We start from the raw sequence: 45,503 nt of genomic DNA, 5'->3' as shown, positions 1-45,503 counted from the left end.
GCGGAGAAACGACAGCTGCTCTAACTAAGCCACCATCGAAACGTAAACAAGCGATCGTCCTGAAGACGTGACCGCATCCCCGAATAGTCAAGCAGGTTGCGCCAATTCCTCACCAAGCATTTCACCGTGTCTCCAGGCACGCACTCTGTATCCGTCACGAGTGCCGCCTTAAGCGCCCTTCCCGCGTGAGAAAGATAGTCCAGAGCTTGCAGCAAACCTGATCGGAGGCTTTAGCCACAAGCCTGACCGCCCTGCCCACGTATCGCATCTCTTTTCGCCGTCTCGACGATCAACCGATGCACACCCTATTTCCAGTGAGAAATACGGTAACGAAGCGGTAACGCACCGCGTCATATAGCGAGCTACTTTAGTGACTCGTCTAGCGACTTGCATGCGAGGGCAGTCACCATGAAACAGATTCTTTCAGCACAGGTTCTTGCAGCGGTTCTGCGAGCCAGTTCAACGCCGTTGTTTTCGGAAATGCTCGTAGCAATGTCGGCGGGCCGGGAACGCGCAGCGCTCTTCCGTCATACAGCGGAAGACACGGCCGCCTCGCGGCGAAACCGCGCCCGCTAATACCAGGGGATCCCAGCGGCAACAAGGAAAAGAGATTCCTGCTCTTTTTCGAATCCGCCTGTAACTGAACCTAAAGACAGCTCGCCTGCCCCAAAGCTGCTGTTCGCCCTTTGAAACCTTACTCACTAAATAAGGATAACAAACTATGCCATTGGTGAAAGAAAAAATCGATACACCGGTTCGAGCAGAAAGTATAGAAAAGATAGATCTGCCTGAGTCCGTGCGAGTTGCTTCCATCGAACGTATCGAACTCGAACCTGACGGTCAACATATGGTGGTGCATAGCGACCGCGCAACCTTGACGTTCCATTACTCGGTATTCCGCGAACTGCTCGCCGTGCTTCCCGCCGCGATCATGCAATCAGAGCGAATGCTCGAGCGAACGCCCCACATCAACTTCGCGATGGGCTGCGAAGGATGGGAGCTCGGCGCGATCGACAGCGGCAAGAGCCTGGTCCTTACGTTCCGGCTGCAAGGCGGCGCCAACATTTCCTTCTGCCTTCCCCGGGAACAAATTCCTCCGATGGTCGACGCGCTGATATCGGCGGCACGACTGGTTCAGATTCCAGCGCACGCGAGCGGCCCCTTGCAATAACCCGATAACCGGATCTCCGGCTCGTGCAACGAATTTCCTGAGCGGCCAGAAGACGCAAGTCCCGGCCAGCACGGCACCGAACACGTTCGAACACGTCCGATCACGTCTGATAAGACGCGCAAAAGCAGGGCAACACATTCGGGCCGATATGCTCGTCAAGTACATCAAATGAAATTCAACTTTCGACCCTTCCGACTCTTCCGGAAATCGCGCACCGCTCACTCGGCCGTCGCCATTGCATTGAACGTTTTCCTGGCTCCTTCCGTCTATGCAGCGACCAGCAGTTTTGTCATCCGGGACATACAGATCGAGGGCCTGAAGCGCATTGAGCCCAGCTCGGTCTTCGCCTACGTCCCGCTCAAGCGAGGCGATGTCTTCTCAGACGACAAAGCGTCCGAAACCATCCGCGCTCTCCACGCAACCGGTTTCTTCGACGACGTTCAGGTCGAGACGCTAGGGAATGTGGTCATTGTGAAAGTACAGGAGCGCGCTGCTGTCTCGTCAATCGACTTTGCAGGCATCCACGAGTTCGACAAGGACAACCTCACCAAAGCATTGCACTCAGTCGGCTTGTCGCAAGGCAGCACATACGACAAGGCGCTTGTCAGCAAAGCCGAACAGGAACTGAAACGCCAATACCTGACACGCGGTTATTACGCCGCCGAGGTGAGCACCACGGTCACGCCGATCGACCGCAACCGGGTATCCATCCTGTTCTCGGTCACCGAAGGTCCAAGCGCGAAAATTCGCCAGATCAACTTCATGGGCAATCAGGTTGTCAGCTCGGCGACACTGCTCGACGAAATGCAGTTATCGACGCCAAACTGGTTTTCCTGGTACACGAAGAACGACCTCTACGCGAAAGACAAGCTAACGGGCGATCTGGAAAAGGTGCGCTCGTATTACCTGGACCGCGGCTATCTGGAGTTCAACATTGACTCCACGCAAGTGTCGATCTCGCCCGACAAGAAAGACATGTACCTGACCGTCACTATTCATGAGGGCGAGCCGTACACTATTTCAAGCATCCGGCTAGGTGGCAACTTGCTCGATCGCAACGCCGAGCTGCAAAAGCTGGTGTTGATTCACGCGGGCGAACGTTTCTCGGCCGAAAAATTACAGGCCACGACCCAGGGACTGGTAGACAAGCTAGGAGAGTATGGCTATGCGTTCGCACAGGTCAACGCCCAGCCGGAGATCGATCAGGTTCATCACACGGTCGCGTTGACATTGCAGGTCGATCCGGGGCGCCGCGTATATGTGCGCCGCGTGAACATTGAAGGCAACACCCGGACGCGCGACGAAGTGATACGCCGCGAAATGCGCCAGATTGAAAGCTCATGGTTCGACAGCAGCCGGCTGAAGCTCTCGAAGGAACGGATTGATCGGCTAGGCTACTTTACGAACACCGAGGTCACCACAGTGCCGGTTCCGGGCACCACCGACGAGGTCGATGTAGACGTGAAGGTGGAAGAGAAACCAACGGGCGCGATCACGCTGGGCGCAGGCTATGACTCGAGCGACAAGGTCGTGTTGTCCGCGGGCGTATCGCAAGACAACGTGTTTGGCTCTGGAACAACGCTCGCACTAAACGTGAATACGGCAGCGACGTACCGGACCCTGTCTGTCACGCAAACCGATCCGTACTTTACGATCGATGGCATCAAGCGCATCACCGACATGTACTACCGGACCACCTACCCGCTTTACAACTTTAGCGACACGAGTTTTCGTATTACGTCGGTCGGCGCGGATATGAAGTTCGGCATACCGTTCTCCGAGTCGGACGTGGTTTATTTTGGCGCCGGCTTCGAGCAGGACCGGTTCAACACGGACTCGACCACGCCGCAAAGCTACCTGGATTATGTTGCCGAGTTCGGTCGCGTGGTGAACAACGTCCCGGTCACGGTGGGCTGGTCGCACGACGCACGCGACAGTGCGCTGATCCCGAGCAAAGGCTATTTCCTCCAGGCCAACGGAGAGCTTGGAACACCAGCAGGAAATACCCAGTACTACAAATCAGATGTTCAGGCTCAGTACTATTACACGCCGGCCCGGGGTTTCATTTTCGGCATGAACTTCCAGGCGGGCTATGGCCACGGCATAAGCGGCGACGCCTACCCCATCTTCAAGAACTACTATGGCGGCGGGATTGGATCGGTGCGGGGCTACGAGTCCGGTTCGCTCGGACCTCGCGACGCTACGACCGGCGATCCTATCGGCGGGTCGAAAATGATCGTCGGCAATATAGAAATGACTTTCCCGCTACCCGGTACGGGTTACGACCGTACCCTGCGCGTCTTTACTTTTGTCGACGGCGGCAACGTCTGGGGCAACGAGGGCGACAGCGTGGGTGCCAATGGCCTGCGATACAGCTATGGCGCGGGACTTGAGTGGATCTCCCCTATCGGACCGCTCAAGCTGGACTTCGGTTTGCCGATCGTGCGGCACGCGGGAGACCAATACCAGAAATTCCAGTTCCAGATTGGCACGTCGTTCTAGCCCGTGCAGTCAGCAGACACGCTCATCGGGCTCACGCCGCGCGTGCGCCATATCGCCGTCGCAGTGGCGATCGCCATGTCTCTCGCACCCGCGCCCGCGCTCGCGCAACTCAGTGGCGCCGCAGCACAGTCTGAACCCATCGATCCGCCGTGGGGCCTTCGACTCGCTCCTGAAATGACCGAGCATCCGATACCGCCAAACACGTCTACCGCCGTATTTGGAATAGGCGATGCGGCAGACGGCGACGAGGACCGCGACCTGTCGCTCAAGGGTCACGGAGAGCTTCGGCGCAGCGCGGCTATTGTCAAAGGCGACGCCGTTCATTACGACATCGACCGCAACGTGACCGATGCATACGGTCACGTGCGCATAGTCGATAACTACGATGTCTTTGCCGGCCCCGAAGCCCATCTGCAGGTCGAGGCCGACGAAGGCACCATGACCACCCCGACCTATCACTTCAACTTGACAGGCGGTTCGGGGAGTGCCGATAGCATCGATCTGATCGATAACGAACGTTCAGTCGTGCATCACGGCACCTACACCGCATGTCAATGCGAAACCGACCCGGCCTGGTACCTCAAGGCAGCAAGTTTCGACATGGACCAGGGGTCGAACGAAGGCATTGCTCACAACGGCGTGTTGTTCTTCCAGGGCGTGCCCATTTTTGCAAGTCCGTGGTTGTCGTTTCCACTGTCCAGCGCTCGTCAAAGCGGCTTTCTTCCACCTACTTTCTCGCTGAGTTCGACGAATGGATTCGACCTCACCGTACCGTATTATTTCAACATTGCGCCGAACTACGACCTGACCGTAACGCCGCGCTACATGTCCAAACGCGGCGCGATGCTGACAACAAATTACCGCTATCTATCGCCGGCCTATTCTGGTTCAGTGACGATTGCTTATTTACCCGACGACGCCCTGACCAGGACCAACCGTTATTCGATCAACGTCACGCACAACCAGAATTTTGGCGGTGGCTTGGCAGCGTATGTTAACTATTCGAAGGTGTCGGACGTCAACGTGACCACGGACCTTAACTCGAATACCGCGTCGCTGGTCAATGGGCAGGACATCTTCCAGCAAGAGGCGGGCGTGACCTACAACAACGGTCCATGGTCGGTGCTGGCGCGGGAACAGCGTTGGCAATCGTTCAGCACCGCGCCGCCCTACAATCGTGCGCCTGAACTGGACGTCAAATACAATCAGTACAACATGGGCGGATTTGATTTCGGCGCCGAGGCTGACGTCACGCGCTTCACCATTTCCACGGCCGACTCCACGGAAGGCAGCCGATTTGCATTCAATCCCTACGTCAGTTATCCGCTATCCGGTCCGGGATGGTTCGTCACGCCAAAGGTTCAGTGGCACTACGTGGCTTACGACCTGTCGTCAATCGGAAGCACCGCCCCAACGGGCCAGCCGAACAGCTTCTCGTTCAATGTGCCCACACTCAGCCTGGACTCAGGCCTCGTGTTCGAACGCAGCATTCGTCTGTTTGGAACGGACTATATCCAGACGCTGGAACCTCGGCTCTACTACGTCTATACGCCGTATCGGAACCAGACGTTCGCACCGGTCTTCGACACCGGCGAGGAGGACTTTGGACTGGCCCAGATCTTCACCGACAACACCTTCGTTGGCGGCGATCGGGTTGCCGACCTGAACCGTTTGACTGCCGCCATTACAACCCGCTTCATCAATCAGGCGACGGGCGATGAACGGGCCCGCTTCGTGGTCGCGCAAGAATACTATTTCACCAACCCGCAAGTGGTCCTGGAGCCGGGCGAATCCGTGACCGACGTGCGCGGAAGCGACGTCATTGTCGGGGCCTCACTGAAGATAGGCCCGGGCCTCACGACCGAGCAAGCGGTGCAATACGACGAGCAACGCAACCAGCTGGATCAGGGCACCTCCGGCTTCACCTGGAAACCGGGAGATCGGGAAGTAGTCAGTCTTGCTTATCGATATACCCGCGCCGATGAGGACCTGGAAAACGAAGCGGAAAACCAGATCGTGACATCCGGTCAATGGCCGCTGACCAGAAAGCTCTACGCGGTCGGGCAGGCCAATTACGACATGGTTGCGCATCGTCTGGTGGCGGGGTTGCTCGGCATTCAGTACGACGCCGATTGCTGGTCGCTCAGCTTCGCGGTGCAGAAATACACGAATATAGCGACCTCGACGACCACGGCCAGCAGCGCTACCCGCGTCCTGTTGCAGCTTCAATTCAAGGGTCTGACGAAGATCGATAACGGGCTGTCCGAGCAATTTAAAGCGAGCATTCCCGGCTATACGCCATTGCCTTCACCGCCCGAACCAGAGTCGCGATTCTCGAATTATGAATGACAACGCTGTTAGATCGCTCGTGCGTACACATCGGCGTGGATGGAAGGGTTTAAAATCGTCGTTGGCAAAGTCGAATCCAGCAAGCAGGAGCAAACGATGAACAAGGCATTAAAAGGCATACATCACGCCGCAGCAGACGGCTACGCCACCACGACCACTGCGGAAACCTATGTCCGCGGCCGGCCTGATTACCCGCCTGAGATCGCGGACTGGTTGCGTGATCAGCTCGGGCTTCGCGCTGGAACAACCGTCGTGGATCTCGGCGCGGGCACCGGAAAATTTACGCCGCGGTTGATCGGCACGGGCGCCAGGGTGATCGCGGTCGAACCCGTCGCCGCGATGCTCGGGAAGCTGTCCGCAGCGCTTCCGCAAGTGGAGACGCACGCGGGCACAGCTGACTCAATCCCGCTTCCCGATGCATCGGTTGATGCAGTGGTGTGCGCGCAATCATTCCATTGGTTCTCGACGCACGCTGCGCTGGCGGAAATACTTCGGGTCTTGAAACCGGGCGGCAAGCTCGGTCTGATCTGGAACCTAAGGGACGCCGGCGTGCCGTGGGTCGCCCGGCTCGACGCGATCGTGAATCGAGTGGAAGGCGATACCCCGCGTTATTACACCGGCGCCTGGCGAGCCGCGTTTCCACACGAAGGCTTTGGCGCGCTCAATGAACACCATTTCAGCATCGGTCATACGGGGTCGCCGGAGGACGTAATCGTGAACCGCGTGCGCTCCACCAGCTTTATTGCGGCGCTCGCAGCGGACGCGCGCGAGAAGATCGACAGCGAAGTCAGGGCGCTGATCGCCGCTGAACCACTGCTCGCGGATAAAGACGTGGTCACGGTTCCTTACGAGACTGCGGCGTTTTATGTCGAGAAGCTCGCACGCTAAACGGCGATCAGGAATGAGGAGTGCTCCGTCGTAGCCGTGCCTTGCACACGCGCGGCACTTCTCTGTCACAGTGGAGGCCTGCATGCCAGCTCCACTCACTGACGACTCGATCTCCATGACTCTCGGCAATAACGGCGTTTCTCCCGCACTCGAATGTCGCGGCTTGAGCAAGGCATACGGCGCTGGCCGGGTGTTACTGGCAAACCTCGATTTCTCGCTTGATCCCGGGGAATTCGTTGCGATCATGGGTGACTCGGGTGTCGGCAAGTCGACGCTTCTGAACCTGATCGCGGGCCTCGATCAAGCCGACAGCGGCGAAGTGCTGATCGACGGCGCGGCGATCTCCAATCTCGACGATAACGCCGCCACTCGCCTCCGGCGTCAAAAACTCGGCTTCGTGTTCCAGGCGTTTCACGTCCTGCCGCATCTCACGCTGGTTCAAAATGTCGCGCTTCCGCTATTGCTCAACGACACGTCACCCGCTCGTGCGCTCGACTTGCTTGAAGCGGTCGGCCTGGGCGGACGCGGCGATGATTTCCCGCGACAGCTATCGGGTGGAGAATTGCAGCGCGTTGCCATCGCCCGTGCGCTCGTGCATCGGCCCACGTTGATCCTGGCCGACGAACCCACCGGTAACCTCGATCCGGAAACCGCGCAAGAGGTGCTCTCGCTGTTCCGTGCGGAGATCAAGGCGAACGGCGCCGCAGCCATCATGGTCACGCACTCCATCGCGGCAGCAGCGAGCGCGGACAGGATACTTATTCTGAGCGAGCATGGGTTGCACGCCGCGCAACCGGCGCGGTCCGTCGGTGAACGCTCGTGAGTCAGCTTGTGACGGAACCCTCCCGGCGGATCGCCGGTGGCCAGCTCCTCGCGCGCTGGCTGCTCGGTGCGGAGTGGCGCAGTCATCCGGCTCGCGCAATAGTCGCGATCGCAACCATTGCGCTAGGCGTGGCGCTCGGCTATGCCGTGCAACTCATCAACAGTGCCGCGTTCAACGAGTTTTCCGCAGCCGCCAAGAGCCTTTCCGGCGAGGCCGACTTGCAAGTCCGTGGCGCTCAGCCCACCTTCGATGAAAACTGGTACCCGCGTCTCGCGACAACACCGGGCGTGGCGCTCGCCAGCCCCGTTCTGGATCTGGACGTAACCGTGCCCGGGCAGACCGCTGCGTTGAAAGTGCTTGGCATCGATGTCCTCAGGGCGAGCCGCATCGCGCCCGAACTGATCGGCGTGCCAGCTGCGCAGCGTCCTCTCGATACCCTTTCCGACGATGCCATCTTCCTCTCATCCGCTGCGCAACAGTGGCTTCACGCGACGCCCGGCGAATATATCGGGCTCCTTAGCGGTACATCGACAGTACGTTTCCGGGTAGCCGGCGGCCTGGTCAGGACGCGCCCTGGACAACGGGTCGCGGTAATGGATATCGCCGCCGCCCAGTGGCGTTTCGGACTCGAAGGGAAACTCTCTCGCATCGACTTGCAACTGCAACGCGGCGTCGACCGGGATCGCTTCAAACGCGAGTTGCAGGAGCGGCTTGGCAACCAACTGGTCGTAGCCGAAACACGCGACGATGAAAACCGCACCGACCGCCTCTCTCGCGCTTACCGCATCAACATGAATGTGCTCGCGCTGGTGGCGCTTTTCACCGGCGCATTTCTCGTGTTCTCGACGCAAGCGTTAGCGGTCGTCCGCCGCCGCGCGCAGTTCGCGATGCTTCGCGTACTGGGCTATACACGCCGCCAGCTTCTACGCCAGATATTGATGGAAGGCGCGCTTCTTGGTGTGTTTGGCTCTGTGCTCGGCCTCGTGCTGGGCTACGTGCTGTCGAGCATCGCGCTGCGTTTCTTCGGCAGTGACCTGGGCGGCGGCTACTTTCCGGGCGTGCAGCCTCATGTCAGTTTCGAGCCCGTTGCAAGCGCCATCTTTCTTGCGCTGGGTATCGGCGTATCCGTGCTGGGCAGTCTCGTGCCGGCGCTGGAAGCGGCGCGCGCACGGCCGGCGGCGACGCTCAAAGCAGGCAGCGAAGAAGGCGCGCTAGCGCGGCTGGCAACGCCGTGGCCGGCCGTGATTTGCCTCGTGATGGCAGGCATCCTGGCGCTCCTGCCGCCGTTATTCGATGTCCCTATCCTCGGTTATCTAGCCGTTGCGTTGCTTTTGGTTGGCGGTATTGCGTTGATGCCGCGTTGCACGGCGATTGTGTTCACTGCACTGAGCCGATGGCATACAAAACGCCGGACACGCGCCGTCACGACGCTGGCGCTTGCCCGCCTCGCCAATGCACCCGGCCAGGCATCCATCGCCATGGGCGGCGTTCTGTCGAGCTTTGCGCTGATCGTCGCGATGGCCATCATGGTCGCGAGCTTCCGCGTGTCCGTCGATGAATGGCTGACGCATCTTTTGTCGGCCGACCTGTATGTTCGAGTCGCCGCCAATGGCGACACTGCGAGCCTGAGTCCCGGCGAACAAACAGCGATCGCCACGACGCCTGGCGTCAAGGGTGCCGCGTTCACACGCACATCGCACCTCACGCTCGACCCCGCGCGCCCCGCGGTGGCCGTGCTCGCGCGTGACATCGATGCAGCCGATCCCGGCGGCGTCATGCAGATGACCGGCCCCGTGCTCCCGCCATCCGCCCTGCACGATGGCGAGACGCCCATATGGGTATCGGAAGCGATGGTCGACTTGTATCAATACAAGCTGGGGCAAAGACTCAAGTTGTCGATCGGCACTCACGGCGAAACCTTCGTCGTATCTGGCATATGGCGTGACTACGTGCGCCAAACGGGCGCGATCCAGTTGCGGCTGCCAGACTACCGGCGCCTCACCGGCGACACAGGCGCCACCGATGCCGCAATCACGGTCGACCCCGGTGCAAACGTGGAAAGCGTCATTGCGAATTTGCGCAAATTGCCCTTCAGCGCCGCGATGCAGTTCGCTGAACCCGGCGATATCCGTGCGCGAACGCTGACCATTTTCGACCGGAGTTTCGCGGTGACCTATCTGCTGGAAGCGGTGGCCATTGTGATCGGACTGTTCGGCGTCGCGGCAACGTTCTCAGCGCAGACACTCGCTCGTGCACGCGAGTTCGGCATGTTGCGGCACGTCGGCGTAACGCGTCGTCAGGTGCTCGAGATCCTCGCGGCGGAAGCCGGCATGCTAACGGCGCTCGGCATTGCCGTGGGCTTTATCCTGGGCTGGGCAATCAGCCTGATCCTGGTCTTTGTGGTTAATCCACAGTCATTCCACTGGAGCATGTCGATGCATATTCCATGGCATGTGGTGAGTACCGTGGCGCTCGTCATGCTGATCTCGTCATGTGCAACAGCGGTGGTCGCAGGACGCAACGCGGTATCTCTCGATGCCGTGCGCGCAGTGAAGGAGGACTGGTAATGCGCGGCCTCCCAAGCGCCTTGAATCATGCTCGGCGATACGCCTTGATCGCAGGTGCTTGCTGCGTGTTCAGCACGCCTTCCATGGCGATGGAATTCGCCACAGTCACCGAAAATCATCCGCTTGTCTTCCCGCAAGACACGGGCGCGCATCCGGCCTTTCGCACTGAGTGGTGGTACGCAACGGGTTGGCTCAATCAACCGGACGGCAAACCGCTTGGTTTCCAGATCACGTTCTTTCGCTCGGCCACGGGACACGATCCCGCTGACCCGAGTGCGTTCGCGCCGTCGCAGTTGATCATCGCTCATGCGGCGCTTAGTGATCCTTCATTGGGTCGGCTCGTTCACGATCAGAAGATTGCGCGTCAGGGCTTTGGCCTCGCTTATGCGAAGACCGATAACACCGATGTCAAGCTCGACGCCTGGCAACTCGTGCGCGCAGCCGATGGTCACTACACCGTCACGGTGAATGCCGCCGATTTCACGCTGGACCTGTCGCTCATGCCAACTCAGGCACCGCTGCTGCAGGGCGACAAAGGTTACTCGCGCAAAGGTCCGCTGGCGGCGCAAGCGAGTTACTACTACAGCGAGCCGCAACTGCGCGTGAGCGGCAAGGTCACGCGCGCTTCCAACACGAACGGCAAGGCCGGGCTGAGCACGGCAGTGACCGGATCGGCGTGGCTGGATCACGAATGGTCGAGCACGGTACTTAGCAGCGATGCCACGGGATGGGATTGGCTAGGCGCCAATTTATCGGACGGATCGGCACTGATGGCTTTCAAGGTGCGCGGACAAAACGGCGGAGCAGTCTGGTCACACGCAACGCTTCGCGATGCAAGCGGGCACGTGACTGCATTCGAAGGGGACCAAGTCGACTTCACGCCGCGCAAGACGTGGCGCTCGCCTCGCACGGGTACGTCTTACCCGGTATCGGAGACGGTCAGGACTGGCGCGCTTACGTGGCAGCTCGATCCATTGATGGAAGATCAGGAGCTCGACTCCAGCCAGTCGACTGGCGCGGTGTATTGGGAGGGAGCGGTACGAGTGAGTCGTGACGGTAAAGCCTTAGGTCACGGTTATCTGGAATTGACGGGATATGGGAAGGCGCTGAAGCTGGAACGATAACCACGCTCATCGCATAGCGCAGTTTTTTAAAAAACATGTGACAAGGTCATGACGTTACGCAGACTTTAACAGTCTGCGTAATACCGCTGGCACGTCTGATTACCTCGCGAAACATCAACTCTTCGCACAGGCGTGCCAGCGGTCGCCGCGAAGGCGACGCAAACGCACCGGAGCTTAGCCCTTCAAGCTGTCCGGCACCTTCCCGCCATTGGCTGCAAGCTGTGCCATCACGGCTTTCTGCAACCAGATGTTCATCGATGCGGAGTCGTTAGTGTCGCCCGAATAATGCAACTCGCCAGCCAGCTCTTTGCGGGCAGAGAGGCTGCTGTCGAGGCCGAGCAACTTCATCAGGTCAACAATCGATGTCTTCCAGTTCAATTGCTCCGACGTATTCGCCTGCATGGCAGTCAGGACTGCTTCGACATCCACCGGCTCTGCTGCAGCCACGGCCGGTGCCGGAGCAGCGGCGGGCGCCGTGGTTGGGTCTGCTTCAGGCGCCACAGGTGCTGTCACAGCGGGGTGGCTTGAAGGGAAAATCTTGCTCAGGATCGTGCCAAAAATGCTCATGATATTTATCCCTTGGTCGACGAAGTTGAAGACGTTGTAAAGCGACGTTGTAAAGCGACGTTATAAAGCAGCGCGTTCGCTGCTTCGTGAAGTCGCCGTGCAAGACACGTTCCCGAAACATTCATGCTTTGTCGCAAGTCCGGCGCACGGCGTCCAGGGACATTGTAGGCGATCGATTGTCTCGAAAATGCCCTGACGTGGAGAAGCCGTAACACGAACAGGATACTGTTCCCGCAACGCACGTAGAACGCTGCATTCGTTTCCACTAAATGCATAACGTTGGACGATCATCCTTGCAGTCCGGGAAACGAAGTTCATTCATGCGATCATTCGCTCACTGCAGTCGCCTCCTCCATTCGCCAACCCATGACAACAAAACGCCAGGTTGACTCCGCTCGCTTCGTACACGGCTCGACCTTGCGGCATGTCGTGGTCATGGCAGGAACCGGGGCGATCGGATTGATGGCCGTGTTCGCGGTCGACCTGGCCAATCTTTTTTATGTATCGCTGCTGGGCGATACATCGGTGGCTGCGGCCGTCGGGTTCGCCGGGACCATCAACTTCTTTCACACCGCCATTTCCATCGGCATGACCATCGGTGTCAGCGCGACAGTCGCGCGGCTGCTCGGTGCGGGACAGCGGACTAAAGCGCGGCAAGTGGCGTCGGCGAGTCTCGTGCTGATGATTGTCATCACGCTCGTACTGAGCGCCCTCACGCTGCTCTTTCTCGACCCGATCCTCAACGCGCTCGGCGCGGCCGGCGAAACGCGCGTGCTGACGCGCAGCTTCCTGTTGATCACCGCGCCCACGTACGTGTTCCTCGCTATCGGCATGTGCACGGCCGCCCTGATGCGTTCTGTCGGCGATGCCCACCGGGCAATGAGCGTCACGCTGACCGCAGCCGTCGTGACCGCGATCCTTGACCCTATCCTGATCTTCGGTTTCCATCTCGGGCTGACGGGCGCGGCCATATCGAACGATATTGCGCGTGTCGCGCTCGCGCTCGTTGGCCTCTATGGCGCGACCCGGGTCAACGACCTCATTGCCCGCGTCCGCTTTGCACGCTTGTGGTCCAACAGCCAGCCGGTCATGAAGGTGGCCCTCCCCGCCGTGCTGACCAACCTCGCCACGCCTGTCGCCAGTGCATACGTAACGCATGCAATGGCCAGTTTTGGTGCTGCCGCCGTGGCGGGGCAAGCGACTATCGACCGCATCACGCCTGTGGCCTTCGCGGTGATCTATGCGCTGACCGGCGCGGTCGGTCCGATCATCGCGCAGAACCTTGGAGCAGGCCGAGCGGACCGGATTCGCGAAACGGTTCGCAACAGCCTGGTGTTCGTACTGCTGACGGTCGTGGTTGCGTGGATCGTGCTGGCGCTCGCTCAGGGTGGCCTGATCCGCGCGTTCTCGGCTCGCGGCGACACCGCCGTCATCATCACGGCATTCTGTTCGTGGCTGGTCGCGAGCTATGCGTTCGTCGGTTGCCAGTTCGTGGCGAATGCGACCTTCAACAATCTTGATCGGCCGTTGTTATCGACGCTGTTCAACTGGGGGCGTGCGACCATCGGCACGGTGCCGTTTGTTGCGGCCGGGATGCGCCATGGACCGGTCGGCGTAATGATCGGACAGGCCGCCGGTAATGCAATTTTCGGCACGATGGCCATGCTGGTTGCGTATATCGTGGTCAAGCGTTTGCCAATGGGCGATTGCGCCGCGCTGGCGAGTAAAGGCAGCAACCAGCTTGAGCAGTCGTCGGTTAATGTCCCTGCCGCGGCCGTGGGAAATACCATGGCGCCGGACGTGGAGTTAAAGGAACTGCCCGTGCAAGGTAGCTAGAGGCGCTTAGACCCTTGTTAAACGCTCTGCCGCTAAGCCTTCTCTTATTGGCGTTATCACGACCTATTTTCTTTAGCGAATTCCGCTAAGTTCAGTGCGCCTGATTGTTCGATTTGTGTGGATTAACAATTCCCCTCTATCGGTACAATATTTCGATAGTCCGCGCATATACTCCATTCCATCGACGCAGCGCACCAAACAGCAAGACCGCTGCGTAGCCCATGAATGAAGTACTAATATGCATCGGAGCACATCATGAACAAGACCCTTATTGCATCGTTGTTAGTCGCCGTATCTGCCGCCTTTGCAGCACCCGCGTTTGCCAGCAGCGGTTATGGCCCGGCGCCTTCGTACAACCCGCAAGTCGGCGCACCGTCTTCGCAACGTGGCCAAAGCGCGCAGACCATCGCAGCAGAAAGTGCGGCGAATAACCCTGACGCAAGGGCTTATGGCGGCGTGCGTAGCACCACGACACAATCCGGTGAACGGGATCAAGCCAACAACACACGTTCGCTCTTCTCGCATAACTGATCGAGGTTGAAGTTTAAAACGTGGCAGGAAGCCGATGCCCGGCGAACTCAGGTTCGCCGGGCATCGGTGTTTGTGGAGATGACGGATCTTGCTGACATGCAAGATGTGGACGCAGGCTATAGCACTTTGATGCATAGTTAATAGATGACGACTTAACCAACGTGTCGCCGTTTCCGTCCACCAAGAAGGAAGATCCTCATGTCAGAGCAAGCGCAATTCGAACTCTTTGCATTCTGGCGCTCGTCCGCCGCGTTTCGCGTACGTGTCGCCCTAAGTTTGAAGGGCCTGAGCGCGCACGAACAAAACATCGACCTCGACGCAGGCGAACAACGCAGCGCCGAATTCCTGAAGATCAGTCCGCTAGGATCCATTCCCGCGCTGGTTTCCGAAGGGCACGAACCGCTGACGCAATCGCTCGCCATCATTGAATTCCTCGACGAATTGCAGCCGTCGCCGCCTTTGTTGCCAACCGATCTGTACGGTCGTGCACGCGTGCGCTCCATTGCGTCCATGTGTGCCGCCGATACCCATCCGATGGTCGTGCCGCGCGTGAAAAAGTATCTTCAGACAACGGGCGGATTCGACGATGCCGCGTGGCGCGCATGGCAAATCAAGTGGCTCGGCACGGGCCTGGCCGCCGTTGAGGAGCGTCTGGCGGGCGCGCCGGAAACAGGCAAGTACTGTCACGGCGATGAACCCACCATGGCGGATATTTGCCTCGCAAGCATTGTTGCGGTGACGCGCGTGTTCAAGATCGTCATCCCCGATGTGCCGACTATCGACCGCATCATGGCTGCATGTGACGAGCATCCGGCATTCATGAAGGCCGATCCCAGGCGGCAAGCCGGAGCGCCAACGTAACTGGTAAATAGCAAGCAGCGGTGACCGAGGGCTGTCGCTGCTCCTTTAATACCCCGCGCCGCGCGTTGCCGTTTGTCCGGCCAATGCACCAGCCTTGTCCGCATACGCTTCGGCCACGGACGCAATGATCCCGATAGCTTCCTGAACCTGCGATTTCGAAATGTTCAGATACGGAATTGCGCGCACGCCATCGGTACCGGAGGGCAGCACATACAGGCCCTTCTCGTATAAGCGCTCGACAAACTCACCCGCAGGCAAGGACGTCACGGCGAACCTGACGATGTTCGTCTCGACCGTCTTCACATCGATCTCGATACCAGGCAGCGAAGCAATACCTTCTGCGAGCAGACGAGCGTTTTCATGATCTTCGATCAGTCGCGCCCGGTTGTTTTGCAACGCATAAAGCGCACCGGCCGCGATGATCCCTGCCTGTCTGAAACCACCGCCAATCTGCTGCTTGAAGCGCCTCGCGCGCGTGATGAATTCGCGCGATCCCGCGAGCGCCGATCCAACAGGCGCACCCAGTCCCTTGGAAAAACACACGCTGACGCTGTCGAAGTGCCGGGCGTACTCGCTCTCCGCAATTCCTGTCGCGGCCGTGGCATGCCAAAGCCGAGCGCCGTCCAGATGCCGCTTCACGCCGCGCTCGCGGCCTGCATCGCACACGGCCTTGAGTTGTTCCAGCGGCCACACTTTGCCGCCGCCAATGTTGTGCGTGTTCTCGAGACACAGCAGCCGGACGGGAGCGGGAATGGTTGCCGGAAAGAACCGGTGGGGCACGCCAATAGCCGCTTCCACGTCGCTTGCATTGAAGATGCCGCGCACGCCGGGTAACAAGCGTGGCAACACGCCGGCATACGCCGCAGGCGCCCCGCCTTCGAGTATGTAGACATGGGCGTTTTGATCGAAGAGCACGGCATTGCCAGGCTCGGTATGCGCGCGGATAGCCACCTGGTTCGTCATGGTGCCCGTCACCATGTAGACCGCGTCTTCCTTGCCTAGCAGATCCGCGGCGCGCGGCAGTTGCGCACGCGTCACGCCCTGGCCGTGCCGCGTCATGAGTTGGCGCAGAGCATGAATCAGGCGCGATGCCTTTTCGAGTTGCGATGCGTCGGAAGACTCGGAGCACACGTGCGCGGCATACAGCGCCTGCAATGTGTCGGGGTCGTCAATGACCGTTTCCGCGAAGAACGGCAAGCCGCTCGCGCTAACCGGCTCAATGTCCGCCAATACCATGGCGGCCACCTCGGACGAAAAGTAGATCATCCGATAATCCCAGCCGGCTTCGGTCGCGCCCCTGCCCTCGTGGAGCTGGCCCGGATTGATCACGCAGATGGTTCCTACCGGTAGGATCAGCCGCTCCTTGCCGCCGCGCGTGTAGGCCTGCCCACCGCGTTCAATGAAACCGATCGCATATTCGTCGTGTGCATGAGGCGGGAATTGATGCGCCCGATAAGCCGCCGCAACAATTCGGCATTCGCCAGCGCCGGCTCGCGCCAGATCCTCGCCCGGTTCGCGAGCGGGCTAAACGTATTGAGCGCGGATGAAAAAGCAATGGGCGAAGGCATGGTCGATTGAAGCGCCGGATGCATGGCACTAAACGGGAAAATCAATCTAGCAGAAAAGATCCGGGGTCGCACGCAAGCGCGCCGCCTCAATGTCCATCGTTTCGTTGGTCAGATCCAGAAAAGCCTTCACCAGCGGGTTCGGATGCTGTAACTGAGGGCAAACCGTGAAGCCGCGAAACATCACTTCTGGCGCGAACGGCCGGAACACAATGCGCGCGGGATTGGTATCGGATGTGGCCAGCGGATTCACCACGCCCACACCCAGGCCACGCGCGACCATCGCGCAAATAGTGGCGCCGTAAGGCGTTTCGATGACCGGCGCCTGGTTCACGCCGGCTTGCCGCAACGCGCGGTCGAGCGACGAGCGGGTGTCGTCGGCATAGGACGGCAGGATGAGCGCCTGATCCCTCAAGTCACGCGCATGAATGCGCTTGCGCGCAGTGAGCGGATGCTGCGCGGGCAGCGCGCAAACACCCGCTAGCCGATACAACGCCGCGCTGGTCACGCCGAACGCATCGGGCGTTGTCGTAGCAAAACCAACATCGCAATACGCCGACGATGCCCAGCGCTGGATCGTTCCCTCGCTGCGCATTTCCAGCGACACCGCTATACGCGGATACCCCGCAAGAAAGCGCTCGATCACAAGGGGTACGAACGATAGTGCCAGCACCGGCGGCGCAACCAGCCGCAACCGGCCGCTGCCGAACTGGCGGATTTCCCGCGCTGAATGACCGAGCTTTTCGAGTCCCACGAAACTCCGATCGACCTCGCGATAGAAAGCCGTGCCTGCATCGGTGGCCTGGATTCGGCCGCCGTTGCGGGTGAAAAGCGCGAGTCCCGTCGACGCCTCCAGCTCCGCAATCAAGCGGCTGACGCTAGGTTGCGACGTACCAAGTTCTTCGGCCGCTGCGGTCATCGATCCCCGCAGCATCACCAGCCTGAACGCTTCAATTTGCCTCTGATTCATGTGTGTCTATTCCCGGTTTTGCCCACGCCACCTGGAAGCTTGTCATATCAAAAATGAATAGAAGACCTTTTTGGCCGTATTTGACCGGATGGCGGAAGCGCTTCTAGACTGGTTGCAATTAGTCACTCACAGCAAACCATGCGAGCCGACGCCCTGCTTTTCCACGATGACTTTCGCATCGCCCCGTATTGGTGGGACGCCGCGCCGCCCGAAACGTCGCGCGTCGCGCTGCCGTCAAGCGTGGATCTGGTGATCGTGGGAAGCGGCTATTGCGGGTTATCGGCTGCTGCGGAAGCGGCGCGGCACGGGCAATCCGTCGCGGTGCTGGATGCCGCCGAGATCGGCGCGGGCGGCAGCACGCGCAGCGGCGGCATGGTGTCGAGCGGGCAAAAACTGGCGCTGACCAACGCCATTCGCGGGGTATCGGCGGAAAGGCTTGGGCGCTTGATGGCGGAATCCTCGGCGAGTTTCGACTATCTCAAGCACCTGATAACCAGCGAGTCGCTCGACGCCGACCTGCAGATAACCGGCCGTTTTTTTGGTGCGTTCACGCCCAGGCACTTCGAGCGCCTGCGTCTGCAAGGTGAACTGCTGCGCGAGAAAACCGGCGTGACGGTTCACGTGATCACGCGTGCGGAGCAACGCGCCGTGGTGGGATCGGACTACTACTACGGCGGCATTCTCGTGGATGAATACGGCGGCCTGCATACGGCGAAATATCATCGTGCGCTACGCGAGCTTGCGCGGCGATGCGGCGCAAGCCTGCATTCACACGCTGCCGTGGAACGGATTGAACGGACCGGCGAACGCTTTGCTGTCCACACAGCGCGCGGCAAGATTGATGCGAAGCAAGTGCTGGTCGCGACCAACGGTTATACCGGGCACCTGTTGCCCTTTTTCTCGCGTCGCGTGCTGCCGGTGGCGAGTTATCAGATCGCTACTGAACCGTTGCCGCCAGGCCTCATGGATGTCTTGAATCCAGGCCGCCGCATGATTAGCGACTCGAAGCGCAACTTGTTCTATACGCGTCCTTCTCCCGACGGCACGCGCATGTTGTTCGGCTCGCGGCCATCGTTTCGTGAAGTAGGTGAACGCGAAGCCGCGCGAATCCTGCACAAGAAAATGGTGCAACTCTGGCCCGCGTTGCGCGACGTGCGAATCACGCACGCATGGAAGGGTTACGTTGCGATGACCGGCGACAAGCTCGCGCATATCGGCGAGCGCGATGGCGTGTTTTACGCACTCGGCTGCAACGGCAACGGCGTCGCGTTGATGAGTTACCTCGGGCAGCGCATTGCAAGAACACTGCTACGTCTCGATGCCGCGCCCGGCGCATTCGGCGAAGGTTCGTTCCCGCTGAGTCCGGGCGGCATGGCGCGCAACTTGAGCGTGCCGGTGGGCGCCGTGCTGTATCAACTCGACGATTGCTGGAACGGACGCGTGCGCGGCGCGTTGTCCTGACGTTCGTGTTTCAGGCTTGGTAGTGAGGCTGCATCGACCCATCGCATTTTCATTTCATCGCTGGTTTTCCCTGGAGCAACATCATGCGGTTTCGACATTTTCTCGGTCTTGTTTCTCTCGTCGCTTCCTTCTCGTTGATGGCCGCTACCAACGCCTATGCCGACGACGTCGGCACGTTAGCGCCAGGCAAGCTGATGGCCGGCGTGGATGCTAACAACAAGCCGTACTCCTACATCGATAACGGCAAGATGACCGGCTTCGACGTCGAGTTGCTGCGCGCGATTGGCGCGAAGCTCGGATTGAGCGTGGACTTCCGTGCGCAGGATTTCAGCGGCTTGCTGCCGAGTGTGTCGAACCAGCAGATCGATCTCGCCGCCGGATCGATCTCGATCACGACGGACCGTCTCAAGATGGTCGATTTCTCCGAGGGTTATCTCACTGGGCTGCTCAGCGTAACGACCTTGCCCGATAGCGCGATCACAAGTGACAAGGCGTCGGTCAAGGACAAGCGCATTGGCGTAGTGCAAGGTACGATTGAAGACACGTATTCGGATAGCTACTTGCCGGGCGCGCAGATCGTGCGGTTCCCTAACGTGAACGCGGGTTTCCTTTCCCTGCGCTCGAAATATATCGATGGCTTCTTCATCGATAAATCGCTCGTCGACGGTCTGCAAAGCAAGTACCCGCAGTTGAATCTTGCTGACAAGCTGGATATTTCCGCGATCAACCTGCCCGCAGGATTTCCGATACGCAAAGGCAACGCGAAGCTCGAAGCGGCGGTCAACAAGACGCTTAACGAGTTGGTGGCCGACGGCACCTGGATGAAGCTCTATACGCAGTTCCATCCTGGTTATCCGAAACCTGCCAGCCTGCCGCCCTACGTAATGAAAACCGGTAGCTGAATTTTTGCCGACATGATTCGGAGAGCGCCATGAATGCATTCCTGCAGAACTTCCTCGACTGGCAGTTGCTCACGGGATCGCTGCCTTCGCTGCTCGAAACCGGGCTCGTGAATACGCTCGTGCTGTCACTGTTCTCGACCTTGCTCGGGATCATCGCGGGCATGGTTCTGGCGCTGATGGCGGTGTCGCATATGCGCTGGCTCGAAGTGCCTGCGCGAGTGTTCGTGGAGGTCTTTCGCGGTCTGCCGGCGGCGCTCGTGATCCTGCTCGTCGGGCAAGGACTGGCGCCGGTCGGGCTCGCGGTGTTCGGACCGAACCCGTACCCGCTTGCCATCGTGGCGCTCGGATTGATTTCTTCGGCGTATATAGCCGAGATATTTCGTTCGGGCATTCAGAGCGTGGGCAAAGGGCAACTCTCCGCGTGTCAGGCGCTCGGCATGACGTACTGGACTGCCATGCGTCACGTGGTGGTGCCGCAAGGTATCCGGCGCATTTTGCCCGCGCTGGCTAACCAGTTCATATCGATCGTAAAGGACTCAAGCCTCGTTTATTTTCTCGGTCTTCTGACTTCGCAACGGGACTTGTTCACGATCGGGCAGAACACCTCGGTGAACACGGCCAATCTGTCTCCACTGGTTGCCGCCGGGTTCGTCTACTTGTTGATTACCGTGCCGCTCACGCACGCGATCAATCACATTGACCGCTGGACCAACCGGCATTCGAATCCGCGATACGGCACAAGTACGGCCACCACGCGCAAGCAACTCAAGCGTCAAGCGGCCGCAGCCGCACGCACGGGCATGGCCGAACAACACAACTAAAGGCGGGAAAAACCACTTTATGGGACCACCAGTCGAGACCGTCACCAACGACACCACCCTGCCGGACGAAGTGGATGTCGTGGTGGTCGGTGGCGGGATTATTGGCGTCAGTACGGCGTTGTATCTAAGCGATAAAGGCCTGCGCGTCGCCGTATGCGAGAAGGGATACATAGCAGGCGAACAATCCAGCCGCAACTGGGGTTGGGTGCGGGTCACGCATCGCGACATGCGCGAGTTCGAACTAAGCATAGAAAGTCTGAAGCTGTGGCGCACGCTTGATCAAACGCTTGGCATCGATACCGGCTTCAAGCAATGCGGCATCCTGTACATGGCTAACGACGACGCGAAGATGGAAGGGCATCGCGAATGGCTTGAAAAGGCGCGGGCCGTGGCCGGCAACGATGCGTTCGACACGCGTGAAGTCGATCCGAAGACCGTGGCCGATTTGCTGCCGGGTGCAGCGAAATCTTTCAAGGGCGGCCTGTACACGCCCGGCGATGGCCGCGCGGAACCGCAGAAAGCCGCGCCGGCAATAGCCAATGCACTGCGCAAACGCGGCGTGAAAATCCTCACTCCCTGCGCGGTGCGCGGCGTGGAAACAAGCGCTGGACGCGTCAGCGCGGTGGTCACCGAGCTAGGAACGATCCGCTGCAACAGCGTGGTGGTTGCGGGCGGCGCGTGGTCACGGCTCTTCTGCGGGAATCTGGACGTCAACGTGCCGCAGTTGATGGTGAAGGCTTCCGTGTTGCGGACATCCCCTATTGAAGGCGGCCCAGCGGTCAGTGCCAGCAACAAGGAATTCGCATTCCGCAAGCGCGCGGACGGCGGTTATACGATTGCATTCGGCTTTCGCACTTACACGGATATCACGCCTGACAGCTTCCGTTTGCTTCCCCAATATATCCCCGCACTCAAGAGTCAGATGGGCGCGTTGCGGGTCGGACTAGGCGCGCGTTTCTTCGATGAACTGCGTCGACCGCGTCATTGGGCACTCGATCAACGGACGGCCTTTGAGGACGTTCGCACGCTCGATCCCGAGCCGATTACCGCTTATACCGATGCCGGCCTGCGTGAGTTCGTGAAGGTCTTTCCGCACATGAGCGGTGCGCGCATTGCGCAGCGTTGGGCGGGTCTCATGGACGTGACGCCGGATGCCATTCCCGTGATATCGAGCGTTGAAAGCGTACCGGGGTTGTTCATCGGCACAGGGTTTTCAGGGCATGGATTCGGCATAGGTCCGGCTGCGGGAAAACTCATGGCGGATCTGGTCACCAACGACACACCGCTAGTCGATCCACACATGTTCCGGCTAAGCCGTTTTAGTGACGGGACGAAGATTGTTATCGATGCAGGCTTTTAAGCAAGGACCTGGACCATGGATAAGGTAGCGATGATTTCCGGCGCGAATCGCGGCATAGGCCTGGCGGTGGCGACGGAATTGCATCGGCGCGGTTATCGGCTGTCATTGGGCATGCGTGACCCTTCCTCGTCGCACATCCCCTTCGATGCATTCACGTTCGCGTATGAAGCACGCGATCCGCTAAGCGGGCAACGTTGGGTGGACGCGACTGTCGAGCATTTTGGCCGCATCGATGTGCTGATCAACAACGCAGGAATCTGCACGCACATCACGCTTGAGGACGGCACGAGTGAACAGCTTGAAGAGACACTCGACATCAACGTGAAGGCGCCCTTCCGCCTCATCCAGGCCGCGTTGCCGCATCTGCGCAAACCCGGCGACGCACGCGTCGTGCAGATTGCATCGCTATCGGGCAAGCGCGTGAAAAACCTGAACGCGGGTTACCAGATGTCGAAACATGCGGTGATCGCGTTGAATCATGCCGTGCGGCGAGCCGGTTGGGATGACGGTATCCGCGCGACCGCGATCTGCCCCGGCTTCGTGAATACCGACATGGCAGCGGGCATAGCCGACCTGGAACCCCAGGCGATGACCCAGCCTGAGGATCTGGCCTTACTGATTGCGAACACCATTGCGATGCCGAATACGGCGAGCGTCGCGGAGATCCTCGTGAATTGCCGGCACGAGGACTTGTTCTAGCCGCTGGACAGCCCTGCGTTACGATAGCGGATAACGCACGTTCCATTGCTTGAGCGCCCTGCTTTCGCGATCGAAACCAAGCACGCTGACTGACGCGGTATCGAGTAGCAAATGTGCGCCTAGCGCCGCTGAATCGTTCATCCAGCAAGCGCCCAGAACGCGCAGAAAATGGGCGTGCGAGAACAGCGCAATGCGCCCTTTCGTGGCAAGCAGCCGCTCGATCAGAGACTCGGCGCGCGCCTGGATATCATTTACGTTTTCGCCTTCAGGTATTGGCGATGTCCACACGGCCCAGTCCGGATCCTCAGCGCGGATATCGTGCGTCTTGCGGCCTTCATAGATACCGTAGTTCCATTCGCTCAGGCGCGGCTCTACTTCGGCTTGAGCACCAAGACCTGCCTCGGCGCAGGTGTCGCGAGCACGGGACATCGGGCTGCATAGCACGAGGTCAAAGGGTTGCGCCGCGAGTACCGGCCGCAGAGAACGCGCCTGTTCGCGCCCGTGTTCCGTCAGTGGAATATCGGTGCGGCCCGTGTGCTGACCAGACAGGCTCCATTCGGTTTCACCATGACGGATCAGCCAGATTTCAGGTTGATTCACGGGGTTTTCGGTAGCGGTAGCGTTCATTGGCGTAGGCAGGATGAGGGTCGGGATTCAACGTTCGGCTTACGTGGCTTGTGTTGCTTAAGCCGAAACGAGCGCGACACGCTTGGGGCGAAGCCCCAATTCTACGGGGCTATCGGCAAATTTTCAGAGCAGGTCCCGCTTGAGGCGGCCGCTTTCAAATCGATTCGAAACGGTCTGCCCTGAACGGCGTGACATCGACGAACGGTTCTTCTCCCGTCATCATGGACGCGATCAGCCGGCCCGTGACCGCACCCAGCGTCAAGCCGTGATGCGCGTGTCCGAATGCAAACCACATGGTCTTGTGACGCGGCGCGGGGCCAATGATCGGCATCATGTCGGGAGTACACGGACGCCGGCCCATCCACGGTTCGTCGTCAACCCGCTCGCCCAGCGGGAACAACGTACGCGCCATGGGCTCGGCGCGCATCAATTGCACAGGCGTCTTCGGCGCATCACGATCCGCCAGTTCAACGCCTGTTGTCAGTCGAATACCGCGTGCCATCGGCGCGATCAGGAAACCGTTATCCACATCCAGTACGGGATGGTTGAGCACCGTCCCCGGTTGCGGCGCGTAATGCATGTGATAACCACGCTTGACCGCCAACGGCAGCTTGTAGCCCAGCGCCGACGTCACGTCTTTAGCCCAGGGCCCTAACGCAATCACGGCCGTCGACGCACTGACCGGACCGTCTTGCGTCGTCACGCGCCAGCCGTCGCCTTCAGCTTCCAGCGAGGTTGCATCGCCAGTCAGGAAGCGTCCGCCCAGGCGCTCGAAGTAGGCCGCGTAACCTGCCACCAACGCGCCGGGGTCTGTCACCGACACCGCATCCGTGTAATGCAAACCGCCCACTAGCGAGCGGTCAAGATGCGGCTCGGCGAGTTGCAACTTCGCCGGATCGAGGAGCTTGTATTGCACACCATACTCGCGATGCCACCGCTCGGCGTCGCGCAATTCGTCATCTTGAGACTTAGGGCTGTGGAAGACCTTGATCCAGCCCGTCGGTCGCAACAACGACTCAACGCCGGCGTCGTGCGCGAGGATCTCGTGCTCGGTGACGCAATGTTCGATCAGGGTGGCGTACTGACGCGCGATGGCGGCATGGCGCGCGGGTTCGGAATTGCGCCAGTACGCCCAGAGAAAGGGCGCGAGCGCGGGCAATGCGTCGCGATGGTAATGAACGTCGATGGACGCGTTGCGCGCGTAGTGCATCAGCGTGCCGATGTCGCGCGGAAGCGCATAGGGATAGACGCCCTCGCGCTGCAACAATCCCGCGTTACCGAACGACGTTTCGAGTCCGGGATGCCTGCGGTCCACCAGCGCGACCGAGCGGCCGCGCTTTTGCAAATGAATGGCGATCGATACACCCACAATGCCAGCGCCCAGCACGACTGTGTCGAACTTCATGCGTCGAATCTCTCCTCTACGTCCAGTTTGTTCGCGGTGGTAAATGGTGAACGGGTATTCCCCACTCACCGTTCATCACCCCAGAAACTTCCAGACGTAGATCATACGCGCGCACTTAACAGGCTTTCGAAATAAGCGTTCATTTCGACGCATTGCCTTGGGGGCCTGGCTTCAGCTTCAGTATTAAACCTCGGCTTTTAGCGAAGCGCAGGAGCGCCCCATGGCGCGCCGATCGTGCCGCCGTCGACCACGATCTCGGCCGCCGTGATTCCAGATGCACCATCCGATGCAAGGAACGCCACGGCCGCCGCAACTTCTTCAGCGGCAGCGAAGCGCCCCATTGGAATAGCGTGCGACAACGCTTCTTCCGTGCCGTCGATCGTCGCGCCCGTCCGCGCACCGCGGGTCCAGATCGGCGTGCGGGTGCCGCCCGGGATCACGGTGTTCACGCGAATGCCGCGCTGCACAAGCTCGCCCGCGAACACCTTCGCCATGCCGGTGATACCTGCCTTGGATGCCGAATAAGCGGCTGTCCCCGCCCGGCCAAGCTCACGCATCACCGAGCCATTCAGGACGATCGATCCTCCCGCCGACATCAACGGCAGCGCCGCCTGAACCGTGAGAAACACGCCCGTCAGATTCGTACGTAGAATGGCCTCGAACGCTGCGGCAGTCGTGCCGCCCAATGGCGTTGGCCCTGAAATCCCCGCGTTGGCAAACACGATATCAAGCGAACCGTAAGCGTCGCCGACTTGCTTGATCACCGAATCGATTGCAGCGGGATCGTCCAGATCCGCCTGAATGCCGAGCGCGTTTGCACCCAGTGCCGACACTGCCTCGTCGAGCTTGGCGCGGTCGCGCCCCGTGATTGCCACGCGCGCCCCTTCGCTAATCAGCAGCCTCGCTGTCGCAAATCCGATACCGCTATTTCCGCCCGTAATCAGAGCAGTCTTGTTAGTGAATCGCATGGGTCCTTCTCCTATGTGATCGCCGCCCGGTAGCGGCTGAACGAATGCATCGCTTAGTTCGATGCCGCGCCAAACTGAATGTTGAACATAATCCACAAATTCAGTATTATCTTCATCATGCAGATTGTCAAGGGAGGATTGCGATGGGTTTTTCACGGGCACAGAAGGCGGAGAGCAGGCAACGGGTGCTCGACGTAGCGGCTCGCCAGATCCGCGAGCACGGTCTGGAAGCGCTGGGTGTCGCCGACTGCATGCGCAGTGCGGGGCTGACACACGGCGCGTTCTATGGGCATTTTTCATCGCGTGATGCATTGATCGTCGCCGCGCTGGAACAGGCAATGACGCGGGGAGAGACACGCGTGATGTCACGCGCGACCGAGGCGGCGGAACATGACAAGACCCCGTTCAAAGCGATCGCCGATGCCTACCTGCACCCGGCTCACGCGGAGAATCCCGGCACGGGATGCGCGCTATGTGCACTTGCCGGCGACGCCGTGCATGCAAACGCGGACGTGAAAGCGCTCTACACCACGTACTTGCGGCGGCTTGCGGATCAGTTGACGCAAGCAGCGCGGGGAGCGAACCAAAGCAAAAACGGAAATGAAGCGCTGGGACTCGGCGTGGCGGCCACGATTGTGGGTGCAATCACGTTGGCGCGCGCAGTGGACGACCCCGAACTGGCTCTGTCAATTCTCACCTCTGCGCATGCGCTCGTAATGACACAGGAGGCGCTACCCAGCGATGAACCGGCGTAAATGCAGGCGTATATAAATGCAGCATCAGTGGTTCTCAGAAAACTCACGTGCGCAGAATCGATGCAGCTGTTGCAATAACTCGGAGCCTTGCAAAGTCAGCCGCGGCATAGGCCGACCGTTCGTGCTCGCGTCGATGCTGACGAGGTGCTCATGCTCGAGACTCGCCACGTCGGAACACTGAGGTTCCACCTGTAACGGCGAGTGCTGGATCAAGAGCAGTGTCGACAACTCGTGAGGGCTGAGCATGTGAATCTCCTTGCATGAATGAATCGCAGCGGGTTGCGTTCATGCATCCTAGAGAGCCAAGTCGACAATCACGCTACAGCCATTTTTCACGGCGTTACACGGTTACATTCTCGCAATGAGCAAGCGCCCGCACAGGGCGCAATCGTTGTCGGCAGAAACTTCCCGTTGCAATTGCAAGGTCAACCGAATCGGGCTCGAATCTTTCATCGGGTAAGACAAGCTTTGCTAAAGGATTTGTTCTGCTTAGTAGAGTCCGGGAATCAGCCGCGACGTACGGGAACGGTAAGCATCGTATTCATCTCCAAACTGCGTGCGCAGCAGCGTTTCTTCAGAACGAATGCGCGCGACGAGCGGCACGATGGTAAGCACCGTCAGCACTATGCCGACGCCGGAACGAAACGCCAGCGCCCATCCGAGAGAATTGACGAGGAGGCCCAGATAGCTCGGATGTCGAATGACGCTATACATGCCGGTCGTAACTAACGCATGACCGGGCTGAATGGCAACGAGCCCGCTGAACCGGTGGCCAAGTACGAAAACCGGCCATATCCGCAACACGCCGCCAACGATGAACAAGATCACGCCAAGCCAGCGGAGGTTGTCACCATCGAGTGTCCAGAATTCATTGCGGTCCGTATAGGCCGGCAGATACGCTTGAAGGAGCCCAAGGATGATCAGTGCTGCGATAACCCAGCGGTTATCGCGATCCTCACGCTCGCCCGAGCTCAAGTTGACGCGGCTGAAGATCGTCACGCCCGACATCACGAGCGTCGCGATAGTCACAACAGTCAGCGCCGGATGCGAGAAGAAAGCAGCGAAGCCACCCCATCCAAGGACCGCGAGTCCGAGATAGAGCAGAATCCCGATCACGGTTGCAAAAGCGAGCTTGGGTGTAGGCATCATGGCTGTCTCTCGGGGTTGAACGCTCGTTCCAGTACAGGAGGTTAATCAGGAACCGACTGCAACGCGGCCGCCTACTCTTATCTTTCCATCGGTGCAAGCGGCGCGAATCACGCAAGGGTTATCCAGGTTGCGCCCTTGATACAGCGTTATATCCGCATTCAGCCCGACGCTCAGTGCGCCAGCGGCGACGCCGGTAGCTGCGTCTTCGAGCGTCACATCGAGATGATTGAAGTTGCGGCCCACGTACTTATTCTGACTTGCGCCCATTCGCGTATAAACGAAGCAACCATTGACGTCATTCGCTCGCCCCCACTCGGTGATGCCGTCCAGATCCGGGCGAAGGGAATACAGCACGTCTTCGTTAGCCACTTCGACGAGAAGCTTAGGGCTGCCTACAGAAGCCACCGCAGGCGACGACATGATCACAACCGGATTGCAGCTCAATAACCTTGCTGCATCGGCAATGGAAACGTTAGGGAAATCCGCCTGCTGTATATCGACCGATACGAAGATGGTATCGCCGGCTCTATCGAACGCCAGCGCTTGCTTTTTCATGCTCGACGTCAGCAACAAAACATCTTCATGCTGCCCGGTCTTCCAGATATGGTCAGCAGCAGCCAGCGACGCGTGAAGACACAAGGGGCTCCGTGCATGCGGGTAGTAAAAATCCAGCGTGAGCGGACCATCTGCGTCGATAAAAACACACGCGTGAGCATGTTGCTCGATGGTGAATTGTTGCCGGTCCTCTGAAGACCAGCCCGGGAGCTCAGGACCCGAGACGACCACCGCGTCGTTGCCATTCAGCGCCGTTGCTCCAAAGCATCTATATCGTTCTATGTTCATTGAATCACCTTGAGTGTCGGGTTGTCGTCATAGTACGGTCATGGTCAGGTCAAAGCCAAACACGCCCGTCATAAGCCTCAAGCACCTCATAAATTTCGACGTAATGCCGCCGTCAGGTAAGCTTCGATTACTTGACGCTCCGCCACGCAAATCCATGTCCTCCGTCTCCGCTTTCAAGCTTATCCTGCTCTCGCTAATCGTGATGATTGGCTTGCAGCTGCTAGCCAAGCGCCTTAAGTTGCCGCCCGCTGCCGCGCTATTGGTTGGCGGCATTGCCATGGCTTTCGTGCCAGGTCTCCCTCCCGTTCACCTGGACCCGGACCTGATGATTGTCGTATTCCTGCCGCCGCTCCTCATGGACGGCGCCTACTTCACCGTTTGGGAACAACTCAAACGCAATCTCGGCGCCATCCTGCTACTCGCTATTGGCGCGGTTGCGTTCACCACGCTGGTGGTCGGCGTGGTGGCACATTGGGTCGTTCCCGGCCTGCCTTGGGCGGTCTGCTTCGCGCTCGGCGCTATTGTGTCGCCGCCCGATGCCATCGCCGCGAAGGCTGTGCTCGAACGCGTCGCGCTGCCCGCCAGGCTGATGGCAATCCTCGAAGGAGAAAGCTTGCTCAACGATGCGGCCGGCCTCGTGCTGGTTCGCTTCGCCGTGGCGGCAGCACTCACGGGAACATTCAGCATTGGACATGCCGCTGCAAGCTTTGCCCTGCTCGGCCTGGGCGGCGTGGTGGTCGGCGCCGTAGTTGGCTACGTGATCGTGCAGATCATCCGCTGCCTCGCTGACGACTATCTCATCATCACCGTCAGCGTATTGATGGGATGGATCAGCTACATTGCCGGCGAAATGCTTGGCGTCTCGGGCGTCATTGCGACGGTGACGGCAGGCTTGACGCTGGGCTGGTATCAACACGAAATCTTGAGCGCCAACGTCCGCATGCGCGGCACCGCGTTCTGGCAAGTCATTATTTTCCTTCTCGAAGCGCTCGTATTCATCCTGATCGGGCTCTCGCTTCGCGGAGTCGTCACGCGGTCAGGGGGCGCCGACGATGCGCTCACGACGCTCGCGCCAGCCGTGGCGGCGGTGCTTAGCGCGGTGGTTTTATCGCGCTTCGTGTGGGTCTTCGCTACCGAGTTTCTGAATAGCTTGTGGCAGCGCACGAGCGGCCGCAAGAACGTGACCCTGGATTGGCGAACCGCGACCATAACGAGTTGGGCAGGCATGCGCGGCGTGGTCACCCTCGCGGTTGCGCTGTCGCTTCCGGAAACCTTGCCCGGACGGGACTTGATCCTGGTCGCGTCGTTTGCCGTCATCCTGGTGACCGTGTTGCTGCAAGGCACGACCATTGGCCTTCTTATCGAATGGATCAATCCTGATCGCAGCGCGGATGCCGGTGATCAACATCTGAGCGAGCCGCAAGCATGGGCAAGACTGGAGGCGGCGCAACTTGCAGCGATTGAACCGCTTGTGCGCGACAGCGAGGGGAACGTGATCCATCCACGCCTGCTCGAGCAATACACCTACCGTGCGACGCTCACCAAAACGTATGGAGACCGGACAGACTTTCCGCATGAGCAGCGCGTCACGCATTACGATGTTGTCCTGGCCGCTATCGCTGCAGGGCGCAAGGAGCTGCTGCGCATGCATCGTTCCGGCGCCATCCACGATGAGATGCTCCACATACTCGAACACGACCTGGACTTGCAAGAGGTGTCTGCGCGGCACGCACGCGGCTGAGAGAGTGGAAGAAAGCCTGGATTGGTACAATCGCGTCAAGCTCCTCGTCCCCCTTTCCTTCTTCACTCCATGTCCGAAACAAACTGGTTGTCCGAACCCAGCACCGCGTCCAAACGTATTATCTTCGCGCGCCATGGTGAATATCCGTGCAACGTCCGCGGCGTTTGCAACAGTAATCCCCGCACCAGCTTTTATTTGACCGAGAAGGGCGAAGCACAGGCCAAGGACTTGGGCGAACGTCTGAAGGACGAAAAAATCGAGCTGATTGTGACCTCGGAATTCCTGCGTGCGAGGCAAACGGCGTGGTTGGCCAACAAGGTATTGAACGTGCCGCAAGTCGTTAACCGGCTAGCCAACGAAAACCGGGTGGGTGCCCAATTTGAAGGAAAACACGGCGACGATTTCCAGCGATTCATTGCCCATGCGCCGGCTACCGCCGCCACGCCGGACGGCGAACCCTTCACGGGAATGCTTGCGCGTGTCCGGGCACTCATCGCCGACCTGAAACTGAGCAGCCCGCAGACAGTGCTGGTCGTCGCACACGGTTGGACGCTTCAGGCCGTGCGCGTCATCCTGGGTGAAATCAGTCCCGATGACGGCGCCCGATGTGTGGACATGCCGTCCAATTGCGAAATTGTTGAAGGATGGTTTTAGTCTCCGGCAAGTCACTTGAATGCGTAGGCCACGCCAACACCATAAGTAATTTGATTCCGGTTGCCGCGCTGCGTGACGATCGGGCTGTCAGCCGCCGAGCCTGATATCCGCTGGTAATAAATCATCGCTCCGCCGAACCAGTGTTTGTCGATCTGGTAGATCGCAGCGAGCCATCCGGTCATCTGTTCAAGTCCGCCGGAAGGGCTGAACGCAGGCAGGCCGCTGCGCGCGGAATCCTCGTCCGTGACGCCGAAGTACACCTGATTAAATCCCTGGCTCACCCAGCTCGCGCCCACGCCGGTGCCTAGAAAAATGCGCCGCTGCACGGGAAACCAGAAACTGCCGTTCATCGATACCCGGGCTCCCGTGTACACAATTCCCGCATTGGTCATGACCGTCACAGAACCTCGAAGGCGATACGGGAAAGCGCCTTGGTGATCGTATTCGTAGCCAACAAAGCCACCCGCTTCCGCGGTGGTATGCACGTCGTGGACCTGGGAGACGACCGGATCGTCAACATGACTTCGTCCCAGACGAAGTTCTATGGCCGGACCGTATTGCAGTCCTGTCACTCCACCAAGATCGAACTGGGCATAAGGTCCGTATAGCTCGAACAGACGCCCGCCATCGGTGACATAACGCACTCCCGGCACAGCGCCGACAAAGCGGTCCTTAGCGCCCGCATAGTCTGTCGTAGACCCAAGGCCACCGCCAACCATGCTTGGCAGTTCGCCCGGAACGTCGAAGGCCGCTGCCCGGCTTTCCTGGGTGATCAAACAGCACGTTGCGAGCAAAACGACGCGCAGGCATGCGTGGATCGAGTGGTTTTTCATTAGCCAGCCATTGGGACGAGGGTGCCGTGAATGCGGGTTCAATTCCAGGTTTGAGCGTCAGCGCCAGGCACTGCCGACTTGAACATAGAACGCGTTTTGGCCGGGGCCACGTGCAATATCGATACCCATCGTCAAACCGAGCTTGCGCGCGATCAGGTAGCGAAAACCTGTGCCGAAACCGTAGGCTGCCGGCGCATCCGACAATGAGTGAAGGTTGCCGTAAGCTTTGCCGGCGCCTCCAAAACCAAGCACGTACCAGCGCGGCGCCAAATTCCACCTGAGCTCGACCTCGCCTGTCAGTTGATTCCGGTCTTGATACTTCGCGTCGGACACGCCTCGTAGCGAGACATAGGGCTGCGCAAAGAACGGGATATCGCCCTGTGAGAATCCCGTGTCAGCGCGCAGCCCAAGCACCCACGATGAACCGAGCGGTATCCAGTGGTAGCCCCTCGCGGTTTCCATCTGGAAATTTGACGTGCTGCCTAGCCCACCTCGGGCGATTTCCGCCTCAAGCTCCGCGTAGGTTCCTTTGCCCGGGAAAAAGAAATTGTCGCGAGTGTCGTAGTCAATGACGACACCGCCCTTGGCGACTCGCTGCTCGTTCTTGAAACTGGTCAGCCCGCTCGGCAGAGTGGCGTCGAACCGCGTGTTGGAATCTAGGAACGTGTAGCGAGGGCCGACGTACCACGGACTATTGCCCAAGCGAAACAAGAGCTGCTGAACAATGGCCACACCACTTAGCTGATACGCATGCGATCCGCCTTCTGAACCGTAGTAATTCAGATGCAGGTTGATTTTGCCGACAATGCCGAGATAGCGAATCCGGTCCTCGTCCCAAGTGTGAAAATGCATCAGCCCGACACCCCAGCTACGCGTGCCTGTGGCGAAGCCGCCCACGCCCGTGATGTTGGGAGGCGCTGCGCTCTTGACCTCGCCCTGAAGCAGATCGGGATCGTGCTTGGGCATGGTGAAGTAAAGCAGGCCCAGGCCGAGGCCGTAGCCAACTGCGGGTTCCGTGACAATAGTGGGCACCGGCAAGACTCCTCGATGCGACAGCAGCATGTCGCTCAAGTCGAACTTGCCGTCTTCAGCGTCCGTGAATTTGCCTTCGGCACTTGCAACACCGGTAAGAGACGCAGTGAGCACAACGCAGCTTAGTAACAGTGGCGGGCCTACCCTTCGTCGCAATTCAAGTGCAGCACCTAAGTCTCGCTTGCATAATTTCATCAACAAGAATCCTGTCATGCAAGGTTTAGCTCATCCGCCGTCAATAATTTAGCAACTCGAAGCGTTTGGGTGCCGTGGTTCGAATACGGATTCTTAAAGAGTGAAAACAAGCTCGACCGATATCAGAAACTCGAACGGAACGCAATCGTGGGTAAGCCAGCCTGGTCCCCGAGGGGTATCGGCGCTTTGCCCGGATGAAGCGAGGTCGGACACATGCATGCACTTTCCACGGTATCGGTTGCGCACCAGCCCCTCAACTTAACGCCCAACCCGACAATCACTTCGACGCTATTATTTGAGTAGGTTTCCTTAGTAAGATCACTCAAACACAACGAAGTCGAATGCTGACGTTTCGGTATCGCCAAATGCCCGCATTCAATTTTCCTTCAGCGGCCTCGCAGGAACCCGACGGCGCAATCCGTTCGCAGGCGAATCAGGCGACTATTTCTGCACCTCGAAGAAACGCTCCGGACGCTTTCTTTACTGCACTGCAGCACGCACGGTATGAGGCGCTATTAACCAAGCAGCGCGCGTTTTCCCTAAGACACCTTACAGATCCATCAACACATTCGACCCGCAAAGCAATCACTCATCCGATGATGAATCGGATAATCGAACGAGCCTTGCTAAAAGGAACCGTTGTGCTATAAAAATTTAACTAGCATGTCTATCGGTCGCCCGGCCGAAGAAATGGGTGACACCACTGGAGCGAGTGCGACAGTCCATGAGTCTTTTAGAACTCAGAGGTGTTTCCAAACACTTCGGCGCCATTCACGCCCTGACCGACGTGACGTTCAGTCTTGAGCCGGGCCAGGTCGTCGGCCTGATGGGAGACAACGGGGCCGGAAAATCGACGCTGGTGAAAGTCATCGCCGGCAACTTTCCGCCCTCCCACGGCGAAATTCTCATCAGTGGTAAACCAGTGCATTTCGGCAAGCCGGTCGATGCCCGCGCTCAGGGGATCGAAGTCGTCTATCAGGAACTCGCCCTCTGCAATAACCTAACGGCAGCTGCCAATGTCTTCCTTGGTCGCGAGCCACGGATCGGTTTCGGACCTATCCGTATTCTCGATCACGCGACCATGTACAGGCGCGCCGGCGAACTCTTCAAAGAACTGAAATCCGAGACGCGCCCGCGAGACCTCGTCAGGCAGATGTCAGGCGGTCAACGACAGGCCGTGGCGATCGCTCGCACGCGCCTCTCCGACGCGCGGCTCGTGATCATGGACGAGCCCACGGCAGCGATCAGCGTCCGGCAGGTGGCGGAGGTGCTTAGCCTTATCAGGCGTCTGTCCGAGCATGGCATCGCGGTCATTCTTGTTAGTCACCGGATGCCCGATGTTTTCGATGTCGCCCACCGCGTGGTCGTCATGCGGCGTGGGCGCAAGGTCGCGGACAAGAAGATCGAAGCGTCCTCTGCGGAAGAAGTGACTGGCCTCATTACCGGAGCCATCTCCACCGCCTGAATCTGCCTTGCGCAGCTATGCGTGGGGAAAGGAGACCCGAATTGAACGATGCGCCGGAAAGGCCCGCTTCAACGCCGATACTGCTTGATGATCCGCAATCCGCGAGGACTCATACTCGCTGGACGGGGCTGCTCGCGAGTCAGGTGTTCTGGGTGGTGCTTGCAACGATCATCGCCTGCATCCTGCTCTCGTTCGTGACCTCGACGTTTGCAACGCAGCAGAATCTTTTCAACGTTACGCGCAACTTCGCCTTCGTCGCCATCGTGGCGCTTGGAATGATGGCGGTGATCGTCACGGGCGGTATCGATATTTCGGTAGGCTCGACGATTGGCTTGAGCGGCATCGTCCTCTCGGTGACCATGAACGCCGGCTATCCGATCTGGGTGGGCATCGGCATGGGGCTCCTGACCGCGGGGATCGTCGGCCTCGTGAACGGCCTGCTTATCGCCTACCTGGACATGCAGCCCTTCGTCGTGACGCTCGGCATGCTGAGCGTTGGCCGCAGCCTCGCGCTGGTGTTCTCTGGCAGCCGAACCATTTTCGATTTCGGTCCCGACGGCGCCAAACTCCTTGCGCTCGGCGGCGGCAAGACCCTCGGCATTGCTAACCCGGTGTGGTTCCTGATCGTGCTCGCCGTGCTTTTCTGGTTTGCGTTTGCGTGCACGCGCTGGGGCCGCTACGTCTTCGCCGTCGGCGGCAACCGCCATGCGGCGAATCTCACCGGTGTTCCGGTGCGCCGCATCATTTGCTCCGTCTATGTGCTCGCCGGCCTCATGGCGGGCGTTGCGGCAATCCTCGAAGTCGGCTGGCTCGGCGCGGTGACCACAGGCCTTGGCACAGGCGACGAATTGCGCGTGATTGCGGCAACGGTGATCGGCGGCACCAATCTCATGGGCGGTATCGGCAGTGCCTTCGGGACTGTCGTGGGCGCGGCACTTATCGAAGTCATCCGCAACAGCCTGATCCTGCTGGGCGTGGACTCGTTCTGGCAGGGAACGGTCGTGGGTGCTTTCATCATCATCGCGGTGCTGTTTAACCGGCTCGGCGGTGAGCGGCAAGGCGATTGAAATGTCTTCGGACGCAGCGGCCGAATCATGCGAGTTGGCCGCTGCCTGGGGCGCGACCGGACGAGACGCGGAACTGCCGGACGCGAGAGTTCGTTAAGAAACGCAAGGTTCCGCGGGAGCGGTCAAAACTCGATTACGGCGCTCCGTTGCGGCTATTACGACAATTGTGCGAGCAAACGCGGCACCGCAAAGCCGGCGCCAATAACTTTGTATAAGACCGGAATAAGCGCCATGGAACCGGTAAGCGCTAACGCCAGTCGACATGGAGGCAATAATGAAAAAAGCTTGGATGTGTCTCGCTGCGATCGGAGGGCTCGCCATGCTGGCTACCTCCGCCTATGCAGCCGATAAAACTCTGGCGCTAGTGGTAAAGGGTCTGGACAACCCCTACTTCGACCTGATGCATCAAGGTTGCGAGCGGGCGAACAAGGAGCTCAAAGCCCAAGGCTACACCTGCTATTACACCGGCCCCGCGACGGCTGCTGACGAAACCGCGGAAGTGCAGATCATCGACGACTTGCTGACCAAGGGCGTGGCGGGAATGGCAATCTCTCCAGCGAACGCGCCGGCCGTAGCTGAAGAGTTGCGCCGCCGCAATGTGACGATTCCAGTGATCACCGCCGATGCCGATTTACTGCCGAAAGATGCTTCGCTGCGCAAGAGCTATGTGGGCACTGACAATTACGAGTTGGGCGTCAGGCTCGGCGAGCAGTTGAAGTTGCTCATGCCAAAGGGCGGCAATCTCTGCCTCGTGATGGGCAATCCGGCAGCCGAGAATATCAACCAGCGCGCCCAGGGCACGCGCGACGCGCTCTCCGGTAAGAAGGGAATACAAAAGCTTGCTGGAGAAAATGGCTGGAAAGAGATCAGCGCCTGTCCGCTTTACGTGAACGACGACGCAGCCAAGGCGAATCAGATGATGCAGGACACGCTGACCGCCAACGCGACCGGTCTCGATGCCTTCGTGCTCGAAGGCGGCTGGCCGCTCTTTGCACCGCAGGCCTATTCGCAAGTTGTCACGCCGATCATGGATAAGATCCAGAGCGGCAAGTTCGTCATCGTCTCAGCCGATACGCTCGGGCCTGAACTGCAGGCCCTCAAGGAACACAAGGTCAATGTCCTCGTCGGACAGCGGCCTGAGGAAATGGGCTATCAGGCAGCGATGATCATGCGCGACCTTGCAGAAGGAAAGACGGTGAAGCCGGTCATTCACACCGGTCTTGACACCTGCACGTGGAAAAACGCCGACACCTGCCTTAAGCATTAAAGGTGGTGTTTGATATTCAGCAATTCAAGACGCGGCTTCTCAAGGCAGTGGTCTCTGCGCCTTCATCATCTCTAGATGAGGGCGCAGCCACAGCTCCAGTTGATCAGCACTCATGGCACCATCGTGACGATCTGCTTCTTGGCCGTTGCAAAAGAGGACGATAGTTGGGACGCTGCGGATTTGGTAGCGCTCTGCAAGGCGAGATTCATCTGCCGCTTCCACCTTCGCGAACAACGCCTGCCCTCCGAACCTGCGCGCGCCAGCGCCAAAGTAGGATGTCATCACCTTGGACACGCTGCACCATCGCGCCCAAAAAATAACGACGACCGGCAACCCATTCCCAGCGATAAATTGGTCGAAGTCAGCGTGCCGAAGTGTCACCGGTGTCCGGCTGAGCAACGGCTGCGCGTCTGCCCCGAGTGCGAGGGCGTTGCTGACCGGCCGACTGGACACCGTTTGATTTGATGCGAAGCTGTGGCTAGACATAGCAACTCCTGAGTCGACTGCGCGGGCTTACCTTTGCGCTTGCAAAAATTAGTGTGTGCCTAGATCCGCCTCCGCGCCACATCGATCAGTGATTTCATTGATTCAAAGCTAAGTAGCTTCGAATTCAGGCTTAAGCACGCCGTCCTTTTCGCAATTCCCATGCCTCGACACAGTATCAAGTTCGCTCCAACCGGCGACACGTTCACTCCCCATTTTCGCAGCCTCCGTCTCCGCTTCGCGTTCAACGAGTTGTCGTGCTTGCCTCCAGTATTCGTCAGCGCAACCTTCCAGGCTGCCATCCTGCTTCCAAAGTTCATTGGCACGCGTGCGAATACGCTGCGCCAGCTTAAGCGCTTCCAAGTGAAACCTCACTTTTTGATGAAGGGTCCTACTGATGTCCCTTGGGCAGGATCATTTACCTGCAGTGAGCGGTTTTTCGCGTTGCTCCAGCCTCTCGGACAGGCGCGCCAATCTTTCCAATAAGACAGCAGCGTGCTTGATCGTTGGAACGGTCGTCTCCGAAGAAGCCACCAGACCATGGATACGTTCCCGCCAGTAATCAGGCCGGGTGACCGGGTTTCGTTCTGCAATCCCTCGTTCGCCCGGTGCCTGGCGTTCAAGTTGGCCAATTATTCTTTCAATGTGAGAAAGATCCTGTTGACGACGGTCATCGACGCTCATGAATGTCACCTCTCAGTTCTTGTTTTCAACTGCGACACTATGCACTGCTGCCCTATTCACGATGGGCCACGCTCCGGGAAGCTACTGCCCGTCGTGACACGGAGCGACGCAGCACTCACCCATGTCAGGGCGTTCAAACGACTAATGATTTCCGTCAGTTCAGCTAGCGAAATGGAAGCAAACGTAACCGTCATTTCTTCCAGGCCCTTGTTCTTTTTGCAGTGCACGCTCGTCCGCTGTGCTTGCGCCGCGCTTGGTCCGAACGCCTGCCACACGGACACGACTCTCAGTTGGCCCGTCGCAGCCCGCACGGTAATACTCGGCGATGCATCGCAAGACGGGGACTCATAGGGACTTGTCATTAACATCAATACCGACTCAACAAAGGGTAATTGGAGCTCCCTGGCGCAAAAGACCACGCGCTTCTCACACTCAATTCCTGCGACGCATAACCTCCCAGCATTGCCGATGATCCATCTGGCGAAGCAACCGCTTGCGCAGGAGCTCCCGGCGATAGTGGGCAACGACCATCATGGCCGCGCCCGCGAGCACTAACAGACCAACGACGCACACCATCCACGCTTCACTCATGGAGAACTCCCTTCGGCCTTCGCGTAACTATTTTTGTGCCACCAGCAACGCTTTCTCGACGGCTTGCCGGGTCGTCTTTGAAGCAGAAATCGTTGCTGCATGAAAGTTGCTTTACGAAAATTCCAGGGCCCGCCGGGTATTTTATTAAGTGTTTCGTATAACGAATTAGTCGCAAGGATGAGCGACCTCATAGCACCGACTGCGGCCTCGGATTCGGCCGGCACATTCCGCCCCAAGGTTCTCGGCCAACGCTTGCAATTGGCGATGTACCTGCGAGCCGTCTTCTAACCCTCTATCGGTAGGACAAGACAAATTATCCACGACACGAATCCGAACTCCATACCGCGCTCGCAATTCCAGACATTTAATCTTCTAGTACGTAATACTGATAATATTAATACTGATCGGATTTTAACCTGCGCGTGCTTTTCCCTTAGTACCAAAGCAACGTGGTACCCATCGTAAAAAGGGCTGCCTTTTACGCTCGGAAACGCCTGAGTAGATTCGACCCCGGGGTCGGGGTATCGAAAATGCGGTTTAAAGGCCGGGAGTTTTTTGCGAAATCGCCTCTCAATGATGCAACGGTCACCGCCAAAATACACCATCGAATCCGCCCGATGTTAATGTTTTGAAAATAAACAGGGCCGGTGCATGATTGGCAAAACGTGCTGACGACGTGTTCGAAACGACGGGGTTACGGACGACGTCGGGGCTTCACTGCAATATGCGTGACATCCGATAACGCGCTGGCAAACAATTGGAGCGCTCCATTCATATGGAGCAGACGATAAGCTCGATAATGGATTTTCGGACGTCAGCGCAGACGCAACTGAAAAAGCTCGAACGTCCGTTTTTATAATTTTATATCGATGCCGCTTTAGTCATTTGATGTGCTTCGAAGGCGGGCGCTTCTGTTGCAAGTGCGCTCTAGAAGCGGCCTCTAAAGCCGGCCTCTAAAGCGCCTGCTCGATTTCACACACTCGCCAAGCGGAACACATTAACGGTGTCGCGCAGCATCTGCGCTTGCTCTTGCATCGACTGAGCCGCTGCCGTCGCTTCCTCGACCATGGCTGCGTTTTGCTGAGTCGTTTCGTCCATTTGAGCAATGGCTATATTCACCTGCTCGATGCCGCGGCTCTGCTCCTCGGACGCCACCGAAATCTCGCCGATGATATCCGTCACGCGCTGCACCGCATGCACCAGCGAGTGCATCGTCGTACCGGCCCGTTCCACCAGCGCCTTGCCGTCATCGACCTTGCCGGTGGACTCTTCGATCAAGCTCTTGATCTCCTTGGCGGCATCCGCGCTGCGGCGCGCCAGATTACGCACCTCGCCTGCCACGACAGCAAAACCGCGCCCTTCCTCGCCCGCACGCGCCGCCTCGACGGCCGCGTTAAGCGCGAGAATGTTTGTCTGGAACGCGATGCCTTCGATCACCGAGATGATGTCGACCACGCGCGTGGAGCTGGCCGCAATACTTTGCATCGTCAAGACGACCTGCTGCACCGCCGTCCCGCCTTCGCTTGCGATCAACGATGCATTCGCCGCCATCTTGTTCGCCTGATGCGCATTCTCTGCGTTCTGCTTAACAGTGGCAGTAAGCTGCTCCATGCTCGCCGCGGTTTCACTGATCGACGACGCCTGCTGCTCAGTGCGTGCAGAGAGATCGTGGTTACCCGCTGCAATCTGCTGAGCGGCAACGGTAATGGTTTCAGTGCCGCCGCGAATCCGACGGACGGTATCGGCGAGCCGTTGCTGCATGCGTTGCATGGCGGACAACATGCTGCTTTCATCCGATGCACCCAGCGTGACATCGTGCGACAGATCGCCGTTCGCAATGCCCTCGGCGACGCTGGTGGCATACGCCGGTTCGCCGCCCAGACTGCGCTTCACATTACGGATGATCAATATCAACGCCGCCGAGCTGACGCCTCCAATCAACAGGATCACGATCAGGTATTGGAGAAGGTTCACCTTGAACGCGTCGTTGATATCGTTCACGTACACACCAGAGATCAGGTACCAGTCCCACGGCGCGAACCGTTTGACGAAGCTGATCTTCGGCACATGTTCCGTTTTACCCGGCAAGCGCGCCATGTAGGGCACGAAGCCCTGTCCGCTGGCCTGGGCGACCTTGACCATCTCGACGAACAAAAGCTTGCCGTCAGTATCCTTGTAGTCGCTTACATCCTTCATGCGCAGATCGGCCAGCGTGGGATGCATGATGACCACGGGACGCGCGGTCGTGATGATCATGTAACCGCTACCCGGAAAGCGCATGGCTGCGAGCTTCGCCTTGGCCTGCTCCTGGGCCTGCTCGAGTGTCAGTTGATGGCTGTCCACTTGCTTCGCGTAGTCCGCAACCACGCCGTAAGCCGACTCGACCACGTTCTGCACACCGGTCTGGCGACCTTCGGTCATGGTTACGCGAGACTGCCACGCGGCCCATCCACCGAGGAACAGGAGGCCAAGCCATGTGATGAGCAATGCCAGCGATAATTTGGTGTTCAAACTGAGACGGTCCAATCTACTCTCCGATGCGAGGCACAGTTCACGACTGGCGCATGGGATCGCGCGCCGCTGTGTGCATATCGGCAATTTGGAAGGATTCTGAAGTACGGGATACACCGAGCGGGGTAAAGATGAAGGCGGAATATAGCCGGGCGCGGCGTGCCGTTTATTAAACCTTCACTGAAAATACCAGCGTGTCGCGCCACTCGCCCCTGATCAGCACGTTCTTGCGATAGAGGTCCACCTGTCTCATCCCGAGTTTCTGCAGCACATGAATGGACGCGATATTTTCCGGCCTGCTGGTCGCAAAGATCTCCCGCACGTGGCGCTCGCGCACCAGGTAGTCGACCAACCGTTTCGCTGCTTCAGTGGCGAAGCCTTGATTCCAATAACGAGGATGAAGCGAGTAGCCAATCTCAGCCTCCGACTCATCTTCCGACAAAGTCGCCCGGTAACTGCCGATGAGACTGCCATCGTTAAGAACTGCGGCCAGCTCCACCGTTCTCCTGTCGGGCAGCGAACTCCCCAGCACACAGCCTTCTATAAATTCCCTGGTCTGTTCGATCGTGTTAGGCCCCCATTCCTGATGCAACACGACCTCGAGCAAGCTGGCATAGTCATGCACTGCGTCAAGATCGGACGGCTCGATATCTCTTAGATAAAGGCGATCGGCAATCAGTTTCATATCGATGCAATCCCGTCGCGTGCAACAATCCTGCCGCGCGAAACCACGAGCTTGCGCACTGGTCGCGAAACAACCGCTTCAGCCACTGTTTCAGCGTCCACCAAAACAAGATCGGCGCGCGCGCCTTCGTGCAGTCCATAGTCCTTGAACCCGCACGCCCACGCACCCAATGTGCTGACGCAGTCGAACGCAAGTGCAAGGTCTTCATCGCGGCGAAGGTCATAGCGCATGCCGACGAACATGGCGCGCTCGAGCATGTCGGGTTTACCGAATGGCGTCCACGTATCGCGTATTCCGTCGTTGCCGGCAAATAGCGTCACGCCTGCTTCGATGCAAGCGCGCATCGGAGGAACGGGCACAGATGGGGGCGCCGTAGTCAACAGCGCAACATCGAGATCCGCGATCCTTGCCAACAACGTATTGCGCTCGCGATCAGGAAGCTGACCTAAGCAAAACGCGTGACTCACGACAACACGCCCCTGCATGCCCAACGCCTTCACTCGGTCGAGCAGCAGATTGAAAGTGAACGCGCCTACCTCGCCGGGCTCGTGAAGATGGATATCGACAGGCTTCTGATGACGGTTCGCAATCTCGAACGTGGTATTGAGCGAAGTAACCGGATCCTGGTCGATAAGCGCAGGGTCCAGCGCACCGAGCACGTCGGCACCCGCCTTTAGCGCATCGTTTAGCAACGCGTCGGTCCCCGGACGGCGTAGCATGCCTGACTGCGGGAACGCAACGATTTGTATCTCCATGACATCGGCCAGCGTTTCACGCGTCGCCAGCACGCCGTGCAAATGCCTGAGCCCTGCGTCCGTGTCTATATCCACATGCGTTCTAATGCGCGTTGTTCCCGCCGCAAGAAAAGCCCGCGCAAGCGCTAGAGATTGCGCGCCCGCATCGTGTCCCGAACTCGCGCGCCATGATCGTTCGTTCTCGATCCTGTCGATAAGCCTTGGACCCACTTCGTTGCGATACCACGGCAAGCCCCAGTTGGTTTTGTCGAGATGCGTATGGCCTTCGACAAACCCCGGCAGGACCAGCGCGCCCTGGCCGTTTTCACGCGCGACGCCGGCGCCGCGCGGCAGGTTCGGGCCGATTTCCTCTATCCGTCCGCCGCTGACAGCAATATCTACGGGGGTGCCGTCCGGCAGACGGATATTCGTGATCAACAAGCTAGCGTGCACTGGAACTCCTTGAAACATAAAAGACAATCAGCGGACTTCAAAGATCGCGTCCACTTCCACCGACGCCCCCGCCGGAAGCGTCGCCACGCCGACCGCGGTCCGGGCGTGCCGGCCTCGTTCGCCGAACACCGCGAACATGAGGTCGGAGGCACCGTTGATCACTTTCGGCACGTCAGGATAACCCGGCATGCAATACACAAAGCCGCCCATCCGATGACAACTGACCACGCGGTCAAGGTCGCCATCGAGCGCAAGATGAAGTGCAGCGAGCAGGTTAAGTCCGCAAATTTGCGCCGCCCGCTGCCCTGCTTCAAGGTCCTGCTCCGTGCCGACAGGACCGGCGTATCGAACCTCTCCTTCCCATTCGCAAATCTGCCCCGCGAGGAAGATCAGCGAGCCCGAGCGGGAGAAAGGCTTGAACGCGCCGCGAGGCGCAGGCACTTTCGGCAGGACGAGACCAAGCGCCTCAAGGCGCGCGGCGGCCGAATCCGGGTCACGTGGAACAGGCGTGGAATTCATTGACGGGTCCTTGAATTGAAATAAGCCTTAGCGTCGGATATCCAAGTGTGTCACAACATGCTGAACGAACAAAAGCGCTTGATTGATGAGGCTTTACTTAGCCATTGAACACCGTCGCGCTGCTAAGGGTGGCACCTCAAGAGGAGCCTAAAGGACGATCCACGCTCAGCGAACATTTCCATCAAGGCGCATACTCCTCGATGGTCGCGCTGCCGCGACCCCATCACGCGTCGCGGGGCAAAGATCCTGCGACTTTGTCCGCGCCCCCAATACACAATTTCCATGTCCCGCAGCCCGCAAACGTCGCGTCCGCTTGTCATTGCAGCGGTCATGGCTTCAATGGCAATGGTCGCCATAGAAGCCACCATCGTTTCCACCGCCATGCCGCAGATCGTCTCGCAGCTTGGCGATTTGCATCTCTATAGCTGGGTCTTCTCGTCCTTCCTGCTGACGCAGACCGCCATGACGGTCATCTTCGGCAAACTCGCGGACCTGTATGGCCGCAAGCCCATTGTTCTAATCGGCATCGGCATCTTTCTGGCCGGCTCAATACTTGCCGGTTTCGCCTGGTCGATGCCCGCCATGATCGTGTTCCGGCTGATCCAGGGCGTGGGCGCAGGCGCGATCCAGCCGGTCACGCTGACGATTGTCGCCGACCTCTATCCCGCGCGCGAACGTGGCAAGGTGCAGGGTTATCTGGCGAGCGTCTGGGCCATCTCGGCGGTCGTCGGACCGATGGTCGGCGGCTTGATCATCCGCGATTTTTCGTGGGCCTGGATCTTCTGGATGAACGTGCCCATTGGCCTTGCGTCGGCGGCGGGGTTCATCGCGTTCCTTAAAGAATCGGAGCGGCACTCGCGACCGTCCATCGACTTTGCGGGCGCGGCGCTTTTCATGGTGTCCATTGCTGCACTGATGATGTCGCTGACGTATGCAGGCAATGACGACATCACGAAGGCATTGATCGCGGGCGGATTCTTTATCCTGTGCCTGCTGTTCTTCCTGATGCAGGAGAAACGCGCCACCGAACCCATGATCTCGTTCGCGCTCTGGGGCCGCCGGCCGATAGCCGCGTGTAACGGATCGACCGTCCTGTCCGGCATGATCCTGATGGGTGCAACCACATTCCTGCCGATGTACGTGCAAGGCGTGCTGCATCGTTCGCCGGTGATTGCCGGTCTTGCGTTGACCATGATGATGGTCGGGTGGCCCGTTGGCGCGACGCTGGCGGCGAAGTCGTTTCATCGAATCGGGCTTAGGCGCATCTTGATTGGCGGCAGTGCGTTTATCCCGTTAGGCGCGGTGTTCCTGATCGTGTTGTCGCCGGAAAGCTCTCCGCTGATCGCCGCGTTTGGTTCGCTCATCATGGGCTTTGGCATGGGGACGTCGAGCGTCAGTTCGCTTGTGCTGATCCAGGAGATAGTCGATATTGCGCAGCGCGGGAGCGCGACGGCCTCGAATCTGTTTTCGCGGAATCTCGGCAGCACGATTGGCGCGACTTTGTTCGGCGCTGTGCTCAATTTTGGGCTGGGTCATTCGAATGGCGCGGCCGCGGTTACATCGGACCAGTTAAAGGCGCTGCTGCAAAATCAGGTAATGAGCCTCGGCAGCAGCGATGCAATCCGTCAGGTACTGCATCAGTCGCTTCATCTGACATTTTTATCGATTTTCGTGATCGCGATTTTTGCGGTCGGGTTTCTTCTCTTCGTCCCTGCGATCACGTTGAGCCACGAGAAAAAGATGCCGCTTGAGGTGTTGTCGACGGTTGAAGATTGAGCCGCTGTTGTGGGATTGGTCTGGGATGAGGGTCGGGGTCGGGGTCGGGGTCGGGGTCGGGGTCGGGGT

40 protein-coding genes and 1 pseudogene are annotated in these 45,503 nt (G+C 59.0%); 23 read left to right on the top strand and 18 right to left on the bottom strand.

What is annotated here, in order from left to right; all coding sequences use genetic code 11:
* The first annotated feature begins 721 nt into the window (after nt 1-721).
* The 7 genes and pseudogenes from ACSQ83_RS33310 to ACSQ83_RS33280 all read left to right on the top strand — a co-directional run bounded on the left by ACSQ83_RS33310 (nt 722) and on the right by ACSQ83_RS33280 (nt 11,424).
* Nucleotides 722-1,171: a hypothetical protein gene (locus tag ACSQ83_RS33310; protein ID WP_436231036.1), complete on the top strand. Its 450-nt coding sequence runs from the start codon at nt 722-724 to the stop codon at nt 1,169-1,171.
* A 285-nt stretch (nt 1,172-1,456) separates the two neighbouring features.
* Nucleotides 1,457-3,673 (top strand): annotated as a pseudogene (gene bamA, locus ACSQ83_RS33305) (outer membrane protein assembly factor BamA); the annotation flags it as partial.
* Nucleotides 3,674-3,748: 75 nt separating this feature from the next.
* Nucleotides 3,749-6,022, top strand: coding sequence for an LPS-assembly protein LptD (locus tag ACSQ83_RS33300; RefSeq protein ID WP_436231040.1), 2,274 nt, complete (start codon nt 3,749-3,751; stop codon nt 6,020-6,022).
* Between the two features lie 96 nt (nt 6,023-6,118).
* On the top strand, nt 6,119-6,910 hold the full coding sequence (locus tag ACSQ83_RS33295; RefSeq protein ID WP_436231035.1) for a class I SAM-dependent methyltransferase: 792 nt from the start codon (nt 6,119-6,121) through the stop codon (nt 6,908-6,910).
* A 115-nt stretch (nt 6,911-7,025) separates the two neighbouring features.
* On the top strand, nt 7,026-7,733 hold the full coding sequence (locus tag ACSQ83_RS33290; RefSeq protein ID WP_436231039.1) for an ABC transporter ATP-binding protein: 708 nt from the start codon (nt 7,026-7,028) through the stop codon (nt 7,731-7,733).
* Nucleotides 7,730-10,300, top strand: a complete 2,571-nt coding sequence (locus ACSQ83_RS33285) for an FtsX-like permease family protein (protein WP_436231034.1) — start codon at nt 7,730-7,732, stop codon at nt 10,298-10,300. Before ACSQ83_RS33290 ends, ACSQ83_RS33285 begins: the two co-directional genes overlap by 4 nt.
* An 83-nt stretch (nt 10,301-10,383) precedes the next feature.
* Nucleotides 10,384-11,424, top strand: a complete 1,041-nt coding sequence (locus tag ACSQ83_RS33280; RefSeq protein WP_436231038.1) for a lipocalin-like domain-containing protein — start codon at nt 10,384-10,386, stop codon at nt 11,422-11,424.
* A 174-nt stretch (nt 11,425-11,598) separates the two neighbouring features.
* On the opposite strand, the gene ACSQ83_RS33275 is transcribed toward ACSQ83_RS33280, so the two are convergent.
* A complete protein-coding gene (locus ACSQ83_RS33275; protein WP_414949858.1) occupies nt 11,599-11,991 on the bottom strand; it encodes a DUF3597 domain-containing protein in 393 nt (130 codons plus the stop codon).
* Between the two features lie 366 nt (nt 11,992-12,357).
* Between ACSQ83_RS33275 and ACSQ83_RS33270 the strand changes: the two genes are divergently transcribed.
* The 3 genes from ACSQ83_RS33270 (at nt 12,358) to maiA (ending at nt 15,219) form a co-directional block, all read left to right on the top strand.
* On the top strand, nt 12,358-13,827 hold the full coding sequence (locus ACSQ83_RS33270; protein WP_414949857.1) for an MATE family efflux transporter: 1,470 nt from the start codon (nt 12,358-12,360) through the stop codon (nt 13,825-13,827).
* A gap of 255 nt (nt 13,828-14,082) precedes the next feature.
* Entirely contained in the window at nt 14,083-14,358 is a 276-nt protein-coding gene (locus ACSQ83_RS33265; protein ID WP_414949855.1) for a hypothetical protein, read from the top strand.
* A gap of 198 nt (nt 14,359-14,556) precedes the next feature.
* A complete protein-coding gene (gene maiA, locus ACSQ83_RS33260; protein WP_436231033.1) occupies nt 14,557-15,219 on the top strand; it encodes a maleylacetoacetate isomerase in 663 nt (220 codons plus the stop codon).
* Nucleotides 15,220-15,264: 45 nt separating this feature from the next.
* Here maiA and ACSQ83_RS33255 read toward each other — a convergent pair whose 3' ends face one another.
* Nucleotides 15,265-16,629, bottom strand: a complete 1,365-nt coding sequence (locus tag ACSQ83_RS33255) for a GntG family PLP-dependent aldolase (RefSeq protein ID WP_436231037.1) — start codon at nt 16,627-16,629, stop codon at nt 15,265-15,267.
* A 33-nt stretch (nt 16,630-16,662) separates the two neighbouring features.
* On the opposite strand from ACSQ83_RS33255, the gene ACSQ83_RS33250 reads away from it, so the two are divergent.
* Nucleotides 16,663-16,797, top strand: a complete 135-nt coding sequence (locus ACSQ83_RS33250) for a hypothetical protein (RefSeq protein WP_436231032.1) — start codon at nt 16,663-16,665, stop codon at nt 16,795-16,797.
* 36 nt (nt 16,798-16,833) lie between these two features.
* On the opposite strand, the gene ACSQ83_RS33245 is transcribed toward ACSQ83_RS33250, so the two are convergent.
* Nucleotides 16,834-17,754 carry a LysR substrate-binding domain-containing protein gene (locus ACSQ83_RS33245; RefSeq protein ID WP_436231031.1) on the bottom strand — a complete coding sequence of 307 codons (921 nt, stop codon included), beginning with the start codon at nt 17,752-17,754 and terminating at the stop codon, nt 16,834-16,836.
* Nucleotides 17,755-17,892: 138 nt separating this feature from the next.
* Between ACSQ83_RS33245 and ACSQ83_RS33240 the strand changes: the two genes are divergently transcribed.
* The 5 genes from ACSQ83_RS33240 to ACSQ83_RS33220 all read left to right on the top strand — a co-directional run bounded on the left by ACSQ83_RS33240 (nt 17,893) and on the right by ACSQ83_RS33220 (nt 22,997).
* A complete protein-coding gene (locus ACSQ83_RS33240) occupies nt 17,893-19,215 on the top strand; it encodes an NAD(P)/FAD-dependent oxidoreductase (RefSeq protein WP_436231030.1) in 1,323 nt (440 codons plus the stop codon).
* A gap of 83 nt (nt 19,216-19,298) precedes the next feature.
* On the top strand, nt 19,299-20,117 hold the full coding sequence (locus tag ACSQ83_RS33235) for a substrate-binding periplasmic protein (protein ID WP_436231029.1): 819 nt from the start codon (nt 19,299-19,301) through the stop codon (nt 20,115-20,117).
* A 29-nt stretch (nt 20,118-20,146) separates the two neighbouring features.
* Nucleotides 20,147-20,938, top strand: coding sequence for an amino acid ABC transporter permease (locus ACSQ83_RS33230; protein WP_436231028.1), 792 nt, complete (start codon nt 20,147-20,149; stop codon nt 20,936-20,938).
* A 19-nt stretch (nt 20,939-20,957) separates the two neighbouring features.
* Nucleotides 20,958-22,298: an NAD(P)/FAD-dependent oxidoreductase gene (locus ACSQ83_RS33225; RefSeq protein WP_436231027.1), complete on the top strand. Its 1,341-nt coding sequence runs from the start codon at nt 20,958-20,960 to the stop codon at nt 22,296-22,298.
* A gap of 15 nt (nt 22,299-22,313) precedes the next feature.
* Nucleotides 22,314-22,997: an SDR family NAD(P)-dependent oxidoreductase gene (locus ACSQ83_RS33220; protein ID WP_436231026.1), complete on the top strand. Its 684-nt coding sequence runs from the start codon at nt 22,314-22,316 to the stop codon at nt 22,995-22,997.
* Between the two features lie 18 nt (nt 22,998-23,015).
* Here the strand turns inward: ACSQ83_RS33220 and ACSQ83_RS33215 are convergent, their stop codons facing one another.
* The 3 genes from ACSQ83_RS33215 to ACSQ83_RS33205 form a co-directional block, all read right to left on the bottom strand.
* A complete protein-coding gene (locus ACSQ83_RS33215; protein ID WP_436231025.1) occupies nt 23,016-23,597 on the bottom strand; it encodes a histidine phosphatase family protein in 582 nt (193 codons plus the stop codon).
* 181 nt (nt 23,598-23,778) lie between these two features.
* On the bottom strand, nt 23,779-25,029 hold the full coding sequence (locus ACSQ83_RS33210) for an NAD(P)/FAD-dependent oxidoreductase (protein ID WP_414949841.1): 1,251 nt from the start codon (nt 25,027-25,029) through the stop codon (nt 23,779-23,781).
* Between the two features lie 197 nt (nt 25,030-25,226).
* Nucleotides 25,227-25,997 (bottom strand): SDR family NAD(P)-dependent oxidoreductase, encoded by a 771-nt coding sequence (locus ACSQ83_RS33205; RefSeq protein WP_414949840.1) that lies wholly within the window; start codon nt 25,995-25,997, stop codon nt 25,227-25,229.
* A 143-nt stretch (nt 25,998-26,140) separates the two neighbouring features.
* On the opposite strand from ACSQ83_RS33205, the gene ACSQ83_RS33200 reads away from it, so the two are divergent.
* The gene (locus tag ACSQ83_RS33200) at nt 26,141-26,752 is read left to right on the top strand and encodes a TetR/AcrR family transcriptional regulator (RefSeq protein WP_436231024.1); all 612 of its coding nucleotides are present in this window, start codon (nt 26,141-26,143) and stop codon (nt 26,750-26,752) included.
* Between the two features lie 489 nt (nt 26,753-27,241).
* Here the strand turns inward: ACSQ83_RS33200 and ACSQ83_RS33195 are convergent, their stop codons facing one another.
* On the bottom strand, nt 27,242-27,901 hold the full coding sequence (locus ACSQ83_RS33195) for a methyltransferase family protein (RefSeq protein WP_414949838.1): 660 nt from the start codon (nt 27,899-27,901) through the stop codon (nt 27,242-27,244).
* Between the two features lie 45 nt (nt 27,902-27,946).
* Nucleotides 27,947-28,744 (bottom strand): PhzF family phenazine biosynthesis protein, encoded by a 798-nt coding sequence (locus ACSQ83_RS33190; RefSeq protein ID WP_436231023.1) that lies wholly within the window; start codon nt 28,742-28,744, stop codon nt 27,947-27,949.
* A 154-nt stretch (nt 28,745-28,898) separates the two neighbouring features.
* Between ACSQ83_RS33190 and ACSQ83_RS33185 the strand changes: the two genes are divergently transcribed.
* Together ACSQ83_RS33185 and ACSQ83_RS33180 are read left to right on the top strand one after the other, a co-directional pair.
* On the top strand, nt 28,899-30,485 hold the full coding sequence (locus ACSQ83_RS33185; RefSeq protein WP_436231022.1) for a Na+/H+ antiporter: 1,587 nt from the start codon (nt 28,899-28,901) through the stop codon (nt 30,483-30,485).
* Nucleotides 30,486-30,506: 21 nt separating this feature from the next.
* Nucleotides 30,507-31,139 (top strand): histidine phosphatase family protein, encoded by a 633-nt coding sequence (locus tag ACSQ83_RS33180; RefSeq protein ID WP_436231021.1) that lies wholly within the window; start codon nt 30,507-30,509, stop codon nt 31,137-31,139.
* Between the two features lie 11 nt (nt 31,140-31,150).
* Here ACSQ83_RS33180 and ACSQ83_RS33175 read toward each other — a convergent pair whose 3' ends face one another.
* Both ACSQ83_RS33175 and ACSQ83_RS33170 read right to left on the bottom strand, forming a co-directional pair.
* Nucleotides 31,151-31,972, bottom strand: a complete 822-nt coding sequence (locus ACSQ83_RS33175) for a MipA/OmpV family protein (protein WP_414968893.1) — start codon at nt 31,970-31,972, stop codon at nt 31,151-31,153.
* Between the two features lie 57 nt (nt 31,973-32,029).
* Complete coding sequence (locus ACSQ83_RS33170) at nt 32,030-33,118, bottom strand: BamA/TamA family outer membrane protein (RefSeq protein ID WP_436231020.1); 1,089 nt, start codon at nt 33,116-33,118, stop codon at nt 32,030-32,032.
* 805 nt (nt 33,119-33,923) lie between these two features.
* Between ACSQ83_RS33170 and ACSQ83_RS33165 the strand changes: the two genes are divergently transcribed.
* From ACSQ83_RS33165 to ACSQ83_RS33155, 3 genes are all read left to right on the top strand, one after another.
* Nucleotides 33,924-34,664 carry an ATP-binding cassette domain-containing protein gene (locus tag ACSQ83_RS33165; RefSeq protein WP_436231019.1) on the top strand — a complete coding sequence of 247 codons (741 nt, stop codon included), beginning with the start codon at nt 33,924-33,926 and terminating at the stop codon, nt 34,662-34,664.
* Between the two features lie 41 nt (nt 34,665-34,705).
* Nucleotides 34,706-35,731 carry an ABC transporter permease gene (locus ACSQ83_RS33160; RefSeq protein ID WP_414968896.1) on the top strand — a complete coding sequence of 342 codons (1,026 nt, stop codon included), beginning with the start codon at nt 34,706-34,708 and terminating at the stop codon, nt 35,729-35,731.
* A 274-nt stretch (nt 35,732-36,005) separates the two neighbouring features.
* Nucleotides 36,006-36,998, top strand: coding sequence for a sugar-binding protein (locus tag ACSQ83_RS33155; protein WP_414949827.1), 993 nt, complete (start codon nt 36,006-36,008; stop codon nt 36,996-36,998).
* A 39-nt stretch (nt 36,999-37,037) separates the two neighbouring features.
* On the opposite strand, the gene ACSQ83_RS33150 is transcribed toward ACSQ83_RS33155, so the two are convergent.
* The 8 genes from ACSQ83_RS33150 to ACSQ83_RS33115 form a co-directional block, all read right to left on the bottom strand.
* Nucleotides 37,038-37,484, bottom strand: coding sequence for a thioredoxin family protein (locus ACSQ83_RS33150; protein ID WP_414968897.1), 447 nt, complete (start codon nt 37,482-37,484; stop codon nt 37,038-37,040).
* Nucleotides 37,485-37,592: 108 nt separating this feature from the next.
* On the bottom strand, nt 37,593-37,856 hold the full coding sequence (locus tag ACSQ83_RS33145) for a DUF2934 domain-containing protein (RefSeq protein ID WP_414968898.1): 264 nt from the start codon (nt 37,854-37,856) through the stop codon (nt 37,593-37,595).
* Between the two features lie 39 nt (nt 37,857-37,895).
* Nucleotides 37,896-38,165, bottom strand: coding sequence for a hypothetical protein (locus ACSQ83_RS33140; protein WP_414949823.1), 270 nt, complete (start codon nt 38,163-38,165; stop codon nt 37,896-37,898).
* A 432-nt stretch (nt 38,166-38,597) separates the two neighbouring features.
* The gene (locus ACSQ83_RS33135; protein ID WP_414968900.1) at nt 38,598-38,756 is read right to left on the bottom strand and encodes a hypothetical protein; all 159 of its coding nucleotides are present in this window, start codon (nt 38,754-38,756) and stop codon (nt 38,598-38,600) included.
* A gap of 972 nt (nt 38,757-39,728) precedes the next feature.
* Nucleotides 39,729-41,282, bottom strand: coding sequence for a methyl-accepting chemotaxis protein (locus tag ACSQ83_RS33130; protein ID WP_414970320.1), 1,554 nt, complete (start codon nt 41,280-41,282; stop codon nt 39,729-39,731).
* 154 nt (nt 41,283-41,436) lie between these two features.
* On the bottom strand, nt 41,437-41,952 hold the full coding sequence (locus tag ACSQ83_RS33125) for a GNAT family N-acetyltransferase (RefSeq protein WP_436231018.1): 516 nt from the start codon (nt 41,950-41,952) through the stop codon (nt 41,437-41,439).
* A complete protein-coding gene (locus ACSQ83_RS33120; protein ID WP_414949820.1) occupies nt 41,949-43,157 on the bottom strand; it encodes an amidohydrolase family protein in 1,209 nt (402 codons plus the stop codon). The genes ACSQ83_RS33125 and ACSQ83_RS33120 overlap by 4 nt, the downstream gene beginning before the upstream one ends.
* A 9-nt stretch (nt 43,158-43,166) precedes the next feature.
* Nucleotides 43,167-43,658, bottom strand: coding sequence for a RidA family protein (locus ACSQ83_RS33115; protein WP_414949818.1), 492 nt, complete (start codon nt 43,656-43,658; stop codon nt 43,167-43,169).
* Nucleotides 43,659-43,940: 282 nt separating this feature from the next.
* Between ACSQ83_RS33115 and ACSQ83_RS33110 the strand changes: the two genes are divergently transcribed.
* Entirely contained in the window at nt 43,941-45,434 is a 1,494-nt protein-coding gene (locus tag ACSQ83_RS33110) for an MDR family MFS transporter (protein WP_414970318.1), read from the top strand.
* Nucleotides 45,435-45,503: the final 69 nt, after the last annotated feature.

This window comes from Caballeronia sp. LjRoot29, from assembly GCF_964252755.1.
Taxonomy (GTDB): domain Bacteria; phylum Pseudomonadota; class Gammaproteobacteria; order Burkholderiales; family Burkholderiaceae; genus Caballeronia.
Note: the sequence above shows the minus strand (reverse complement) of the source record. Positions and strands in the feature narration are given on the sequence as shown.

Bases quoted from the DNA above. Each gene is read 5' to 3' on its own strand.
- maiA (WP_436231033.1), top strand. From the start codon at position 14,557: ATGTCAGAGCAAGCGCAATTCGAACTCTTTGCATTCTGGCGCTCGTCC.
- ACSQ83_RS33135 (WP_414968900.1), bottom strand. From the start codon at position 38,756: ATGAGTGAAGCGTGGATGGTGTGCGTCGTTGGTCTGTTAGTGCTCGCG.
- ACSQ83_RS33140 (WP_414949823.1), bottom strand. From the start codon at position 38,165: ATGAGCGTCGATGACCGTCGTCAACAGGATCTTTCTCACATTGAAAGA.
- ACSQ83_RS33235 (WP_436231029.1), top strand. From the start codon at position 19,299: ATGCGGTTTCGACATTTTCTCGGTCTTGTTTCTCTCGTCGCTTCCTTC.
- ACSQ83_RS33220 (WP_436231026.1), top strand. From the start codon at position 22,314: ATGGATAAGGTAGCGATGATTTCCGGCGCGAATCGCGGCATAGGCCTG.
- ACSQ83_RS33230 (WP_436231028.1), top strand. From the start codon at position 20,147: ATGAATGCATTCCTGCAGAACTTCCTCGACTGGCAGTTGCTCACGGGA.
- ACSQ83_RS33250 (WP_436231032.1), top strand. From the start codon at position 16,663: ATGCGCCCGATAAGCCGCCGCAACAATTCGGCATTCGCCAGCGCCGGC.
- ACSQ83_RS33195 (WP_414949838.1), bottom strand. From the start codon at position 27,901: ATGATGCCTACACCCAAGCTCGCTTTTGCAACCGTGATCGGGATTCTG.
- ACSQ83_RS33110 (WP_414970318.1), top strand. From the start codon at position 43,941: ATGTCCCGCAGCCCGCAAACGTCGCGTCCGCTTGTCATTGCAGCGGTC.
- ACSQ83_RS33225 (WP_436231027.1), top strand. From the start codon at position 20,958: ATGGGACCACCAGTCGAGACCGTCACCAACGACACCACCCTGCCGGAC.
- ACSQ83_RS33245 (WP_436231031.1), bottom strand. From the start codon at position 17,754: ATGAATCAGAGGCAAATTGAAGCGTTCAGGCTGGTGATGCTGCGGGGA.
- ACSQ83_RS33165 (WP_436231019.1), top strand. From the start codon at position 33,924: ATGAGTCTTTTAGAACTCAGAGGTGTTTCCAAACACTTCGGCGCCATT.
- ACSQ83_RS33155 (WP_414949827.1), top strand. From the start codon at position 36,006: ATGAAAAAAGCTTGGATGTGTCTCGCTGCGATCGGAGGGCTCGCCATG.
- ACSQ83_RS33270 (WP_414949857.1), top strand. From the start codon at position 12,358: ATGACAACAAAACGCCAGGTTGACTCCGCTCGCTTCGTACACGGCTCG.
- ACSQ83_RS33190 (WP_436231023.1), bottom strand. From the start codon at position 28,744: ATGAACATAGAACGATATAGATGCTTTGGAGCAACGGCGCTGAATGGC.
- ACSQ83_RS33150 (WP_414968897.1), bottom strand. From the start codon at position 37,484: ATGTCTAGCCACAGCTTCGCATCAAATCAAACGGTGTCCAGTCGGCCG.
- ACSQ83_RS33185 (WP_436231022.1), top strand. From the start codon at position 28,899: ATGTCCTCCGTCTCCGCTTTCAAGCTTATCCTGCTCTCGCTAATCGTG.
- ACSQ83_RS33295 (WP_436231035.1), top strand. From the start codon at position 6,119: ATGAACAAGGCATTAAAAGGCATACATCACGCCGCAGCAGACGGCTAC.
- ACSQ83_RS33200 (WP_436231024.1), top strand. From the start codon at position 26,141: ATGGGTTTTTCACGGGCACAGAAGGCGGAGAGCAGGCAACGGGTGCTC.
- ACSQ83_RS33205 (WP_414949840.1), bottom strand. From the start codon at position 25,997: ATGCGATTCACTAACAAGACTGCTCTGATTACGGGCGGAAATAGCGGT.
- ACSQ83_RS33240 (WP_436231030.1), top strand. From the start codon at position 17,893: ATGCGAGCCGACGCCCTGCTTTTCCACGATGACTTTCGCATCGCCCCG.
- ACSQ83_RS33290 (WP_436231039.1), top strand. From the start codon at position 7,026: ATGACTCTCGGCAATAACGGCGTTTCTCCCGCACTCGAATGTCGCGGC.
- ACSQ83_RS33120 (WP_414949820.1), bottom strand. From the start codon at position 43,157: ATGTTTCAAGGAGTTCCAGTGCACGCTAGCTTGTTGATCACGAATATC.
- ACSQ83_RS33175 (WP_414968893.1), bottom strand. From the start codon at position 31,972: ATGAAAAACCACTCGATCCACGCATGCCTGCGCGTCGTTTTGCTCGCA.
- ACSQ83_RS33300 (WP_436231040.1), top strand. From the start codon at position 3,749: ATGTCTCTCGCACCCGCGCCCGCGCTCGCGCAACTCAGTGGCGCCGCA.
- ACSQ83_RS33280 (WP_436231038.1), top strand. From the start codon at position 10,384: ATGGCGATGGAATTCGCCACAGTCACCGAAAATCATCCGCTTGTCTTC.
- ACSQ83_RS33310 (WP_436231036.1), top strand. From the start codon at position 722: ATGCCATTGGTGAAAGAAAAAATCGATACACCGGTTCGAGCAGAAAGT.
- ACSQ83_RS33125 (WP_436231018.1), bottom strand. From the start codon at position 41,952: ATGAAACTGATTGCCGATCGCCTTTATCTAAGAGATATCGAGCCGTCC.
- ACSQ83_RS33265 (WP_414949855.1), top strand. From the start codon at position 14,083: ATGAACAAGACCCTTATTGCATCGTTGTTAGTCGCCGTATCTGCCGCC.
- ACSQ83_RS33275 (WP_414949858.1), bottom strand. From the start codon at position 11,991: ATGAGCATTTTTGGCACGATCCTGAGCAAGATTTTCCCTTCAAGCCAC.
- ACSQ83_RS33210 (WP_414949841.1), bottom strand. From the start codon at position 25,029: ATGAAGTTCGACACAGTCGTGCTGGGCGCTGGCATTGTGGGTGTATCG.
- ACSQ83_RS33115 (WP_414949818.1), bottom strand. From the start codon at position 43,658: ATGAATTCCACGCCTGTTCCACGTGACCCGGATTCGGCCGCCGCGCGC.